Annotated in this window: 53 protein-coding genes (1 of these 53 cut by a window edge); 28 read left to right on the top strand and 25 right to left on the bottom strand. The window is 61.8% G+C overall.

The features are described from left to right. Position 1, bottom strand: a 1-nt sliver of a protein-coding gene (locus tag MOV61_RS01830) for an FxsA family protein (RefSeq protein WP_038547374.1). Its footprint begins 515 nt before the window's first position; only 1 of the gene's 516 nt is visible here; only part of the start codon is in view: it crosses the left edge, with 1 base visible at position 1; the stop codon falls past the left edge of the window. Positions 2-127: 126 nt separating this feature from the next. On the opposite strand from MOV61_RS01830, the gene MOV61_RS01825 reads away from it, so the two are divergent. The 5 genes from MOV61_RS01825 to gyrB all read left to right on the top strand — a co-directional run bounded on the left by MOV61_RS01825 (position 128) and on the right by gyrB (position 5,456). After that, positions 128-826 carry a Tim44/TimA family putative adaptor protein gene (locus MOV61_RS01825; RefSeq protein WP_038594330.1) on the top strand — a complete coding sequence of 233 codons (699 nt, stop codon included), beginning with the start codon at positions 128-130 and terminating at the stop codon, positions 824-826. Further along, positions 823-1,941, top strand: a complete 1,119-nt coding sequence (locus tag MOV61_RS01820; protein ID WP_247135324.1) for a murein transglycosylase A — start codon at positions 823-825, stop codon at positions 1,939-1,941. The genes MOV61_RS01825 and MOV61_RS01820 overlap by 4 nt, the downstream gene beginning before the upstream one ends. After that, a complete protein-coding gene (locus MOV61_RS01815) occupies positions 1,938-2,519 on the top strand; it encodes a Smr/MutS family protein (protein WP_247033262.1) in 582 nt (193 codons plus the stop codon). The genes MOV61_RS01820 and MOV61_RS01815 overlap by 4 nt, the downstream gene beginning before the upstream one ends. Then, positions 2,516-2,881 carry a helix-turn-helix domain-containing protein gene (locus MOV61_RS01810; RefSeq protein WP_038547381.1) on the top strand — a complete coding sequence of 122 codons (366 nt, stop codon included), beginning with the start codon at positions 2,516-2,518 and terminating at the stop codon, positions 2,879-2,881. The genes MOV61_RS01815 and MOV61_RS01810 overlap by 4 nt, the downstream gene beginning before the upstream one ends. A gap of 139 nt (positions 2,882-3,020) precedes the next feature. Next, a complete protein-coding gene (gyrB, locus tag MOV61_RS01805) occupies positions 3,021-5,456 on the top strand; it encodes a DNA topoisomerase (ATP-hydrolyzing) subunit B (RefSeq protein WP_247033264.1) in 2,436 nt (811 codons plus the stop codon). Between the two features lie 140 nt (positions 5,457-5,596). Here gyrB and MOV61_RS01800 read toward each other — a convergent pair whose 3' ends face one another. After that, positions 5,597-6,196, bottom strand: coding sequence for a nitroreductase family protein (locus tag MOV61_RS01800; protein ID WP_247135323.1), 600 nt, complete (start codon positions 6,194-6,196; stop codon positions 5,597-5,599). 155 nt (positions 6,197-6,351) lie between these two features. Here MOV61_RS01800 and MOV61_RS01795 point away from each other — a divergent pair, with 155 nt between their 5' ends. The 9 genes from MOV61_RS01795 to MOV61_RS01755 all read left to right on the top strand — a co-directional run bounded on the left by MOV61_RS01795 (position 6,352) and on the right by MOV61_RS01755 (position 15,914). Further along, entirely contained in the window at positions 6,352-7,194 is an 843-nt protein-coding gene (locus MOV61_RS01795) for a fumarylacetoacetate hydrolase family protein (RefSeq protein WP_247135322.1), read from the top strand. A gap of 260 nt (positions 7,195-7,454) precedes the next feature. Beyond that, positions 7,455-8,738, top strand: a complete 1,284-nt coding sequence (locus MOV61_RS01790) for a polyhydroxyalkanoate depolymerase (protein ID WP_247135357.1) — start codon at positions 7,455-7,457, stop codon at positions 8,736-8,738. Positions 8,739-8,885: 147 nt separating this feature from the next. Beyond that, complete coding sequence (locus MOV61_RS01785; RefSeq protein ID WP_038547389.1) at positions 8,886-9,308, top strand: DUF2852 domain-containing protein; 423 nt, start codon at positions 8,886-8,888, stop codon at positions 9,306-9,308. Positions 9,309-9,399: 91 nt separating this feature from the next. Further along, positions 9,400-10,161 carry a M48 family metallopeptidase gene (locus tag MOV61_RS01780; protein ID WP_247135321.1) on the top strand — a complete coding sequence of 254 codons (762 nt, stop codon included), beginning with the start codon at positions 9,400-9,402 and terminating at the stop codon, positions 10,159-10,161. A 701-nt stretch (positions 10,162-10,862) separates the two neighbouring features. After that, positions 10,863-11,519 carry a phosphoribosylanthranilate isomerase gene (locus tag MOV61_RS01775; protein ID WP_247033268.1) on the top strand — a complete coding sequence of 219 codons (657 nt, stop codon included), beginning with the start codon at positions 10,863-10,865 and terminating at the stop codon, positions 11,517-11,519. A gap of 11 nt (positions 11,520-11,530) precedes the next feature. Further along, positions 11,531-12,751, top strand: a complete 1,221-nt coding sequence (gene trpB / locus MOV61_RS01770) for a tryptophan synthase subunit beta (RefSeq protein ID WP_038591627.1) — start codon at positions 11,531-11,533, stop codon at positions 12,749-12,751. A gap of 1 nt (position 12,752) precedes the next feature. Next, positions 12,753-13,592 (top strand): tryptophan synthase subunit alpha, encoded by an 840-nt coding sequence (gene trpA / locus MOV61_RS01765; RefSeq protein ID WP_038591629.1) that lies wholly within the window; start codon positions 12,753-12,755, stop codon positions 13,590-13,592. Positions 13,593-13,631: 39 nt separating this feature from the next. After that, a complete protein-coding gene (accD, locus tag MOV61_RS01760) occupies positions 13,632-14,528 on the top strand; it encodes an acetyl-CoA carboxylase, carboxyltransferase subunit beta (RefSeq protein WP_247135320.1) in 897 nt (298 codons plus the stop codon). A 33-nt stretch (positions 14,529-14,561) separates the two neighbouring features. Further along, on the top strand, positions 14,562-15,914 hold the full coding sequence (locus MOV61_RS01755; RefSeq protein ID WP_247135319.1) for a folylpolyglutamate synthase/dihydrofolate synthase family protein: 1,353 nt from the start codon (positions 14,562-14,564) through the stop codon (positions 15,912-15,914). An 81-nt stretch (positions 15,915-15,995) separates the two neighbouring features. On the opposite strand, the gene trxA is transcribed toward MOV61_RS01755, so the two are convergent. From trxA to MOV61_RS01725, 6 genes are all read right to left on the bottom strand, one after another. Further along, positions 15,996-16,316 carry a thioredoxin gene (gene trxA / locus MOV61_RS01750; RefSeq protein ID WP_038547409.1) on the bottom strand — a complete coding sequence of 107 codons (321 nt, stop codon included), beginning with the start codon at positions 16,314-16,316 and terminating at the stop codon, positions 15,996-15,998. A gap of 72 nt (positions 16,317-16,388) precedes the next feature. Then, positions 16,389-19,934, bottom strand: a complete 3,546-nt coding sequence (gene addA / locus MOV61_RS01745; RefSeq protein ID WP_247135318.1) for a double-strand break repair helicase AddA — start codon at positions 19,932-19,934, stop codon at positions 16,389-16,391. Further along, positions 19,927-23,130, bottom strand: a complete 3,204-nt coding sequence (gene addB / locus MOV61_RS01740) for a double-strand break repair protein AddB (RefSeq protein ID WP_247135317.1) — start codon at positions 23,128-23,130, stop codon at positions 19,927-19,929. Before addB ends, addA begins: the two co-directional genes overlap by 8 nt. Continuing rightward, complete coding sequence (locus MOV61_RS01735; RefSeq protein ID WP_247135316.1) at positions 23,127-23,873, bottom strand: nucleotidyltransferase family protein; 747 nt, start codon at positions 23,871-23,873, stop codon at positions 23,127-23,129. Before MOV61_RS01735 ends, addB begins: the two co-directional genes overlap by 4 nt. Before the next feature lie 12 nt (positions 23,874-23,885). Continuing rightward, a complete protein-coding gene (tsaE, locus tag MOV61_RS01730; protein ID WP_247135356.1) occupies positions 23,886-25,397 on the bottom strand; it encodes a tRNA (adenosine(37)-N6)-threonylcarbamoyltransferase complex ATPase subunit type 1 TsaE in 1,512 nt (503 codons plus the stop codon). Further along, the gene (locus MOV61_RS01725) at positions 25,394-27,988 is read right to left on the bottom strand and encodes an ATP-binding protein (RefSeq protein ID WP_408962336.1); all 2,595 of its coding nucleotides are present in this window, start codon (positions 27,986-27,988) and stop codon (positions 25,394-25,396) included. The genes tsaE and MOV61_RS01725 overlap by 4 nt, the downstream gene beginning before the upstream one ends. Before the next feature lie 102 nt (positions 27,989-28,090). On the opposite strand from MOV61_RS01725, the gene MOV61_RS01720 reads away from it, so the two are divergent. Continuing rightward, positions 28,091-28,261 (top strand): hypothetical protein, encoded by a 171-nt coding sequence (locus MOV61_RS01720; protein WP_157884632.1) that lies wholly within the window; start codon positions 28,091-28,093, stop codon positions 28,259-28,261. On the opposite strand, the gene ahcY is transcribed toward MOV61_RS01720, so the two are convergent. The 6 genes from ahcY to chvI all read right to left on the bottom strand — a co-directional run bounded on the left by ahcY (position 28,262) and on the right by chvI (position 33,705). Continuing rightward, complete coding sequence (gene ahcY / locus MOV61_RS01715; RefSeq protein ID WP_247135314.1) at positions 28,262-29,662, bottom strand: adenosylhomocysteinase; 1,401 nt, start codon at positions 29,660-29,662, stop codon at positions 28,262-28,264. Between the two features lie 174 nt (positions 29,663-29,836). Continuing rightward, complete coding sequence (locus tag MOV61_RS01710) at positions 29,837-30,115, bottom strand: HPr family phosphocarrier protein (protein ID WP_247135313.1); 279 nt, start codon at positions 30,113-30,115, stop codon at positions 29,837-29,839. Between the two features lie 13 nt (positions 30,116-30,128). Then, entirely contained in the window at positions 30,129-30,530 is a 402-nt protein-coding gene (locus MOV61_RS01705; RefSeq protein WP_247135312.1) for a PTS sugar transporter subunit IIA, read from the bottom strand. Between the two features lie 102 nt (positions 30,531-30,632). Further along, positions 30,633-31,121 (bottom strand): HPr kinase/phosphorylase, encoded by a 489-nt coding sequence (locus MOV61_RS01700; RefSeq protein ID WP_247135311.1) that lies wholly within the window; start codon positions 31,119-31,121, stop codon positions 30,633-30,635. Then, positions 31,118-32,881, bottom strand: a complete 1,764-nt coding sequence (locus MOV61_RS01695; protein WP_408962335.1) for a stimulus-sensing domain-containing protein — start codon at positions 32,879-32,881, stop codon at positions 31,118-31,120. The genes MOV61_RS01700 and MOV61_RS01695 overlap by 4 nt, the downstream gene beginning before the upstream one ends. 95 nt (positions 32,882-32,976) lie before the next feature. Next, positions 32,977-33,705: a two-component system response regulator ChvI gene (chvI, locus tag MOV61_RS01690; protein ID WP_038547438.1), complete on the bottom strand. Its 729-nt coding sequence runs from the start codon at positions 33,703-33,705 to the stop codon at positions 32,977-32,979. 325 nt (positions 33,706-34,030) lie between these two features. Between chvI and MOV61_RS01685 the strand changes: the two genes are divergently transcribed. The 3 genes from MOV61_RS01685 to MOV61_RS01675 all read left to right on the top strand — a co-directional run bounded on the left by MOV61_RS01685 (position 34,031) and on the right by MOV61_RS01675 (position 36,872). Continuing rightward, on the top strand, positions 34,031-35,644 hold the full coding sequence (locus tag MOV61_RS01685) for a phosphoenolpyruvate carboxykinase (RefSeq protein WP_247135310.1): 1,614 nt from the start codon (positions 34,031-34,033) through the stop codon (positions 35,642-35,644). A gap of 165 nt (positions 35,645-35,809) precedes the next feature. After that, positions 35,810-36,244, top strand: coding sequence for an alternative ribosome rescue aminoacyl-tRNA hydrolase ArfB (gene arfB / locus MOV61_RS01680; RefSeq protein WP_038547443.1), 435 nt, complete (start codon positions 35,810-35,812; stop codon positions 36,242-36,244). 16 nt (positions 36,245-36,260) lie between these two features. Then, entirely contained in the window at positions 36,261-36,872 is a 612-nt protein-coding gene (locus MOV61_RS01675) for an alpha-ketoglutarate-dependent dioxygenase AlkB (RefSeq protein ID WP_247135309.1), read from the top strand. Between the two features lie 31 nt (positions 36,873-36,903). Here the strand turns inward: MOV61_RS01675 and coaA are convergent, their stop codons facing one another. From coaA to hisA, 4 genes are read right to left on the bottom strand one after another with little or no spacing between them, the layout of a single operon-like run. Further along, on the bottom strand, positions 36,904-37,899 hold the full coding sequence (gene coaA, locus MOV61_RS01670) for a type I pantothenate kinase (RefSeq protein ID WP_038547449.1): 996 nt from the start codon (positions 37,897-37,899) through the stop codon (positions 36,904-36,906). Next, positions 37,896-38,219 (bottom strand): phosphoribosyl-ATP diphosphatase, encoded by a 324-nt coding sequence (locus MOV61_RS01665; protein ID WP_247135308.1) that lies wholly within the window; start codon positions 38,217-38,219, stop codon positions 37,896-37,898. Before MOV61_RS01665 ends, coaA begins: the two co-directional genes overlap by 4 nt. An 18-nt stretch (positions 38,220-38,237) precedes the next feature. Then, complete coding sequence (hisF, locus tag MOV61_RS01660) at positions 38,238-39,026, bottom strand: imidazole glycerol phosphate synthase subunit HisF (RefSeq protein WP_247135307.1); 789 nt, start codon at positions 39,024-39,026, stop codon at positions 38,238-38,240. Continuing rightward, positions 39,023-39,766: a 1-(5-phosphoribosyl)-5-[(5-phosphoribosylamino)methylideneamino]imidazole-4-carboxamide isomerase gene (gene hisA / locus MOV61_RS01655; RefSeq protein WP_247135306.1), complete on the bottom strand. Its 744-nt coding sequence runs from the start codon at positions 39,764-39,766 to the stop codon at positions 39,023-39,025. Before hisA ends, hisF begins: the two co-directional genes overlap by 4 nt. 179 nt (positions 39,767-39,945) lie before the next feature. On the opposite strand from hisA, the gene MOV61_RS01650 reads away from it, so the two are divergent. After that, positions 39,946-40,317 (top strand): hypothetical protein, encoded by a 372-nt coding sequence (locus tag MOV61_RS01650; RefSeq protein ID WP_247135305.1) that lies wholly within the window; start codon positions 39,946-39,948, stop codon positions 40,315-40,317. Here MOV61_RS01650 and hisH read toward each other — a convergent pair. From hisH to hisB, 3 genes are read right to left on the bottom strand one after another with little or no spacing between them, the layout of a single operon-like run. Continuing rightward, positions 40,314-40,964, bottom strand: a complete 651-nt coding sequence (gene hisH, locus MOV61_RS01645) for an imidazole glycerol phosphate synthase subunit HisH (RefSeq protein WP_247135304.1) — start codon at positions 40,962-40,964, stop codon at positions 40,314-40,316. The two genes, MOV61_RS01650 and hisH, sit on opposite strands and share 4 nt — an antisense overlap. Beyond that, the gene (locus tag MOV61_RS01640) at positions 40,964-41,455 is read right to left on the bottom strand and encodes a DUF2628 domain-containing protein (protein ID WP_247135303.1); all 492 of its coding nucleotides are present in this window, start codon (positions 41,453-41,455) and stop codon (positions 40,964-40,966) included. Before MOV61_RS01640 ends, hisH begins: the two co-directional genes overlap by 1 nt. Before the next feature lie 19 nt (positions 41,456-41,474). Further along, a complete protein-coding gene (hisB, locus tag MOV61_RS01635) occupies positions 41,475-42,083 on the bottom strand; it encodes an imidazoleglycerol-phosphate dehydratase HisB (RefSeq protein WP_038594342.1) in 609 nt (202 codons plus the stop codon). 191 nt (positions 42,084-42,274) lie between these two features. Between hisB and hslV the strand changes: the two genes are divergently transcribed. From hslV to MOV61_RS01595, 8 genes are all read left to right on the top strand, one after another. Further along, positions 42,275-42,802, top strand: a complete 528-nt coding sequence (gene hslV / locus MOV61_RS01630; protein WP_247037038.1) for an ATP-dependent protease subunit HslV — start codon at positions 42,275-42,277, stop codon at positions 42,800-42,802. Next, complete coding sequence (locus MOV61_RS01625; protein ID WP_247135302.1) at positions 42,795-43,313, top strand: GNAT family N-acetyltransferase; 519 nt, start codon at positions 42,795-42,797, stop codon at positions 43,311-43,313. The genes hslV and MOV61_RS01625 overlap by 8 nt, the downstream gene beginning before the upstream one ends. Next, positions 43,310-44,617: an ATP-dependent protease ATPase subunit HslU gene (gene hslU, locus MOV61_RS01620; RefSeq protein WP_038547472.1), complete on the top strand. Its 1,308-nt coding sequence runs from the start codon at positions 43,310-43,312 to the stop codon at positions 44,615-44,617. The genes MOV61_RS01625 and hslU overlap by 4 nt, the downstream gene beginning before the upstream one ends. 213 nt (positions 44,618-44,830) lie before the next feature. After that, complete coding sequence (locus MOV61_RS01615; RefSeq protein WP_247135301.1) at positions 44,831-45,766, top strand: DUF1402 family protein; 936 nt, start codon at positions 44,831-44,833, stop codon at positions 45,764-45,766. A gap of 45 nt (positions 45,767-45,811) precedes the next feature. Further along, complete coding sequence (locus MOV61_RS01610; RefSeq protein WP_247135300.1) at positions 45,812-47,230, top strand: cytochrome P450; 1,419 nt, start codon at positions 45,812-45,814, stop codon at positions 47,228-47,230. A gap of 63 nt (positions 47,231-47,293) precedes the next feature. After that, positions 47,294-49,321 carry a hydantoinase/oxoprolinase family protein gene (locus MOV61_RS01605; protein ID WP_247135299.1) on the top strand — a complete coding sequence of 676 codons (2,028 nt, stop codon included), beginning with the start codon at positions 47,294-47,296 and terminating at the stop codon, positions 49,319-49,321. A 101-nt stretch (positions 49,322-49,422) separates the two neighbouring features. Further along, positions 49,423-50,337, top strand: a complete 915-nt coding sequence (locus MOV61_RS01600; RefSeq protein WP_247135354.1) for a LysR family transcriptional regulator — start codon at positions 49,423-49,425, stop codon at positions 50,335-50,337. Positions 50,338-50,450: 113 nt separating this feature from the next. Then, positions 50,451-52,622, top strand: coding sequence for a malate synthase G (locus tag MOV61_RS01595; protein ID WP_247135298.1), 2,172 nt, complete (start codon positions 50,451-50,453; stop codon positions 52,620-52,622). Positions 52,623-52,704: 82 nt separating this feature from the next. Here the strand turns inward: MOV61_RS01595 and MOV61_RS01590 are convergent, their stop codons facing one another. Next, positions 52,705-53,376 carry a L,D-transpeptidase gene (locus tag MOV61_RS01590; RefSeq protein WP_038547484.1) on the bottom strand — a complete coding sequence of 224 codons (672 nt, stop codon included), beginning with the start codon at positions 53,374-53,376 and terminating at the stop codon, positions 52,705-52,707. A gap of 179 nt (positions 53,377-53,555) precedes the next feature. Here MOV61_RS01590 and MOV61_RS01585 point away from each other — a divergent pair, with 179 nt between their 5' ends. Further along, entirely contained in the window at positions 53,556-54,044 is a 489-nt protein-coding gene (locus MOV61_RS01585; protein ID WP_247135297.1) for an MmcB family DNA repair protein, read from the top strand. A 1-nt stretch (position 54,045) separates the two neighbouring features. On the opposite strand, the gene MOV61_RS01580 is transcribed toward MOV61_RS01585, so the two are convergent. The 3 genes from MOV61_RS01580 to MOV61_RS01570 form a co-directional block, all read right to left on the bottom strand. After that, the gene (locus tag MOV61_RS01580) at positions 54,046-54,621 is read right to left on the bottom strand and encodes an ActR/PrrA/RegA family redox response regulator transcription factor (RefSeq protein ID WP_038547487.1); all 576 of its coding nucleotides are present in this window, start codon (positions 54,619-54,621) and stop codon (positions 54,046-54,048) included. Positions 54,622-54,687: 66 nt separating this feature from the next. Then, a complete protein-coding gene (locus tag MOV61_RS01575; protein ID WP_244447454.1) occupies positions 54,688-56,004 on the bottom strand; it encodes an ActS/PrrB/RegB family redox-sensitive histidine kinase in 1,317 nt (438 codons plus the stop codon). A gap of 84 nt (positions 56,005-56,088) precedes the next feature. Further along, positions 56,089-56,956, bottom strand: an 868-nt coding sequence (locus MOV61_RS01570) for an ATP-dependent helicase C-terminal domain-containing protein (protein ID WP_309493543.1), incomplete at its 5' end; no start/stop codon positions are given.

The following is a 56,956-nucleotide window of genomic DNA, read 5'->3' as shown; positions in this document are numbered from 1 at the left end:
TGGTATTCCCTGTGTCGTGATATCCAGAAGTGCGCAAAGCGCTAACGTCTTCGCCATTTGAATGATAGGCGTATGCAGACTATATGAGAAACTGCACCGAACTTTTAAACGCCAAATGCGGGTTAAGATGGGCTCTAACGACTTTATAACACTCTTTTTCCTCGTCGCAGCGGTTCTGATCTTCCTGCAACTGCGCAGTGTGCTCGGACGCCGGACGGGAAGTGAGAAGCCGCCGTTCGATCCTTACAGCCCCCGCGACGTCGCAAAAAACCCGGGCGGGGACGACAGCAAGGTCGTGACTCTGCCGCGCCGGGATGCCACGGAGGACGAGCAGCGTTATGCGGATGTCGACGCTCTCGCCAAGCCGGCTACGCCGCTTAACGCCGCGCTGCGCGAATTGGTCAAGTCCGATCCCGCTTTCCGTCCCCGCGAGTTTCTGAACGGCGCCCGCATGGCGTACGAAATGATCGTCATGGCTTTTGCTGACGGCGACCGGAAGACGCTGAAAGGCCTTCTCTCCAAAGAGGTGTTCGACGGTTTCGATACGGCGATCACCGACCGGGAATCCCGCGGCGAAGTGGTGAAGTCCACATTTGTCGGAATTGACAAGGCGGATATCACCCACGCCGCGGTCAAGGATGCCGAGGAACAGATCACCGTCCGCATCGTCAGTCAGCTGATTTCCGCCACCTATGACAAGGCCGGCGCACTGATCGACGGCGACCAGGAAACCGTGGCCGAAGTCACCGACATCTGGACCTTCGCCCGCGACATCCACTCCCGCGATCCGAACTGGAGATTGGTCGCTACCGAATCCGAACAATGACCTTGATCTCTGCGGATTATACTCTACGGCCGGTACCCTTCTCCGATCTTGCGGGGTGGGGCGATGACGATCCGACCGCACTGTTTGCCGGCATGCGCGCGTCGCTCGAGCATATCCGCAAGGTCAAGCCGTACCGTACCGGTTCCCTCGGCCTGACCGCCGAAGAACTCGGCACTCTCATCGACGCCGCCCGGGACCTCCCGGGCGATGCCGTTTCCGCCAGGGCCTTTTTCGAAACCCATTGCACACCCTTCCTGATCGCGCGCAGCGACGGCCGGCGCGGTTTCGTTACCGCTTTTTATGAGCCGGAAATCGAGGTCTCGGAAACGCGGGACGATGTCTGGGCGCATCCTTTCTATTATCGCCCGGACGATCTTATTGATCTCGACGACGGCAACCGTCCGGCAGGATTGGACTCCGGCTACATGTTTGGCCGGCGGACACCTGACGGAATCGAGCCTTATCCGGATCGCGGCGAGATCGACCGTGGTTTGCTCGAAGGCCGCGGCCTGGAGATCGCCTATGCGAAATCCAAGGTCGATGTCTTCTTCATCCATGTCCAGGGCGCCGCAAGGCTGAGATATCCGGACGGCAACATCCGGCGGATCACCTATGCCGCCAAAGCGGGCCATCCGTTCTCGCCGATCGGCAAGCTGCTGATCGACCGCGGCGAGGTCGATCCTGCGAAGATTTCCATGCAGAGCATCCGAACCTGGCTGGCTGAGAATCCGGCTAAGGTTGATGAAGTGCTTTGGCACAATCGTTCGTACATCTTCTTCCGGCAAGCGGACGTCTCCGATCCGTCGCTCGGACCGGTGGCCGCCGCCAAGGTGCCGCTGATCCCGGGGCGCTCGCTGGCGGTCGATCGCCAGATCCACACGTTCGGTTTTCCCTTCTTTATCCGTTCCGAGACGCTGACCCATATGGATGGTGGCAAACCCTTCGCGCGGCTGATGCTGGCGCTCGACACCGGCTCGGCGATCGTCGGACCGGCGCGCGGCGACATTTTTACCGGCTCAGGCTTCGAGGCGGGCGAGCTTGCTGGAACGGTGCGCAACGACGCGGACTTCTATATTCTCATCCCCAAGGCAGCGTCTGTCAGGTACGGCGGATGAAGGGTGGTCGCAAACTCGATCCGGAAGAGCGGATATTGTGGGGAAGGGTGGCGAAGTCGGCCCGTGCCTTGCCCGGCCGCATGAAGGAGATCCTGCAATTCGAGGAAGCGGAGGCCGCAAAGATCGCCGCGGAAGAAGCTGCTGTCGAAGCGAAAAAGCCGAAACCCGCGCCGCGGCAGGAAAGTTATGCGGTCGAACTTCCGGTTGCCGTCCCCTCCAGGCGTCCCGTAGGCTCTCATCAGCCGCTCGAAAAGCCCGTCAAGAAAAAGCTCGCCAAGGGCCGGCTGCCGATCGACGCCCGGCTCGATCTGCACGGACTATTTCAGGGCGAGGCCCACGACCTGCTTCTCGACTTTTTGCTGCGGGCCCATGAACGCGGGCTCCGCCATGTCCTGGTGATCACCGGCAAGGGCAGTTCGATGGGCAGCGAAGGCGCGCTCCGACGCGCCGTGCCTCTGTGGTTTTCGAAAGCGGAGTTCCGTTTCCTGATCTCGTCTTATGAATGGGCAGCGCGTCATCATGGCGGCGAGGGCGCCATGTATGTGCGGCTTTCCCGCAGCCGCGGAGATCGGGAATGACGCCTTTCGGTCATGCACTGAGAGAGCTGCGCCGCCGCAAGGGCATCACCCAGCGCGAGCTTGCCGAGGCGATCGGCGTCACGCCTGCCTACCTCTCCGCCCTGGAGCATGGAAAGCGCGGTCGTCCGACGTTCGAACTGCTGCAGCGGATCGCCGGCTATTTCAACGTCATCTGGGACGAGGCGGAAGAGCTTTTCCGGCTGGCCGAAGCGTCGCATCCGAAAGTCGTGCTCGATACCGCGGGTTTGCCGCCATCATACACCGGCTTTGCCAACCGTCTGGCGCAGCGGATTCGCTCTTTACCGCCCGACGTGATAGAGGAAATGGACACGCTCCTCAAAAAAGCCGAGATGCGAGGCTGAATTCGCCACGCATCCACGGCTTTCATGCCGTATTGGCGAGGCTCAACCTTTAGAAACCGCCCCGATTTCCCTATATTCTGAGGGTGGAATAGCCGGTGATTCGCTTCACCGGCATCTCAAACGAATTGGAAGATAATTGATGACCGATACACCCGTCAGCGATAATGGCGCGAGTGCCGAATACGGTGCCGACTCGATCAAGGTTCTGAAGGGCCTTGATGCAGTGCGCAAGCGCCCCGGCATGTATATCGGCGATACTGACGACGGCTCCGGCCTGCACCACATGGTCTACGAAGTCGTCGACAACGCGATCGACGAAGCGCTTGCCGGTCATGCCGACCTGGTTACCGTGACCCTTAATGCCGACGGTTCGATCACCGTCACGGACAACGGACGCGGCATCCCGACCGACATTCACACCGGCGAAGGCGTCTCCGCTGCCGAAGTGATCATGACCCAGCTCCATGCGGGCGGTAAGTTCGACCAGAACTCCTACAAGGTGTCCGGCGGTCTGCACGGCGTCGGTGTCTCGGTCGTCAACGCATTGTCCGTCTGGCTGAAACTGCGCATCCGCCGCAACGGCAAACTCCACGAGATTTCCTTCACCCACGGCGTTGCCGACGGGCCGCTCAAAGTCATCGGCGAATACGAAGGCCGTTCCGGAACCGAGGTCACCTTCCTCGCCAGCTCCGACACCTTCACGATGACCGAATACGACTATGGCACGCTCGAGCATCGCCTGCGCGAGCTGGCCTTCCTGAATTCCGGCGTTAGAATCCGGCTAACGGACAAGCGCAAGCCGGACATCAAGGAGGAAGAGATGCTGTATGACGGGGGTCTCGAAGCCTTCGTCCGTTATCTCGATCGCTCCAAGAAGCCGCTGGTCGACAAGCCCGTCGCCATCAAGGGCGAGAAGGACGGCATGACGGTCGAAGTGGCCATGTGGTGGAACGACAGCTACCACGAAAACATGCTCTGCTTCACCAACAACATTCCCCAGCGCGACGGTGGCACCCATATGGCCGGCTTCCGGGGCGCGCTGACGCGCCAGGTGACGTCCTATGCGGATAGTTCCGGTATCACCAAAAAGGAAAAGGTAACGCTGCAGGGAGAAGACTGCCGCGAGGGCCTGACCGCCGTGCTTTCCGTCAAGGTGCCCGACCCCAAGTTCTCGTCGCAGACCAAGGATAAGCTCGTGTCGTCGGAAGTTCGGCCGGTGGTCGAAAGCCTGATGAACGAAGCGCTGAGCACTTGGTTTGAAGAACATCCGACCGAAGCGAAGATCCTCGTCGGCAAGGTGGTCGAAGCTGCCGTCGCCCGCGAAGCCGCCCGCAAGGCCCGCGAATTGACCCGCCGCAAGGGCGTGCTCGACATCGCCTCGCTGCCCGGCAAGCTTGCCGACTGCTCCGAGCGCGATCCGGCCAAGTCCGAACTTTTCCTCGTCGAGGGCGATTCCGCCGGCGGTTCCGCCAAGCAGGGTCGTTCGCGAGAGAACCAGGCGATCCTCCCGCTCCGCGGCAAGATCCTCAACGTCGAGCGTGCTCGTTTCGACAAGATGCTCGGAAGCCAGGAAATCGGCACGCTGATCACCGCGCTCGGCACGTCGATCGGCAAGGACGAGTTCAACGCCGACAAGCTGCGTTACCACAAGATCATCATCATGACGGACGCCGACGTTGACGGCGCCCATATCCGCACCCTGCTTCTGACCTTCTTCTTCCGCCAGATGCCGGACCTGATCGAACGCGGCCATATCTATATCGCCCAGCCGCCGCTCTATAAAGTCAGCCGCGGCAAGTCGATCCAGTACCTGAAGAACGAAGGCGCGCTGGAAGAATACCTGATCACCATGGGCCTTGAGGAAGCGACCCTGACGCTCGGTTCCGGTGAAGTGCGTGCCGGCCAGGATATGCGCGAAGTCATCCAGGATGCACTGCGCCTGCGCAGCCTGGTCGAGGGCCTGCATTCCCGCTATAGCCGCTCGATCATCGAACAGGCTGCGATCGCCGGTGCGCTCAATCCGGAACTGACCGACAATCACGAACGGGCCCAGCAGACCGCCGACGAAGTCGCTCGTCGCCTCGATATGATCGCCGAGGAGACCGAACGCGGCTGGTCAGGCCATGTGACCGACGAGGGCGGCCTGCGTTTCGAGCGGATGGTGCGCGGCGTCAAGGAAGTCGCGGCCGTCGACGTGGCGCTGATCGGCTCGGCCGATGCCCGCCATATCGACCAGATGACCCCGCGCCTGCAGGAAATCTACCGCACCCCGCCGGTCCTCACGCGCAAGGACGGCCAGCAGGAAATGTCCGGCCCCCGCGCCCTCCTGGAATCGATCTTCGCAACCGGCCGCAAGGGCCTCTCCATGCAGCGTTACAAGGGCCTCGGCGAGATGAATGCCGAGCAGCTCTGGGAAACGACGCTCGATCCGAACGTCCGCTCGCTGCTGCAGGTCAGGGTGAACGATGCGACCGATGCCGATGGTCTCTTCTCACGCCTGATGGGCGACGAAGTTGAACCGCGCCGCGAGTTCATCCAGGATAACGCGCTGAGCGTCGCCAACCTCGACATCTGAGGTTTAGGCTTCATAAAACAAGAAAGCGGCGGCCTGGGTAGGGCCGCCGCTTTTCGTTTGTCCAGCTCGAAAAATGTTTCACGTGAATCTTTTCTGTGGATAGGGATTCACGTGAAACAATTTCGAGAGATCGCCGGCGCTCAGGGCTCTCCGGTAAATTTTCCTTCGAAGGCGATTTCCGAAACCGGCTTGCGCTTGTTTGGAAACTCCCGCTCGGCAAGGTCGTCGGGAAGCGTGCTCCGGTCCGCGATGCGGCCGATCGCAGCCGCTGCCTCGGCCCGGTAACCTTCCGGAATGCCAAGCACTTCGACGGCCCTTTCCTTGTCGAAACCCTCCATGCCGTGCGCGTGATAACCGAGTTTCATCGCCTGGCAGATCACCGAGAACCAGGCAGCCCCCGTATCGTAGGAATGGGTGTAAGCGAGCCGGTGCTCGCCATTGCTTGCCACGCGATAGGTCTTCGAGACGACGATCATCAGCGCTGCCGCGTTCCGCGCCCAGCGCTGGTTACCCGGCGAAAGAATATCGACAAGCACCGGAAAAAAAGGCGTCCCACGCAGTGCATAGATGAAACGCCAAGGCTGGTTGTTGCCGGAGGAGGGCGCCCAGTGAGCGGCATCGAGGATCGTCAGCATGGTCGCCTGATCGATCGTCTCCTCGGTAAACGCCCGCGGCGACCAGCGGTCGAGGAAAAATGTATCGATCGGAAACTCCGAGTCGCGAGTGTTGCTGCTGGTCATGGGCATTCTCCGAAATTGCAGGTCGTGAGGAGGTTTAACATTAACAATAGGCCCGGTGACCTGGTTGGCAACAGACTTCTGGTTGGCTGAAAACGGGGGTGACAAGCCGGGGCGCATGTTTCATAAACCTCCTCGATTAAATGGAGGACCATGTTTTGAAACTGATGCGCATTGGTGAGCCGGGCCATGAAAAGCCGGCACTTTTTGACAACAAGGGCAAGATCCGCGATCTGTCCGGCCATGTAGCCGACATTGCCGGACCTGCGATTTCCCCGGAAGGCCTTGCCAGGATCGCCGCTCTCGATCCGGAAAGCCTGCCCGAACTGCAACCGACCCGCATCGGCGCCTGCGTCGCCGGCACCGGGAAGTTCATCTGCATCGGCCTCAACTATTCCGACCACGCCGCCGAAACCGGCGCGACCGTGCCGCCGGAGCCGATCATCTTCATGAAGGCGACCTCCGCCATCGTCGGCCCGAACGACGACGTGGTCATCCCGCGTGGTTCTGAGAAGACCGACTGGGAAGTCGAGCTCGGGGTGGTCATCGGCAAGACCGCGAAATATGTCCCGGAAGCTGATGCGATGGATTATGTCGCCGGCTACTGCCTGACCAACGACGTTTCCGAACGCGCCTTCCAGAGCGAGCGCTCGGGCCAGTGGACCAAGGGCAAGTCCTGCGACACCTTCGGCCCGATCGGCCCCTGGCTCGTCACCAAGGACGAAATCGCCGATCCGCAGAACCTCGGCATGTGGCTCACGGTCAATGGCGAGAAGATGCAGAACGGATCCACGAAGACGATGGTCTACGGCGTTCGTTATCTCGTCTCTTACCTCAGCCAGTTCATGTCGCTGCATCCGGGCGACATCATCTCGACCGGCACGCCTCCGGGCGTCGGCCTCGGCATGAAGCCGCAGCGCTTCCTGAAACCCGGCGAAGTCGTCGAACTCGGCATCGACGGCCTCGGCACCCAGCGCCAGACCTTCGTTGCTGACGTCTAAATAATAGGAGGACTCATGCCCGCCGGCGGGCATGAGTCCTTAACCAGGCTTGGAAGGTGGAACTTTAAGGCTTACATGTCATTCTCAAGACAGCAGAATGATCTGCCGCCCCGCCTTTCTCTTGGCCAATTCAGCCGGTATTCCCCATAATGTTGCATCGCAATAGAAAAGTGCTTGCCTATCCTCACACTGCTCCTGAACCGATCGGTTCGATGTCCCTGTCGAATGCGCTGTCGGAAATCACGAAAGGTAGCACGTCGATGTTCTATCAGTTCTACGAGATGAACCACGCCGCAATGGCTCCCGTCCGCGCCGCCGCGGATGCCATGCACTTCTTCTATTCCAATCCGCTCAATCCGTTTTCCCACACCACGATGGGCCGCACGCTGTCCGCCAGCCTCGAAGTCTTCGAGCGCGTCACGCGCCGTTACGGCAAGCCGGCCTTCGATCTCCCCTTCACGACTGTCGATGGTGAGACCGTCGCGGTAACGGAAGAGATCGTCTGGACCAAGCCTTTCTGCAATCTCCTGCATTTCCGCCGCGATCTGCCCACCGGCCGTGCCCCGGATCAGAAGATCCTGATCGTCGCACCGATGTCCGGCCACTATGCGACGCTGCTGCGCGGCACCGTGGAAGCGCTGCTGCCGAGCGCCGATGTCTACATCACGGATTGGATCGACGCCCGCATGGTGCCGATCACCGACGGCCGCTTCGATCTCGACGACTATATCGACTACATCATCGAGATGCTGCATGCGATCGGCCCCGGCGCCCATGTCATCGGGGTCTGCCAGCCTTCCGTCCCGGTGCTGGCTGCCGTGGCGGTGATGGAATCGCAGCGCGACCAGATGGTTCCGGCCTCAATGATCCTGATGGGCGGTCCGATCGACACCCGCATCAACCCGACCGCCGTCAACAAGCTTGCGGAAGAACATCCGATCGAGTGGTTCCGCGATAACGTCATCATGAACGTGCCGTGGCCGCATACGGGTTTCATGCGCCGCGTCTATCCGGGCTTCCTGCAATTGTCCGGCTTCATGTCGATGAACCTTGACCGCCATGTCAGCGCCCACAAGGAATTTTTCCAGCACCTCGTCAAGAACGACGGCGAGTCTGCCGAGAAGCATCGCGAGTTCTACGATGAATATCTGGCGGTCATGGACCTCACCGAGGAGTTCTACCTCCAGACGGTCGACACGGTCTTCATCAAGCATTCACTGCCGAAGGGCGAGATGATGCACCGGAATGTACCGGTCGATACCAAGCTCATCCGTCAGGTGGCGCTTCTGACCGTCGAGGGCGAGAACGACGATATTTCCGGTCTCGGCCAGACCAATGCGGCGCAGACCATCTGCCCCAATATCCCCGATGACATGCGCCTGCATTACATGCAGCCGGATGTCGGCCATTACGGCGTGTTCAACGGCTCGCGTTTCCGCCGCGAGATCGCGCCTCGCATCGTTGCCTTCACCCAGAAACATGCCAGGTCTGTGGTCAAGAAGACTCCGGTCAAGCGGGTCATCAAGGGTGGCAAGGCCGGCTAGTCCCGTCGCGTCTTCGAATTCTGGTTTATATTTCAGCATCTTCTTGAATTTAATGATCCGTCTTCTTGAAGGCGGATCATGGGCTCACCAAATCGAATTCAGTCGGGCTGGCATGTGGCCACCCGCTGAAACATCAGGGTGTGACCAATGAACCAGTCAGCATTGATTCGTCCGGAGTGGACGCCGGCTACCATCGCGCTCATGGTGCTCGGTTTCGTCGTTTTCTGGCCGCTCGGCCTTGCCATGCTCGCCTATATTCTCTTCGGGGAGAGGCTCCGCGGCTTCAAGCGTGATGCCAACCACCGCGCCGACCGGATGTTCGCCGGCTGCCGTCGGGCGAAGTCCCGCTACAACACGCATTTCACCACTGGCAACGTCGCCTTTGACGACTGGCGCAAGACCGAGATCGACCGGATCGAGGAAGAGCGCCGCAAGCTGGATGAGATGCGCGAAGAATTCGACAACTATGTCCGCGAGCTTCGCCGCGCCAAGGACCAGGAAGAATTCGACCGCTTCATGCGCGAGCGGCAGAACCGTTCCTCCGGTCAGAACCCGGTTGTCGATCTCTGATCCTCCCAGGGATTCACGTGAAACGTGATGGGAAGCCGGCGTCGTTTAGACGCCGGCTTTCTTATGGAAAGGAATCGGCTAGAAAGGGTCCATGTTCGCGCTTCTGAAAAAGCCAGTCCGCTCCAAGCCGAAACCGCTCGAAACGGTGAAGCGGACCCTTGATGTCGGTGATCGGGCGATGCCGCTGACAATCAGGGAAAACCGCCGCGCCACCCGCATCACGCTCAGGATCGAACCCGGCGGCCGTGCGCTCAATCTTACGGTGCCAGCGGGTCTGCTGAAGCGCGAGATCGATGATTTCCTCGACCGTCACCAGGGCTGGCTTCTCACCAAGCTTGCTAAATTTTCGGCCGATAACCCGATCCGATCAGGCGGCCGCATTGCCTTTCGCGGCGTGCCCCATCGGATCGAACATACCGGCACGCTGCGCGGCCTCACCGAAGCGGTGCTGATCGATGGCGAACCGGTGCTGCGGGTCAGTGGTCTTGAGGATCACATGGGACGCCGGCTCTCTGCCTTCTTCAAGAAGGAAGCGCGCAAGGATCTCGAAGTGCTGGTCGCCCGCCACGCCGCCGCCATCCGCAAGCCGATCAAGTCAGTCTCCATGAAGGATACCCGCAGCCGCTGGGGATCCTGCTCCTGGGATGGAAACTTAAGCTTTTCCTGGCGCATCGTCATGGCTCCGCCTCTGATCATCGACTATCTCGCCGCCCATGAAGTGGCGCACCTGAAAGAGATGAACCACGGCCCGAAATTCTGGGCCCTGTGCCGAGAGCTCTGCCCGCGCATGGAAGAGGCCCGAAAATGGCTGAAACAGCATGGGTCCCAACTACATGCGATTGATTTCGAGTGACGAAGAAGGAAGCGCGAAAGGCGGTCGGCAGCGGCGGACGTGGCACCCCCCTCTGCCCTGCCGGGCATCTCCCCCTCAAGGGGGGAGATTGGCTGGGAGCCTGCTCACAGTCCTCCATTTAGCGTCATATTTTTCGCGGCGGCATTTTGGAGGCGGGGAGCGTGCCGCTTGTGATCTCCCCACCTGAGGGGGAGATGCCCGGCAGGGCAGAGGGGGGTGCTTAGGCAAATCAGTCGCTTGAGAAACAAAATCACAAAAATCGGCCCTCTTTCATCCCCGCCCACCAAGCCCATGCCTACAATCTACCCGTCCCGTTTCGGCTACACCGGCCCGCATAACCGGCGAGACGGGACCGGTGCCCTGGTGGTCTGCCGTCATGCAGGCGGATTGCCAGGGGCTGCGCAGAAAATGGTCTCCCTCTCGCCCTGAGGCGGGGCGTGCGTGTGTCGCACACAACCCGGTATGGCATTCCGCAAGGACGCAAGACCATACCGCCGCAGAGGGACCGGAGTTGCGCGGAAAAACACACCGAACGGGGCACGTCGCGTGTCATTATTAAATTTCAATTCGAGGCACACGACGTGTCCCGGCCGATCCTCGGGGAGAACCCGAAGACGAAAATAACCAGGATCGCCAAGGGGTCACTCCGTCTGCTATGATTTGCCTCGACTCCGGCGGAATTTCATGCCACTCCGCACCTCATGAAACCTGATATCAAGATTTGCGGGTTGAAAACCCCCGAGGCTGTTGATCGCGCCGTGGCGCGGGGCGCCTCGCATATCGGCTTCATCTTTTTCGCCAAGAGCCCGCGTTATGTGGAACCGGACCTGGCCGGAGACCTCGCCGATCGAGTCCGCGGGCGGGTGAAGCTCGTCGCGGTGACCGTTAATGCCGACGACGAGGAGCTCGACGACATCGTCTCGATGGTGCGGCCGGACATCCTGCAACTGCATGGCAATGAGAGCCCGGAACGGGTTCTGCAGGTAAAAGCGCTTTTCGGTCTGCCGGTCATGAAGGCATTTTCCGTGAAGGAAGCTGGCGATCTCGACCGGATCGATCCTTATATCGGCGTTGCCGATCGCTTTCTTTTCGATGCCAAAGCGCCCGCCGGATCCGAATTGCCCGGTGGCAACGGCATTTCCTTCGACTGGAGCCTGATGGCTTCCCTTGACGAGGGCGTGGATTACATGCTTTCGGGAGGATTGAACAAGGATAATGCCGTTATTGCCCTCAAATCGACGCGGGCAAGCGGTATCGACTTATCGTCCGGCGTGGAAAGCGCGCCGGGCATCAAGGACCTTGGAATGATCGATGCCTTTTTCGATGCCGTCGCAGAGGCGGGTCGAAAGGGCGCGTGAGGGAGTAGAGAGTGAACGAGACGCCACAACCCAATTCGTTCCGTGCCGGCCCCGATGAGGATGGCCGTTTCGGTATTTTCGGCGGGCGCTTTGTCGCCGAAACGCTGATGCCGCTGATCCTGGATCTCCAGGGCGAATGGGAAAAGGCGAAGAACGATCCCTCCTTCCAGAAGGAACTGGCTGATCTCGGCGCCCATTATATCGGTCGCCCGAGCCCGCTTTATTTCGCCGAGCGCCTGACCGAACATCTCGGCGGCGCCAAGATCTATTTCAAGCGCGAAGAGCTGAACCACACCGGTTCGCACAAGATCAATAATTGCATCGGCCAGATCCTGCTCGCCAAGCGCATGGGCAAGACCCGCATCATCGCCGAGACCGGCGCCGGACAGCATGGCGTCGCGTCGGCGACCGTTGCCGCCCGCTTCGGTTTCCCCTGCGTCGTCTACATGGGCGCCACCGACGTTCAGCGCCAGGCGCCGAACGTTTTCCGCATGAAGCTCCTCGGTGCTGAAGTCCGTCCGGTGACCGCCGGTCACGGCACGCTGAAGGACGCCATGAACGAGGCGCTGCGCGACTGGGTCACCAATGTCGACGACACCTATTACCTGATCGGCACCGCCGCCGGCCCGCATCCCTATCCGGAAATGGTCCGCGACTTCCAGTCGGTGATCGGCACCGAAGCCCGTGCCCAGTTGCTCGAAGCCGAAGGCAGGCTGCCGGATGTCGTCATCGCCGCCGTTGGCGGCGGTTCGAACGCGATCGGCATCTTCCATCCGTTCCTGGACGACAAAAGCGTTCAGATCGTCGGCGTCGAAGCCGGCGGCCGTGGCCTCCAGGGCGTCGATCATTGCGCCTCGATCACTGCCGGATCGCCGGGCGTCCTGCATGGAAACCGCACCTATCTGCTGCAGGATGGCGATGGCCAGATCCTCGAAGGCCATTCGATTTCGGCCGGCCTCGATTACCCGGGCATCGGTCCGGAACATAGCTGGCTGCATTCCATCGGCCGCGCCGAATACGTGCCGATCATGGACGACGAGGCGCTCGACGCCTTCCAGATGCTGACCCGTCTCGAAGGCATCATCCCGGCGCTGGAGCCGAGCCACGCGCTCGCCGAAGTGATCAAGCGCGCCCCGAAGATGGGCAAGGACGAAATCATCCTGATGAATCTGTCGGGCCGTGGAGACAAGGACATCTTCACCGTCGGCAAGATTCTCGGCATGGAGCTTTGATATGACCGCTCGTATGGACAAACGTTTCGCGGCCCTGAAGGCCGAGGGTCGCCCCGCGCTGATCACCTATATCATGGGCGGTGATCCGGATTTCGAGACCTCGCTCGGCATCATGAAGGCATTGCCTGATGCCGGTGCCGATCTCATCGAGCTCGGCATGCCGTTTTCCGATCCGATGGCCGATGGCCCGGCGGTCCAGATGGCCGGTCAGCGCGCCCTCAAGGGCGGCCAGACGCTCGCAAAGACGCTCAAGCTTGCGGCCACTTTCCGCGAAACCGATACCGAAACGCCGATCGTGATGATGGGTTACTACAACCCGATCTATGTCTACGGCGTCGAGAGATTCCTCGATGACGTGATTGCGTCGGGCATCGACGGCCTGATCGTCGTCGATCTGCCGCCGGAAATGGATGACGAGCTTTGCATCCCGGCACTGGCCAAGGGCGTCAATTTCATCCGCCTCGCCACCCCGACCACCGACGACAAGCGCCTTCCGGCCGTTCTCAAGAACACGTCGGGTTTCGTCTATTACGTCTCGATGAACGGCATTACCGGATCGGCCCTTCCGGATCCGTCGCTGATCGGCGGAGCCGTCAAGCGCATCAAGGGCCACACGGCTCTGCCGGTCTGCGTCGGTTTCGGCGTCAAGACCGCGGATCACGCCAAGGCAATCGGCGCTGCGGCGGATGGCGTCGTTGTCGGTTCGGCAATCGTTAGCCAGATCGCCGGCAGCCTCACCAAGGATGGCAAGGCTGGTCCGGATACCGTCGCTGCGGTCGCAACCCTGGTTCGCGGCCTTGCAACCGGCGTGCGCGCTGCCCGCCTTGTTGCCGCCGAATAGTTTCCCACATTAGGCTTCAGTTAATCGGGAGTACGCCAAGTGAACTGGATCACCAATTACGTCCGGCCGCGCATCAACTCCATGCTCGGTCGTCCCAACCGGGACGTTCCGGAAAATCTCTGGATCAAGTGCCCGGAAACCGGCGAGATGGTCTTTCATAAGGACCTGGAAGAGAACAAGTGGGTCATCCCCGCTTCCGGCTTCCACATGAAGATGCCGGCCAAGGCCCGCCTCGTCGATCTTTTCGACGGCGGTGTCTTCGAGGCGTTGCCGCAGCCGAAGGTCGCCCAGGATCCGCTGAAATTCCGCGATTCCAAGCGTTATGCCGATCGCCTGAAGGATAGTCGCGTCAAGACCGAGCAGGAAGATACGATTCTCGCCGGCCTCGGCGAGGTCCAGGGCCTGAAGCTGGTCGCCATCGTGCATGAATTCAACTTCATCGGCGGTTCGCTCGGCATGGCGGCCGGCGAGGCGATTGTCCGGGCTTGCGAACGGGCTCTCACCGAAAAATGCCCGCTGGTGATCTTCCCGGCCTCCGGCGGCGCTCGCATGCAGGAAGGCATCCTGTCGCTGATGCAGCTTCCGCGCACCACGGTTGCGGTCGACATGCTGAAGGAAGCGGGCCTGCCCTATATCGTCGTGCTCACCAACCCGACGACCGGCGGTGTCACCGCCTCCTACGCCATGCTGGGTGATGTCCATATTGCCGAGCCCGGCGCCGAAATCGGCTTTGCCGGCAAGCGCGTCATCGAACAGACGCTGCGCGAAAAGCTGCCTGAAGGCTTCCAGACGTCGGAATACCTGCTGGAGCATGGCATGGTCGATATGGTGGTAAAGCGCCACGAGATTCCATCGACACTGGCCAAGATCCTGAAGATGCTGACGAAACAGCCTGTTCAGGAAGTGCTTCCGGCGCCCATCGCGCTCAGCGCCTGACCGAGAGAGAGCATCGAGAGCCGGAGCGGCGGGATGACCACCATGAACGAGCCCGTTGTGAGCGAGGCCGAGCGGGAAATTGAACGACTGATGACCCTTCATCCGAAGGGTTTCGATCTTTCGCTCGACAGGATCACCCGCCTGCTCGAAATACTCGGCAATCCGCACAGGAAGCTGCCGAGAGTCATCCACGTGGCTGGCACCAACGGCAAGGGCTCCGTGACGGCCTTCTGCCGTGCCCTGCTCGAGGCAGGCGGTTATGCGACGCATGTCCACACGTCGCCGCATCTCGTCCACTGGCATGAACGCTATCGGATCGGCGTCAAGGGCGGCCGCAGCCGGATCGTCGGCGACGAGATGCTGGCGGATGCGTTACGACGCATCGCGGCGGCCAATAACGGCCAGATGATCACCGTCTTCGAAATTCTGACCGCCGCCACCTTCCTCCTGTTCTCCGAACAGCCCGGCGATGCGGTGATCCTCGAAGTCGGCCTCGGGGGTCGCTTCGATGCCACCAACGTCATTTCAGATCCTGCGGTTTCGGTCATCATGCCGATCTCGCTCGACCACCAGGCCTATCTCGGCGACCGCGTCGAACTGATCGCCGCCGAAAAGGCGGGGATCATGAAGCGCGGCCGTCCCGTCGTCATCGGCCATCAGGAATTCGAAGCGGCCCGTGATGTACTGGTTTCGACTGCAGAACGGCTCGGCTGTCCGACCGCCGTTTATGGCCAGGAATTTTCGGCCCATGAGGAATTCGGCCGGCTGATCTATCAGGACGAGTTCGGTCTTGCCGACCTGCCTTTGCCACGCCTGCCGGGGCGTCACCAATACGCCAATGCCGCCGCCGCCATCCGCGCCGTCAAGGCTGCCGGTTTTACCGTCACCGAAGCGATGATGGAAAAGGCGATGGCGACGGTCGAATGGCCGGCCCGCCTCCAGAAGCTGACCGAAGGCAAACTGCTGCAATATGCGCCCGAGGGTTCTGAAATCTGGCTGGACGGCGGGCACAATCCCGGCGCCGGCGAGGTGATCGCCGAGGCGATGGCATCCTTCGAGGAGCGCCAGGCTCGGCCGCTTTACATCATTGCCGGCATGATCAACACCAAGGACCCGATCGGCTATTTCCGTGCCTTTGCCGATATCGCAGAACACGTCTTCACCGTGCGCATCCGCGGCAGCGAATCGGGGCTCGATCCGGTGGTTCTAGCCCATGCCGCATTCGATGCGGGCCTGGTGGCCGAGCCCGCCGGCTCCGCGGCAGAGGCGCTGCAGGAAATCACCCGCCGCCAGGTGCCGGGCGCTCCGCCGCCGCGCATCCTGATCGGCGGCTCCCTTTATTTCGCCGGCAATGTACTGGCCGACAACGGCACCCCGCCGACCTGACCGGGAAGGGCGAGACCGACATAGAAAAAGCCCGGCTGCAGGGAGCAGCCAGGCTTTTTTATGCGGGCATGCGACTGGAAGTTAGGCGGCGCTGGAAATCCAGGCCGAAAGGGCGGTCTTCGGAGCGGCGCCAACCTTGATGTCGGCCACTTCGCCACCCTTGAACATGGCAAGCGTCGGGATCGAACGCACGCCGAACTGGGCAGCCAGTTCAGGATTTTCGTCGATATTCAGCTTTACGACCTTCACCTTGCCGGCGAGCTCGTTCGAAATTTCTTCGAGGCTCGGGCCGATCATTTTGCAGGGGCCGCACCATTCAGCCCAGAAATCCACGATCACCGGCTCGGCTGCATCGAGGACTTCGGCCTGAAAGTTGCTGTTATCGACTTTAACGGTAGCCATAGGGCTCTCCTTCACGATTCTCTGTTGCTGTAAATGTGAGCTTCCCGCTCAAAGTTTTCAATGGCCGCTATCTCACTTTGTTTTGAGTTCCGCAAGCGAGCGTGACAGCAGTTCCGCCGGCAGCGTAACCACTTGCGCCGACTCGGTATAGACCAGCACGCATTCGAAACTTTTCGCCGGATAAAGCGGCCGCAGGATTTCGCAATAGATGGCAAGCTGCGCCCGATGCGACAGCGGCACGTCCTCCAACGTTTTCGGCGGCACGCGATTGGTCTTGTAGTCGAGGATGATCACCCGGTTCTCGGTCACCACCAGCCGGTCGATGCGGCCGGAGATCGCGTAATCGCGGCCTTCCAGCGCCAGTGTGCCCATGATCGAGACTTCCGACTGGCTGCGCTCGGAAAACACCGGCCCGAGTTCGGCGTGCGACAGCACCGACATGACGCTGGCGACGAGCTTTTCGCGCTCCGCCACCGGCCAGAAACGGGCGGCGCGGTCGGCATAACGACGGGCGGCAGAGGCACGTTCGGCCTCGGGGAAATCCGTCAGCATCTGCAGCATGCGGTGGACCAGCTTGCCCTTCTGGAGCGCCAGTCCAGCACTGTCCTTCTGATCGGCAAACAGCGGCGAAGTGACGATCAGATCATCCGCATCGTCATCGATCATCGTGCCGGCGCCGGAAGGGCTGAGCGGCCGCGGCAGGATCTTTTGCGCCGGCAGGGGGCGGGAGAGGCTTGCTGGAAGCGGCCTTCTGTCCGCTGCCGCGGCCTCCTTGTGCGCAGTCTTCGGTGCCTGGCCGGGAGCGGCCGGCAGGCGCCACCTGAAACCGCCCCATTGGTCGTCGGAACCCTGAAACTCCGCCGGGCTGCAATGGTGTTCGTCGGCGGCGAGCGCCTTCGAGATCATCGACTGCCAGGTATCCGGATTGTCGATCTTGCCGCGATAACCGCAGACGATCAGCCGGTCGGCGGCCCGTGTCATCCCAACGTAAAGCAGCCGCCGATATTCCTCCTCGGTCGAAGTCCTGATCCGATCGTCATCGGCCGATGTCATCGCATTGGTCAGCATCTTGCCGGGCACCCAGGCGGGTACATTCTCGCCGGCGATCCGAAGCAGCCGGAATTTCGGCACATGCGAGGAGATGAACGCCTTCGAGCCGCTGTCGACGAGGAACACCACCGGCGCCTCCAGGCCCTTGGAAGCGTGCACGGTCATGATCCGCACCTCGTTGCGACCGCCGTCCTGTTCGCGCTTCACCTCCGGCGATTCGATCTCGAGCGTCGAGATGAAGGCCTGCAGTCCCGGCAATCCATTTGTCTCGTGGTCGAGCGCGAAGGTCAGGAACTCGTCGAGAATATCGCCGGCCTCGGTACCAAGCCGGCCAAGGAATTTCCGCCGCCCGCCCTGCGCGCCGAGAATCCGGGCAAACAGATCGTGCGGGCTGAGCTGCCGCGAGAGGCTGAGAAGATGCTGGAGCCTGTCCGCTGCATCGCGGAAGCGTAGTGGTTGTTCTTCGCTCAACCGGTTGAGCTGTGCCCAGGCGCTGGTGTTCTCCGCCCGCCGCGCCGCGATTTCGAAGACGTCCTCTTCCGAGAGATTGAAGAGCGGGCTTTTGAGCAGCGCCGCCAGCGAAAGGTCGTCCTGCGGCAAAAGCAGGAAACGACCAAGCGCCAGGAGATCCTGCACGGCGATATGGCTCGTCAGCCGCAACCGATCGGCGCCGGCGACGGGAATATTGTCGCGGCGTTTCAGCGCCCGGGTCAGCGCGTTGACGAAAGCATCTCGCTTGCGGACCAGAACGAGGATATCGCCGGCCTCGATCGGCCGCTCGACGCCCTTTTCGATGATCGTTTCCTTGCCGATCATCTCTTCGATCCGGTTGGCGATCCGGCCCGCGAGAATGGCGGACGGCGCCTTGTCGGGCGTCGAATCGAACGGCGCGGTCCAGTCCTCCTCCTGTTCGGCGACTTCCGGCACAACGACGTCCCAGAGATCGACAGCGCCCGGGTGGCCGATCCGGTTGGAGCGGTGCTGCACCGGTTCGCCCAGCGCGCTGAGGCCTCGAAAATTCTCCTCCAGGGAAAACACCTGGTCGACGGCAGCGAGCACATCGGCCGTGGAGCGGAAGGAGAGGGGTAGCCGCACCGAGTGGAAGGCCTGGTCGCTGGCCCGCACCCGTTTTTCCGTCTCGCTGCGTTCTTCCGCAAACCGCTCCGGCCGGGCGCCTTGGAAGGAATAGATCGACTGCTTTTCGTCGCCGACGGCAAAGATGGTGCGGCGGGTCTCGCGGGCGCTGGCACCGGAATAGAAATCCTCCGCCAGCGACTTGATCACCGTCCACTGGATCGGGCTGGTGTCCTGCGCTTCGTCGACGAGGATGTGGTCGATGCCCTGGTCGAGCTTGTAATGCACCCAGGCGCCGACGCCATCGCGGGTTAGAAGATCGGCGGTGCGGGCGATCAGGTCCTCGAAATCGAGCAGGCTGCGCTGTTTCTTCAGGTCCTCGTAATCGTCGTTGAGGCGTTGCGCCAACGTCAGCGCCGCCTTGGTGGCGAGGAACATCCGGATCAGCCGCAGCCGGTCGCGACAAGCGAAGATGTGGGCACGGGCAGCGGCGATCGCATCGGCAAGTTCCGGCGCCGTCGTCGTCATCGCCTTGGCGATCAGCGAACTGTCGGCTTTCGGCTTGCCCTCACGAGTGAGAAAGATCTGGTCGAGATGCTGGGCCCGCTTCAGGACGTCCGGCTCCTTGGCGACCAGCCGAAGGCCGTAAGCGACCTCCGTGACCTTCTGCCCGCCCTTCTGGTCGGCAAGCGCCAGATAAAGATCGAGCGTCAGGCCGGAAAGTCCGGGCAGGGGCCAGTAACCGGCAGCGATACTGTCTTCCGTGTCGGCTGGCCCAAGCCCCAGGGCGCGCTTCAGTTCGACGCCGATGCCGCCATGGCGCTCCGCATGGGCGATGAAACGGCGGATCGCGGTGCGGTTGGCGATGATGTCGCCGAGCAGCGTTTCGAGCCCGAATTCGTCGCCGAGATCCAGCACATGGGCAAAGGCTTCGGCCAGCACCGGGTCTTCTTCCGCCGAGGTCGCCGTCAGTAGCGAGCGTCGTGCGTCGGCAAGCAGGGCGGAGGCGGCGCGGTCGTCGAGCACCGAAAAATGCCCGGCGACATTGGCTTCGAGCGGAAACTGGTGCAGCAGCGCCTCGCAGAAGGCGTGGATAGTCTGGATCTTCAACCCGCCCGGCGTTTCCAGAGCCTTGGCGAACAGCCGCCGCGCTTCGGCAAGTTTCAGCGAATCCGGCTCAGCACCTTCGATGCTGGCGATCCGCTTGCGCAGCTCGCCGTCCGAAAGCACCGTCCATTCCGAAAGCCGCTGGAAGACGCGGTTCGACATTTCCGAGGCCGCGGCCTTCGTGTAGGTGAGGCAGAGAATCGACGAAGGCCGGCAGCCGGCGAGCAGCAGCCGGATGACCCGCTGGGTCAGCACATGCGTCTTGCCGGAGCCGGCATTGGCCGAAACCCAGGCGGAACTTATGGGATCGGATGCGAGCGATTGCTGCACCGTCGTCCAGTCGATCCACTTGATCGGATCGTCGCCCTCGGGAGCCAGGTCACTCATCGGTTTCCGCCTCCTCGTCGTCGGCCGTCGACCATTCGGCCACGCGCGCGAGATGGTCGTATTCGCCGCCGAAATCATTCTGCGCCATCGGCACGAGCCGCGATGCGAAGCCGGCTTCGCCATTGCGCAGCGTGATCACGAACCGGGTCAGCTGTTCGAGCGATTCGTCCGCCAGATCGACCGCGGATTTCGGCTGCCGCTTGGCCGTCGCGCTCGAACCCTCGTTGTTGACCTTGTCTTCGCGGAACCGGTCGCCGGGACGCAGCCGGACATAAAGCAGCTGGTCGGGCGTCAACGGACCCGCATCCTTGAACGCTCCGGCCCGAAGCGCCGCTGCCTCAAGCCCGAGCTGCGGATCGAGCAGTGCCCGCGCCTGGGAAACGGAAGGGCTGAGGCCCGTCTTGTAGTCGACGATGTCCGCAAGGCCCGAACCTTTGATGTCGATTCGGTCGGCGATCCCGGTAACGCGGATGCCGGCGGGCTCCAGCTCCCAGCCGGCACCGACTTCCGTCATCGTCCTGCGGATATCCGGCGCGCGCTCGACTTCCCAATCCAGGAAGGCGCGGGCGACTTCGACAAAACGGGGCCGCCAGACGCGGTCGATATGGGTTGGCAGCTGTTCGGCGTCGAACAATTCCTCCGTGATCCGGCGCATCGCCTCCCTTGCGGCAGGCGTACCGGGTTTATGGCCTTCGCGGGTATAACGGTCGATGATCGCGTGATAGAGCGTGCCGCGTTCGGAGGCGCCGGGATCTCGGTTGAACGGATCGAGCGGATCGAGTTTCAGGATGCGGCGGGCATAGATCGAATACGGGTCACGGCGCAGGCGCCCGACCTCGCTGAAGGAATACTTTACCGGCTGCAGATCCGCCGGCGGCTTCGGGGCCGGGCGTCTGGCGACCGGCTGGTTTTCGCCGGCATCGATCATCGAAGCCCAATCGCGGTATTGATGGCCGCGTATCCGGAGCTCGTCCGCAAACTGCCGTCCACCTAAGGCCAGCAGCCTTTGCAGCCAGCGCGAGGCGACCGTCGGCGTCGATCCCTGCCGCATCGAGCGCGAGAGGATCAGATGCCGAGTGCCGCAGGCCATTTCGAAATCGTGGGCAAGCTGGCCGATCCGCCGTTCCGGTGGTTCCAGGCCCATATCGGTCTTCATCGTGCGGGACAGGAACGGGTTGTTGACCGTCTGGCCCGGCCAGGACCCTTCGTTGAGCCCGCCGAGGATCATCGTATCGACGCTCTGCAGCCGGGCTTCGAGAGTACCGAAGATGAAGATGCGCGGATGGCTCAGCGAACGGGGCTTTACCGCCTCGCCTGTTGTCAGCGCCATGACGATGTCGATCCATTGCGGACCATCCGCCTCCATCTGTCCGTCGGTATCGATGACTTCGGAGAGCAGCCCTGCCAGCCTTTCGCCGGCTTCTCCAGACCAGAGCGCCGCGAGGTCTCGCCGTTCATCGATGCAGATCGCTTCAAGTGCGCGGCCGGTGCGATCGGCCCATTCGGATAGCGTGAGTTTTGCCGTAAGGCCGCGCCCATCCGGCCGGCGGCGGACGAGGGCGGAGGCGAGCGGCTCGACCGCTTTCGCCAGCCGATGCGCAAGATCGCGCGCCTTGCCGGCGGCATCGGTCGGCAGCGATAGCCGCCAGTGCGGCGCGTGCCTGTCTTCGAGCTGGCTGGCCAATTGGGTTTCGAGCAGAGGTTCCAGCGCGGAAATGTCCATGTCGCCGAGACCACCGCGTAGCGCCAGGATTTCGAGCGCTTCGACGGCGGATCGCAGGTCCGTTGCCGGCAGGCCGAGGCGCATCAGCGGGTGTTTGATCAGCGCGACGATCGCCACCGGGTCGCCCGGCCGAAGCGTTGCTTCGAGCAGAAGCTGGGCGAGTGTGCCCTGTGGCGTACCGGACAGCGGCGAACCGGCGGAATCGTCGGCAAGCAGGCCGAAGCGCGAAAGTTCGGCGGTCACCCGGCGGGCAAGCGCTCGATCAGGCGTGATCAGCGCGGCCTGGCTCTCGCCACCGTTTTTGCCGGGCTGTTCGAGCGCCAGCCGAAGCGCCATGGCGATTGCGACAGCCTCCTCGCGTTCGTTCGAGGCTTCGATCAGCGAGACATCGGCAAAAGCCTGGGTAAGGAGAGCGGGATCCGCGTCGTCCCGCCAGGTGCTCCAGCGGTCGGTCGCCTTGGCGGGCACCAGCGCCTGGGAGAGCGCTTCGGCGCGGAAGGCGAGATCGCCCGGAACTTCGCCGAGCACTGCCACGTCTTCCCGCGTCACGCCGAGCTTCTTGAGCAGCCGTGACAGGCCGAACTGCGAATGGCTGCGGCTGGCGGGTTCGGGTTTGCCGTCAAAGGCTTCTTCGCCGATCATCGCCCACTGATCCGCTGGCATCGAGAGGTCGAGCCCCGGCAGAACGACGGTACCGTTCGGAAGGTTGGTGATCGCGGCGATCAGGTCGGCAGCGGCCGGCACGGAGCCGGTCGAACCCGCGACGATCACCGGTCCCTTGTGATCCCTGGACGAAATCCGCCGCGCCTCGCCGCGCAGGATCGACGCCTGATGTTTTGCCGGCGAAGAACGGCGCAGTTCTTCCAGCCGCAGCGGCCAGAAGGCGCTGGCGATCGATAGGAACTCGGCGGTCAGCTGCCACCAGAGCGCATGTTCGCCGGTATCGAGTTTTTTGAGATCGGCCCAGTCGCGTTCCTCGGTCTCGACCGCGTCGATGAGCTCGGCGAGCGCCCGGGCGAGCCAGATGGCATCGGCGGGACTTGCCGGCGCGACGAGCGGCGATTCCGAATGCACGTCGAGCACGATCTTTGGGAGCTGGTTGCGCCACGCAAGAATCAGCCGGCCAAGTTCGAGCAGGCGCGCGGTGCCGCCGATCGGCAGCGCCAGGTCCATCTCCTCAGGTGCTACGAGATCGAAATAACCGCTGTCGTCGTCGGTTTCGCCGAGCGGCCGGATGACCGGCAGGATCGCCGATCGGCCGCCGAGCAGATCGACGAATTCCGAGCGTAGCACGCGGGCCGAACGGCGCGTCGGCACATAGATGGTCACGTCGGCGAGCGAAAGCGGATCGGCCGGATCGTAACGAAAAGTCTCGTTGAGCCGGCCGTCGCAGAGTGTCTGCGCCACGGTCTTGAGGAACGGCGCTCCGGCGGGGATCGAAAACACCCGCTTCTTGCCGGATAACGTGGTCATGCCTCCACCGGATAACGCGCGATCACCGCTTCGGCTTCCGGCAGCGCTTCCGGCGTGCCGACGGTGATCCAGTGGCCGTCGAGCATAGTTCCATAGAGCCGGCCGCGGGCGATCGCCTTGTCGAAATAGATATTGATGTTGAAAGCATCGGACGGTGCGTCATCCAGAAAGGACGGGCTCATCGCAAAAGCGCCGGCATAAACGACCGGGTTGGCCGGATCGTCCCGGTAGCGCCTCAACCGGCCATCCGCATCCATGCCGAAATCGTTGATGCCGTTGTGCCCGGTCGTGTTGTCGATATCGACGCAGAGCATCGCTATGTCCATGCGCCCCGGATCGAAGAACTCCGCCAGGTGCTGCAGGTTGGTCGGCTTGCCCGGTGTCTCGCCGATCCAGAAGAGGTCGGCGTTCATGACGAAAACCGTGCTGCGATCGAGAAGCTTCAGTCCCTTCACGATGCCGCCGCCATTGTTCATCAGCGCGTCGCGCTCGTCGGAGATCAGGATTTCGAGGCCCTTGTAAGCTTCGAGATGCGCCGCCATCTGGTCGGCGAAGTGATGTACATTGACGACCGCGCGCTCGACACCGGCTTCCTTTAGCGAATCCAGCACATAGTCGATCATCGGCTTGCCGGCGACCGGCACCAGCGGCTTCGGCATCGTGTTGGTGATCGGCCGCATACGGGTGCCGAGCCCTGCGGCAAGCACCATCGCCTGTTTGATGGGGGCTCGTTGAATGGTCATCGGCAACCGTAATTATGATTCGGGCAGTTCTATTCCAGCCCGACGGCACCAATCGCGCAAGGGGGCGAGCACATCGTGGCTCAGCGCCGTCGCGAGATGGCGGAGCGTCCGCGGCATGTGCTTCAGATAGCCCGGCTTGCCATCCCGCTGCAAGAGCCGCACCCAAAGGCCGGCGAGTTTGCAGTTGCGCTGCGCCGCCATGATCGCCCAAGCCTTGAGGAAGGTCGGCTCGTCGAAGGCTCCGAGCGCACGGCGAAGCGTCACGTAATCCAGCATCAACTGATCGGCAAGCGCCTTCGGGATATCCACCCGTGCGTCTTGAACGATAGAGGCGAGGTCGTAGGCGGTCGGGCCGATCATCGCATCCTGGAAGTCGATCAGGCCGACGCGTCGCACGCCCGATTCATGCGGCCGCCAGATGATGTTGGGCGAATGGAAATCGCGCAGCAGCAGGTTCTTCTCGACACCGTCAAGCTCGCGGATCAGATTGTCCCAGATCGCCAGATATTCCTGCCGTTCTTCGTCAGTCGCCGGCGTGCCGCGTTTCCACGGCAGGTGCCAGTCAACGAGGAGCCGCGCCTCCATCTTCATGGCCGTCGGGTCGAAATCGGGAATATGGTGGATGTGGCCGTCGCCAACCGGCAGGTCCTGGCGCATCTCGTGGCTGTGCAGGAAGGCAAGGCACACGATGCTTTCGCGGTAGCGTTCCTCGACAGGATTGCCGTCTTCGTCGACGGCTCCCTCCTCGCCAAGATTTTCGATCAGCAGGATGCCCTGGTCGTAATCCACATGCAGCACTTCCGGCGCCGCAAGTCCCAGTTCGCGCAGGTATTCGTCGATCGCCACGAAGGGGTAGGGGTCTTCCGCCAGATGCGCGACCTTGGGATAGGGCTTTCCGTCGAGAACCGGCGGGCCTTGCGCCGGGCGCGGCCAGTCCATCAGGATCAGCGTTTCGCCGTTTGCGATTTTTACGCTCTCATAGGCGCGGGTCGAGGCGTCGCCGGTGAGGAAACGCCGCCGGGCGCCGGGGTAACCGTGGCTGTCGAGAAATTCCCGGATCGCCAGCACGCGGCGAATGCGCTGCATCTGCGCCTCCGGTGCCGTGATCGTCGCGGTCCGGCCGCTGCCGCTCTGTTCGAGCTTGAGCTGAATGCGGGCCTGCGGCAGCAACGCGTCGGCGACTTCCGGCCATTCCACCAGGCAGATGCCGTTTGAGAGCGCCTCGTCGAAACCAAGCTCATCCAGTTCGGAGGAATCGCCCAGCCGATAAAGGTCGAAATGCGAGACCGGAATGCGCAGCTCGTAGCTCTGCACCAGCGTGAATGTCGGGCTCGGCACTTCAAGCTCGTCTTCATCCGCCAGCGCCCGCAAAAAGGCCCGGGCGAAGGTCGATTTGCCAGCGCCGAGATCGCCGGAAAGAGCGATCCAGTCGCCCTTCTTCAGCGCCAATGCGAGGTCTTCGCCGAGGCGGATCGTTTCAGCCTCGTCGGCAAGCGTCAGGGTAAGAGCTGCCTCACCACTCATTCGGCGGCGACGGACCGCGCCGTCGTGCCGCTCGGAATGCGGCACGTAACCGTGGTTCCCTGGCCAGGCTTGCTGTCGATCGCGACATCGCCGTGATGCAGTGTCACGAAGCTCTCGACGATCGAAAGGCCGAGACCCGCTCCACTGCGCTTGCCGCCTTTGGCATTGGCCGAGAACCGGTCGAACACGGTCTTCAGGATATCTTCCGGAATGCCCGGGCCCTTGTCGGTCACGGAGAAGAACACGTCGCTATGGGTGCGCCAGCAGTTGAGCGTGATGGCGGAGCCTTCTGGCGCGAAATTGGTGGCATTGGTGAGCAGCTTGATGAGAATCTGCTTCAGCCGCTGCTGGTCGGCAACGATGGTGCCGAGCCCGGCCGGCGCAGTGATCGCCAGCGCCACGCCATTTTCGTGCAGGCGATCTGCGATCTGCATCGCTACGTCGTCGAGCAGGTCGTCTATCGCCATTTCCGAATAGTTGAGCTGCATGATACCGGCATCGACGGTCGCCAGATCGAGGATGTCGTTGACGATCGTCAGAAGAACCGACGAGGATGTCGAGATATGGTCGATATATTCCGACTGGCGCTCGTTCAGCGTACCGATGCCCGGTGTCTTCAGGAGGTCGGTGAAGCCGATGATATTGGTCAGCGGCGAGCGCAGTTCGTAGGAGACGTGCTGGACGAAATCGTTCTTGAGCTCGTCGGCCTTCTGCAGCGCCTCGTTCTTCTCCTTGAGCGCCCGTTCCGCCCTGGCACTCGCCGTCATGTCGACGAAGGTCAGCATCGTCTGGGCGTTGGGCAGCGGCGTCACGGCATAATCGAGGATCAGGCCGGAATAGAGCTCGAACGTGCCCTGCAACGAGGGGCGCTCGTCATCGAAATTGGTCAGCATCTGGCCGAAGCGGCGCCAGCCGTCCGGCTTGTCGTAGGATGGCGAGCAGGCGGTCTCGATCGCCTTGATATGCGTGCCCGGCTTGGATTCTTCGGCGGTGATGCCCCAGAGCGCCCGGAAGGCCGGGTTTGACAGGCGGATGCGTCCGTCCGGTCCGAAGACGGCGACACCTTCGGACAAATGGTCGATCGTTTCGCCCTGGACCTGGACCAGCGTGTTGTAACGGGTCTCGAGATCCACCTGTTCGGTAAGGTTCTCGAACACCCAGGTGGCGCCGCCCTGCGGATGCGCGGTTGCGATGACGCGCAGCGTCTGGCCGTTCGGCAGATGCCATAGGTCGGTCTGCGTATCCGGCGACTGGTAGACGGAAAGCGCCGTTTCCTTCCAGCTCCGCCAGCTCAGCTGTTCCGGCAGCTTGCCGTCGCTTCTGAGCTTGTCGAGCAGCTCGCTGTTGTCCGGCCTCTGGTCGAGGAAGGGAAGCGTGAAACCCCAGAGCTGCACGAAGGCCTGATTGTAGAACTGCAGCCGGCGGTCGCCGTCGAAGATAGCGACGGGCGTTGCCAGGTGGTCGAGCGTTTCCGCGTGGCTCTTCAGGGTGCGCTTGAGTTCCTCGCGCACCGCTTCCACTTCGGAAACGTCGATCGCAATGCCTGTGGAACCGCCCGGCACGACGACGTCGACAACGTCGAACATCGTGCGATTGCCGTGCACCACGGTGGAAATCCGGTCGTGGAAAGGCGAGGTGGAGGTCGCTGCCGCCCTGATCTTTTCGCGGGCGATCGAACCCAGAACCTCGCGGCCGTCCTCGATCGCCTGGGCCGGGGTCGAAGCCTCCACGGCATCGCCATAGGCATGGTTGACCCAGGTCAGCTTGCCGTGTGAATCGCGACGCCAGACCGGCTGCTCGATGGCGTCGAGCAGCGAATGGAACAGCATGATCGAGTTGGTCAGCCGCTCGCGCTCGATCTTGAGCTCAGCGAGTTCGGCGCGCAGATTGTTGAGTGCGATGAAACGGACGAAGGCCTTGCCGCCCGAAACGCGCCCCTGCACTTCCAGGATTTCGTCCCGGTTGGTTTCTACCACCATGTCGAAGGAGCGGGCTTCCACCCGCAGGAGTTCGATCGATTTCTCGAGTTCGCTGGCGGAACTGCCGCGCATCCAGCGGCCGAAGGCGAGAAACTCGCGGTCCTGCTGCGGCGCTCCGGTTTCCACCGGCAGCTGGCCGAGGAATTCAGGCTTGGAGGAGCCGCTTTCCCACACGACGATCCGGCGGTTCTTGTCGGCAATCAGGGCCTCGAACTTGGAAATCCGCTGCTGTGCGTCGGAAAGGGCACTGCGCATTTCCTGCGTTTCGGCTTCCATATTGCCGCGCTGGCGCACCAGCCAGATGGCGGAAAACAGGGCGGCTCCGAGGGCGCCCATCACCAGCGACGAAACGATGACCTCCGTCGAGGAAAACAGGCGGACGGCGGCGTCACCCGATTGCTGCGCAAGCGCCGCGGTCGCGAGCCCGGAAAGGGCGGTGCCCGAGAGAAAGGCGCTGCCGAACAGCGCCAGGCGGCGAAGCCTGCCGACGATTGCATTGCCGTCTGGAGATCCGAAACCGGAACGCCCCGCAAAGGGACGCAAGGCTGGAGCTTCCGCTCCGCCGCAAAGGGGATCGGCCCGTTCTGACGAGCTCATTTTTCTTACCGACATATCCGGTCTGTCTCCGTCCAATTGCCGCTCATCGACAAGACATACCACTCCGTGCCTTGCCCGTAGCCGGACGGCTCCCAATCAGATGGTGGGAGCGCGACGATGTCCGAAAACCGCTGGCGGCTTTCGGCATCACGCTCCAGGGAAGGCGCGAATCAAGTTCTAAAACAATACTTGCTTAGGGAATCGCCGGGAAGGGATGCGCCCAAAAAAGAAGCCGCAGCCTTTGTCAAGGCTGCGGCTACCATATCTTGTGGATTAACCGGCTATTGATTAATAGCGGTAGTGTTCAGCCTTGAACGGGCCGGTCTGCGAGACGCCAATATAGGCGGCCTGCTCGTCGGAGAGTTCCGTCAGCTTCACGCCGAGCTTGGCGAGATGCAGGCGGGCGACCTTCTCGTCGAGGTGCTTCGGCAGGATGTAGACGTCGTTCTTGTACTCGCCCTGCTTGGTGAAAAGCTCGATCTGGGCCAGCGTCTGGTTGGTGAACGAGGCCGACATCACGAAGGACGGATGGCCGGTAGCGTTGCCGAGGTTGAGCAGGCGGCCTTCCGACAGAAGGATGATGCGGTTGCCCTTGGGGAACTCGATCATGTCGACCTGCGGCTTGACGTTGGTCCACTTGAGGTTCTTCAGCGCCGCGACCTGGATTTCGTTGTCGAAGTGGCCGATATTGCCGACGATCGCCATGTCCTTCATCGCACGCATGTGGTCGATGCGGATGACGTCCTTGTTGCCGGTCGTGGTGATGAAGATGTCGGCGCTGTCGACGACGTCTTCGAGGATGACGACTTCGAAGCCGTCCATGGCAGCCTGCAGGGCGCAGATCGGGTCGACTTCGGTGACCTTGACGCGGGCGCCGGCGCCGGCGAGCGAAGCGGCAGAACCCTTGCCGACGTCACCGTAACCGCAGACCACGGCGACCTTGCCGGCCATCATCACGTCGGTGCCGCGGCGGATGCCGTCGACCAGCGATTCCTTGCAGCCGTATTTGTTGTCGAACTTCGATTTGGTGACCGAGTCGTTGACGTTGATCGCCGGGAAGGGCAGCAGGCCCTTCTTGGACAGTTCGTAAAGGCGATGAACGCCCGTCGTGGTTTCCTCGGTAACGCCCTTGATCGCGTCGCGCTGCTTGGTGAACCAGCCGGGTGAAGCCTTGAGGCGCTTCTTGATCTGCGCGATGAGGATTTCTTCTTCTTCCGAAGTCGGGTTCGAAAGAACGTCTTCGCCGGCTTCGGCGCGGGCGCCGGTGAGGATGTACATGGTGGCGTCGCCGCCGTCATCGAGGATCATGTTGGAGAGGCCGCCATCGGCCCACTGGAAGATCTTGTCGGTGTAATCCCAGTATTCCGTCAGAGATTCGCCCTTGACGGCGAAGACCGGAATGCCGGCGGCAGCGATTGCCGCAGCAGCATGGTCCTGGGTCGAGAAGATGTTGCAGGACGCCCAGCGGATTTCTGCACCGAGGTGCTGAAGGGTCTCGATCAGAACGGCCGTCTGGATGGTCATGTGGAGCGAACCCGAGATGCGGGCGCCCTTCAACGGCTTCGTTGTGCCGAATTCTTCGCGGCACGACATCAGGCCCGGCATTTCGGTTTCTGCGATGTCGAGCTCCTTGCGGCCGTAGGCGGCAAGATTGATATCCGCGACGACGTAATCCTTCTCAGTGCTCATAAAGCTCTCCATGTTCGGTGGTGCCTTCTCCGGCGGGATACCGACGGACGTGGCAAGACCCGCCTTGGCAGACGGAAACTGGCCAGCGGTTTAGCAGGCTTCCTACAAACTGGCAACGGGATATAAAGAGGTCTTTATATGTTTATGTCATCGGGAGGTTAAATCGCGGCTCTGTCAGGCTTCTTCGCCGAACTTGTTGGCGACGAGCTGTTCGAGCGCATCCAGCGCTTCTTCGGCCTGATTTCCTTCCGCTGAGACTTCGATCGTGCAGCCGGTGCTGGCGGCCAGCATCATCAGGCCCATGATCGACGTGCCACCGACGCTTGTTCCGTCCTTGGAGACGGTGATCTGCGCATCGAAACTTTCCACCATCTGCACGAATTTGGCAGAGGCACGAGCATGCAGACCACGCTTGTTGACGATCAGGAATTCACGGGGAGAGGGGGATGACATCCGGTCTGGGTTCTCATTTGCCGCTGAGGACGCGGCTTGCGACATTGATATATTTACGACCGGCCTCGGAGGCTTCGATGAGCGCCTTGTCCATGTTGTTGTCGCTGCGTACGCCGGCAAGTTTGATCAGCATCGGCAGGTTCATACCGGCAATGACTTCGATCCGACCGCTTTCCATGACGGAAATGGAAAGGTTGGAGGGGGTGCCGCCGAACATGTCCGTCAGGATGATGACACCATGACCTTCATCGGCATTGGTAACGGCATCGACGATATCCTGCCGCCGCTGATCCATGTCGTCCTCTGGACCGATCGATACGGTTTCGATGAATTTCTGAGGTCCGACGACATGCTCGACCGCATGACGAAATTCCTCAGCCAGCTTGCCATGGGTGACAAGCACTAGTCCGATCATGAAAACTGCCCCCTGCTATGGAAACTCGGCGCCATTATCGCATTGCAATAAAGCGGTCCAGCGGTGGGATGCCATCTTGTCCAAGTAGATTCGAAGTTCAAGTCAAAAAATCAGGCTGCCGGATGATGAAAACGGCATCTCGCCGTGAAAATCCGGCGTAAAGGCCGCCAGAACGGCCAGCGGATCAGGTGCGCCGCGCCATATCCGGACAAGCGGAAGGATACCCACACCGGGGATCTGGAAACGTTCGTTCTCCGGTGGAAGCCTTTCGCTTTCCGGCAGCGAAACGACATCCACCGCCAGATCCAGCGTCGCCACGGAGACGCTTTCCACATGGGCGATGCCGCTGCCGCGCAGTTCGATAAGGCCGGCGATCGCTTCCGGCCGGGTGGCGAGCAGATGATTGCCGTGGCGCGAGACGAGCACCTGATCGTCGGCGACAAGAGCCGCGAAAGCGCCTTGGCGCCGGGCAGCTGCGATGCAGGAGAAGGCGAGCATCGACTTGCCGCTGCCGGACGGACCGGTAAAGAGCACGCCCCTGGTGCCGATGACGATCGCGGTCGCATGGATGTTGACCGGCGCCGGGCTCATTGAATTTCGCCGCCCGGCAGCGACAGCGTGAAGCGGGCGCCGGTGGTGGCACCCGTCTTGGCGTCGTACAGGTTTTCCGCCTTCAGCGAGCCGCCATGGGCCTCGGCGATCTGCCGGCTGATCGACAGGCCAAGGCCGGAATTCTGGCCGAAACTCTCGCCGTCCGGCCGGTCCGTGTAGAACCGTTCGAAGATGCGGTCGATATCCTCCGCCTGGATGCCAGGCCCGTTGTCCTCCACGGTCACGATGACACGATCCTTGGAGTGAGACAGCCGGATGGCGACGCGGCCGCCCTTTTCGGGCACGAAGGATCGCGCGTTCTCGATGAGGTTGGTGATGATCTGCCCAAGGCGCAGATCATGGCCGTTGACCAGGAAGGCGGACCTGTTGCCGGCCTTGTTGTCGGTCGTCAGGCTGATTTCCACCGGCTTGCGGCCGGTGCGAATCTGCCGGGAAATATCGACGAGATTGCCGAGCAGGTTTTCCATGTCGACGGGCGTGGAATCCGATCGGGCGAGTTCGGCGTCCAGCCGCGAGGCGTCGGAAATGTCGCTGATCAGGCGATCCAGACGGCGCACGTCGTGGAAAATGACTTCCGTCAGCCGCTGTTTGGACTCTTCGGTTTTGGCGAGCGGCAGGGTCTCGACGGCGCTGCGAAGCGAAGTCAGCGGGTTCTTGAGCTCGTGGCTCACATCCGCCGCGAAACTCTCGATCGCATCGATGCGGTCATAGAGCGCGTTGGTCATCTCGCGAAGCGCGATGGAAAGATTGCCGATTTCGTCCTGGCGATAGGAGAAGTCCGGGATCTCCTCGCGCTGCTTGGCGCCGCGCCGCACCCGGATCGCAGCCGCCGCCAGCCGCCGCATCGGATTGGCGATGGTCGAAGACAGCAGCAGCGACAGGAGGATGTTGACGAGCGTCGCGACGCCGAAGACGCGCATGATCGCCAACCGTTCCGCATGCACAATCTTGTCGATGTCGCCTGCCTGGGTCGACAGCAGAAGCACGCCGAGCACGGCACGGAAACGCTGCACGGGTACGGCGACGGAGACGATCAGCTCGCCGCGCTCTGTGACCCGCACCAGCGCGCCGCGCACGCCGGTCAGCGCGTTCATGACTTCCGGATAGATCGAGCCGTCGCCACCCGGCGCTTCCTTGTAGACCGGCAGGTTGCCCGGCTGCAGCAGGCGGTTGATCAGCCCTGCGAACCAGTCGCTCCAGGTCTGCGATTCGTTTTCCACCGGCGGCAGGTCGAAACGCAGCACCTGGCCCCGCGAATAGAGATGGCGGGAATCGAGCAGCAGGTTGGCGTCGGCATCGAAGATCCGGGCGCGGGTGCGGGTCGGCGAAATGAGGCGTCTGAGGACCGGCGCAACGCGCTCGGGATCGATCGGGAAATCCAGGTCCTCGTCGTTCGGCACCGGCGTAATGCTCTGGCCAGCCTGCAGTTCGAGGAGTTTCTGGGGGTCGATGGTAATCGAGTTGGTATCGACCGAGGCGGAGGCGGAAATCGCGCCGGCGATGATCTCGCCCTGCGTCAGCAGGCTCTCGACGCGGGCATCGATCAGGCCCTCGCGGAACTGGTTGAGATAGAGAATGCCGGCGACCAGCACCACCGTTGCAGCGATGTTGAAGAACAGGATGCGGCGGGTGAGGCTCGAAAACACCGCATGGCCGAACACTCGCCGAATGAGCGTGAAAGGGCGCGACCAGAACCGCCGCGGCGCACGTCGTGTCCCAGCTTTCTCCATTCGGATCATATTGCTATCAAATGTTTGATCTGCCACCGCAGTCCTTCCACCGGGCCAGCTTAACGCTGGTCCGGCCGTGGCCTCAAGTTAACCTTTCGCAAGGGTCAAGCGGCCTCACGGAATCGATAACCCACGCCATAAAGGGTTTCGATCATATCGAAGTCGTTGTCGACCATCTTGAACTTCTTGCGCAGCCGCTTGATGTGGCTGTCGATGGTACGGTCGTCCACATAGACCTGCTCGTCATAGGCGGCATCCATCAGCGCATCGCGGCTTTTGACGACGCCGGGCCGCTGGGCCAGAGAATGCAGGATCAGGAACTCGGTCACCGTCAGCGTCACCGGTTCACCCTTCCAGGTGCAGGTATGGCGCTCCTGGTCCATGACAAGCTGGCCGCGTTCGAGCGTGCGGGCGGCCTGCTGATCGGCTGCTGTCTTGGCCCCGGCACCGCCGGCGGCTTGTGCCTCGCGGCTGCCGGCGCGTCGCAGGATCGCCTTCACCCGCTCCACCAGCAGACGCTGCGAGAACGGCTTGGTGATGAAGTCGTCGGCGCCCATCTTCAGCCCGAACAACTCGTCGATCTCTTCATCCTTGGAGGTGAGGAAGATCACCGGCAGGTCGGATTTCTGCCGCAGGCGGCGCAGCAGTTCCATGCCGTCCATGCGCGGCATCTTGATATCGAAGATCGCCAGCTGCGGAGGGCGGGCGATCAGCCCGTCGAGCGCGGAAGCGCCATCCGTATAGGTTTCGACCTTGTATCCTTCTGCCTCGAGTGCAATCGAAACCGACGTCAGGATATTGCGGTCGTCATCTACGAGCGCGATTGTTTGCATGCTCTCCATCTCCGTCATCTATGCGCATCTCCTGGAATTCACCCCAGCCAGGCGGCATCAGCCGACGCGCTTCTTGAGTATAAAGGTGGAACAAATTGTGGCAAAGATAAAGAGGCCGCTGACGATCGTGCGTTTTGGCAATGAGACTTAAGATAGCGCGGATGCGGATTGAAACGGTTATTAAACCGATTTAAAGAGGAATAAAATTTTTTAAATCGATTAAATAATTGATATTATTAAAGAATTTGCAAGCAGCCTCTTGCCCTTTTAGAAATCTGTCATTAATTTCGCGTCAGTTCCCACGGCAAGCTGAAGGAGTGCGCGCATGGAGGAGTTTGGACTTCACAACCCGTCCAAGGGTTTAGCGGCGATCGGTCTCGGCGGTGTATCGCGTGTTTATTACAATTCGTCCGAGGTTGAACTCTACGAAGAAGCAATCCGCCGCGGTGAAGCCGATCTGACGATCGACGGCGCACTCCGCGCCGTCACCGGCCAGCACACTGGTCGCTCCCCGAAGGACAAGTTCATCGTCCGCGATGCCGGCACCGAGAGCCGTGTCTGGTGGGGTGCCGACAACAAGCCCATGAAACCGGAACACTTCGAAGTCCTGAAGAAGGACATGCTCGCCCATGCCGCCGGCAAGACGCTGTTCGTCCAGGATCTGGTCGGCGGCGCCGATGCCGAATATGCCCTTCCGACCCGTGTCGTCAGCGAATTCGCCTGGCACGCTCTCTTCATCCGCAATCTTCTGATCCGCCCGGATCGCGCCACGCTCGAAAGCTTCGAAGAGAAGCTGACGATCATCAACCTGCCAAGCTTCAAGGCGGATCCCGCCCGCCACGGCTGCCGCACGGAGACGGTGATCGCCTGCGATTTCACCAATGGCGTCATCCTTGTCGGCGGCACCTCCTATGCCGGCGAAAACAAGAAGTCGGTCTTCTCCATCCTCAACTACTTCCTGCCGGAAGAAGGCGTCATGCCGATGCACTGCTCGGCCAATGTCGGTCCGAATGGCGATACCGCGCTGTTCTTCGGTCTGTCCGGCACCGGCAAGACTACGCTGTCGGCCGATCCGAAGCGGACGCTGATCGGTGACGACGAGCATGGCTGGGGCAAAAACGGCGTCTTCAATTTCGAAGGCGGCTGCTATGCCAAGGCCATCAATCTTTCGGCCGAAGCCGAGCCGGAAATCTATGCCGCGACCCGCCGTTTCGGCACGGTGATCGAAAACGTCGTGCTCGACGAGAACCGGGTTCCGGATTTCAACGACGATTCGCTGACCGAGAACACCCGTAGCGCCTATCCGCTGCATTTCATTCCGAATGCATCGAAGACCGGCGTGGCGCAGCAGCCGAAGTCGATCATCATGCTGACCGCCGATGCTTTCGGCGTCATGCCGCCGATCGCCAAGCTGACGCCCGAACAGGCGATGTACCACTTCCTCTCCGGCTACACCGCCAAGGTCGCCGGCACGGAAAAGGGTGTCACCGAGCCGGAAGCGACGTTCTCGACCTGCTTCGGTGGGCCGTTCATGCCCCGTCATCCGGCCGAATACGGCAACCTGCTCAAGGAATTGATTGCCCGTCACGGGGTCGATTGCTGGCTCGTCAACACCGGCTGGACCGGCGGCGCTTACGGCGTTGGCCGCCGTATGCCGATCAAGGCGACTCGCGCTCTCTTAAGCGCTGCGCTCGACGGCAGCCTCAAGAACGCCGAGTTCCGCATCGACCCGAACTTCGGTTTTGCGGTGCCGGTCGCCGTTGAAGGCGTCGACAATGCGATCCTCGATCCCCGCTCGACCTGGGCGGACGGCGCCGCGTTCGACGCCTATGCCAAGAAGCTCGTCTCGATGTTCATCCAGAACTTCGGGCAGTACGAAGACCACGTCGACAGCAAGGTGAGAAGCGCCGCTCCGGTCATGCTTGCCGCTGCCGAGTAATCTTTGAAGGATTCACGTGAAACCGCCGGCCCGGGATAACACCCTGGGCCGGCGGTTTTCTTTTTGCCGGCTTTGTGGGAAAGATGCGGGCCTGCCGCATGTCGCCCGAACGTGGGTGCCGGTTCCGGACAACGGCATGCGCCCAAGAACAAAGACCAGAGACCCATGGCCAGCAATCCCCTTGTCATCAACAACCGCATCACCATCGCCGGATGGGAACTGACGGAACAATTCGTGTTGGCGGGCGGGCCGGGCGGCCAGAACGTCAACAAGGTCTCGACGGCCGTCCAGCTTTTCTACGACATCGTCAACACGCCGTCCCTGCCGGAGCGGGTGAAGGAAAACGCCATCAAGCTCGCCGGAAAACGGGTGTCGAAGGATGGCGTGCTGATGATAGAAGCGAACCGGTTCCGCAGCCAGGAGCGCAACCGCGAAGACGCGCGCGAGCGGCTGAAGGAACTGATCCTCAAGGCTGCCGAACCACCGCCGCCGCCGCGCAAGAAAACCAAGCCTACCAAGGGTTCGGTGGAGCGCCGGCTGAAGGAAAAATCCGGCCGCTCGGACGTCAAGAAGATGCGCGGCCGGCCAAGCGGCGACTGAGAGCGGAGACTGATCTTTGGCGACGCTTGCGAATGGCATCAGGCACCTTCCCGGCTATTTCGATCGATTAGCGCAGGAGCATCTGGTCGAACTGATACGAGACGTCGTAGCCGAGGCGCCGCTCTATACGCCGGAAATGCCCGGCACCGGCAAACCCATGTCGGTGCGCATGACCAATTGCGGCTCGCTCGGTTGGGTAACGGACAAGGACCAAGGATATCGCTACCAGTCCTTCCACCCGATGACGAAAAAGCCGTGGCCAGCGATGCCACGAGAACTGCTCGATCTCTGGGAAAAGCTCGGCGACTATTCGAAGCCGCCGGAAGCCTGCCTCATCAACTTCTATTCCGACGAAGCCAAGATGGGCCTGCATCAGGACCGGGACGAGAACGATTTGGCCGCCCCTGTTCTCTCCGTCTCGCTGGGCAATAGCTGCCTGTTCCGGGTCGGTGGCCGGAACCGCAAGGACCCGACCGGCTCTTTCCGGCTGGCGAGTGGAGATGTCGTTGTGCTAGGCGGAGAGGGGCGTCTCGCCTTCCACGGCGTCGATCGCATTTATCCCGGCACCTCGACGCTGCTGAAGAACGGCGGACGCATCAACCTGACGCTCCGCCGTGTGAATAGCTGACGATTTAATTCAATAGCCGGCGATCGACCGCCTACAGTTTCCGCAGTTCGACCGTTTCCACCAGATGATTACGGCCCTTGCGCAGGATGAGATCCGCCCGTGGCCTGGTCGGCAGAATGTTCTGCCGCAGGTTCTTCAGATTTATGTTTTCCCACAGCCCCTCGGCAACGGCGCGGGCCGCATCCGCATCGATCGCCGCGTATTTCTTGAAGAACGAGGTCGGATCGCGGAAGGCGGTCTGGCGCAGCTTCATGAAGCGCTGGACGTACCAGTTGTGGATCTGCTCTTCGTCGGCATCGATATAGATCGAGAAGTCGAAGAAGTCCGAAACGATCGGCACGATCTTGCCGTCGGCCGGCAGCGCCCGCGACTGGAGGACGTTGATGCCTTCGAAGATCAGGATGTCCGGCCGATCGACCAGCGAGTATTCGTCCGGCAAAACGTCGTAGGTGAGATGCGAGTAACGCGGCGCCTTGACGTTCGGTTCACCGGCCTTGATCGCCGACAGGAAGCGCAGGATGGAGCCGATATCGTAGCTTTCCGGAAACCCCTTGCGCTCCATCAGGTTTTCCCGGCTCAGCACGGCGTTCGGATAGAGGAAACCGTCGGTGGTGATGAGATCCACTTTCGGGCTCGACGGCCAGCGGGCGAGCAGTTCTTTCAGGATACGTGCGGTGGTCGATTTGCCGACCGCCACCGACCCGGCAATGCCGATGATGAAGGGCGTCTTGGTGATGTCGGAAAGGCTCAGGAAACGGTTTCGCTGCTGGAAGAGGCGTTGCGTCGCCTCCACATGCGTCGACAGCAGGCGCGACAGCGAGAGATAGATGCGCCGGACTTCATCGAGATCGATCGGGTCGTCCAGCGAACGCAACCTCTGCACCTCGTCGGCCGTGAGCGTCAGAGGCGTGTCTGCGCGGAACTTCGCCCATTCCTCCGCACTGAAGCGGTGATAGGGTGAATAATATTCCGCATTCGAGCCGGTTTCGAGCTCAGGCGTCTCGGCGGGCTGGGAAACGATGTTCATGATGTCGGCCGGCTTGCCTTTTCTTGAAGGCCGGACTGGCCGGTCCTTCGCTGGAGTTCGTCGAGCACATCCTGCAACGGTACCGCCGCAATATTCAAGACGACCAAAAGATGATAAAGAAGATCGGCGCTCTCTGCGGTGAGATTGTTCCGGTCCTGCTTGATCGCAGCGATCACCGTTTCGACCGCTTCCTCGCCAAGCTTCTTGGCGGCCTTTTCCTGGCCGGCGACAAAAAGCTTGGCCGTCCAGGATTCGTCTGGCGAAGCCTTCGCTCGCTCGGCGACGATCTTTTCGAGGTCGATCAGGGAAAATTCACTCATAACATTCTCTCCGACCGCTCAATCGAGCCGCATGGCGATGCCGTGCTCTGCCATATAGTGTTTTGCCTGACCGACCGTATAGGTCCCGAAGTGGAAAATCGATGCGGCCAGGACCGCCGTCGCGTGGCCCTGCTTGATGCCGGCGACCATGTCGTCCAGGCTTCCGACCCCGCCCGACGCGATGACCGGTGCCCTGACGCTGTCGGCGATCATCCGCGTCAGCTCCAGGTCGTAGCCGCTCTTGGTGCCGTCCCGGTCCATGGAGGTGACGAGCAGCTCGCCGGCGCCGCGGTCGACCATCTTGACGGCGAACTCGACGGCATCGATGCCGGTCGCGTTGCGGCCGCCATGCGTATAGATCTCCCAGGCGCTCAAATTGTCGCCACCGACGGCTTGGGAACGCCGCCGCTTGGCGTCGATCGACACGACGATGCACTGGTTGCCGAACTTGTCGGCGGCCTCAGCCACGAAGTCCGGATTGTTGACCGCCGCCGAGTTGATCGCGACCTTGTCGGCGCCGGCCAGCAGCAGCTTGCGGATATCGCCGACGGCACGCACGCCGCCGCCGACGGTGAGCGGCATGAAGCAATGGTCGGCCGTGCGGGCGACGACGTCGAAAATCGTCTCGCGATTGTCGGAGGAGGCGGTGATGTCGAGGAAGCAGAGTTCGTCGGCACCGGCGGCGTCATAAGCTTTTGCAGCCTCGACGGGATCGCCGGCATCGATGAGGTCGACGAAGTTGACGCCTTTCACGACGCGGCCGTCCTTGACGTCCAGGCAGGGGATGACGCGGGCTTTGAGGGTCATGCGGCACGTCCTTGTCTGGAGCGGATCAGGGCCAGCGCTTCGTGGGGATCGATGCGGCCGTCATACAGCGCCCGGCCGGAAATTGCGCCTTCGAGCCGGGCCGCATCCGGCTCCAGCATGCGGCTGATATCGTCGAGCGAGGCAAGTCCTCCCGATGCGATCACCGGAATGGAGACGGCATTGGCGAGTTCCAGCGTCGATGCCCAGTTGATGCCGGCCAGAATGCCGTCGCGGTCGATATCGGTATAGATGATCGCCGAAACGCCGGCGCCTTCGAATTTCTTCGCCAGCTCGATCACGCCGAGTTCGGACGCCTCCGCCCAGCCCTCGACCGCAACCTTGCCGCCCTTGGCGTCGATGCCGACGGCGACCTTGCCGGGAAACTGCCTGCAGGCCTCGATGACCAGCGCCGGATCGCGCACCGCGACGGTGCCGAGGATGACGCGGGTTAGCCCGCGGGCCAGCCAGTTTTCGATATGATCGAGTGTGCGAATGCCGCCGCCGAGCTGCACGGGGTTCTTGGTGGCCTTGAGGATCGCGTCGACGGCGGCGCCGTTGACGCTTGTCCCCGCGAAGGCACCGTTCAGGTCAACCACATGCAGCCACTCGAACCCCTGGTCCTCGAAAGCCCTGGCCTGGGCTGCGGGATCGGGGTTGTAGACGGTGGCCTGCTCCATGTCGCCGAGCTTGAGGCGCACGCACTGGCCGTCCTTCAGGTCGATTGCAGGAAAGAGAATCATGTCTTTAGGTTCCGTTGGCACAAAAGAAGAACAGATTCCATCTGTGAATGACGCGACTCTGCCGAGACTCCACGACGGAATCGAGTTAAGAGTCGATTCGCCAACACAAAAAGCCGGGATTCCGCCCCGGCTTTTTGCTTCCGAAGCAGTTGAGATGCCACGGAATAGGATAGTCCTACATGACGGCAAAAAGCACACAGCTGATACCCCGTCAAATCAAATCCGCTGATGGCTGGCATTTCTGGAATCCATCGGAGTTGTACAAAATGGCCTACTTTAGTGATGAAGATGCGATTGAAATCTGGAAGGCAAAATGGCGAGGCGAAGGGGTTCAGTCTCTCGTAGAACGTTACAAGGAAAGTCCCTTCCGCTTCTACGAAGTTTGGACTGAGGCCAAAAACCCCGGCACTCGCCTGATTGCTTTTGAGCAATTTAAGCACGAGGCACCTCACCTAGCGTTGCATGTTGATACTTCACCTCACACTCCCAAGAGGAAAGTCATCGTGCCGCCAGCTGCAAAACCTTCTTCGCAGTTGGATATGTTCGGCTAAGGTTTCCAGCTGAGAAAATTGGAAATAAGAGCCAGGCCGAGCGTCTGGCTCTTTTCCGGATGAAACTGAGAACCCGCCACGTTGTCGCGGCCGACGAACGCCGTCATCGACCCGCCGTATTCGGTGGTCGCGATCACGTCGCTGCGGTGCTTTGCCGCCAGATGGTAGGAATGCACGAAATAGGCGTGCAAGCCGTCCGGTCCGGTCGGAATTCCATCGAACAGCGGATGCGGGTGATGGATATCGAGTGTGTTCCAGCCGATCTGCGGGATCTTGAGGTTCGGATCACTCGGGGTCATTTCGACGACGTCGCCCTCGATCCAGCCGAATCCGTTGGTGATCGTCTTTTCAAGCCCCCGCGACGACATCAGCTGCATGCCGACGCAGATGCCGAGGAAAGGTCGGCCCTTGTGGTTGACGACGTCGAGGATGGCTTCCCGCATGCCCGGCACCGCCGTGAGGCCGGCGCTGCAATCCGCGTAGGCGCCGACTCCCGGCAGCACGATACGGTCGGCGGTGGCCACCGCATCGGCCTTGTCGGTGAGGTCGATCACGGCGTTGATGCCGGCTTCCCGGGCGGCCCTTTCAAAAGCCTTGGTCGCGGAACGGAGGTTGCCGGACCCGTAGTCGATGATTGCGACGCGCATCAGCGTCCTCCATGTTCGAAAAGGCCCATGTGTGGGGCCTGCCATCCGGCGGCGGGCGGCTTTGCCTGCTTTGCCCACTCGGCCGAGACCGGCATTGGTTGTTGTTCCGGCTGCGGCAGGCCGGAGAAATAGATCTCCTCGGCCGTACGCAGATCGTGAGCGGAAATCACCGTTTCCAGTGTCCAGCCGCGACGGATCAGCGCTTCGGAACGATAATGTCGGCCCTCGAGTGCCGTGAGCAGGCTGGTGGCGAAACCAAGCAGCAGGCCGGCGGTCCAGAAGCCAGGAACCTGCATCAGGATGCCGCTGCCGATCTGGATCAGCAGAACCACGATCCCGGCAACCCATAGCCTATGCCAGAATAGCCAGATCCACGGAAACAACAGCGCAAGCCAGGAAAACCCGTCCCGCAGAACGAGGGTCGACTGGAAATCCCTCTCGGGTCCGCTTCGCGGGTCATTGGGCGGTGTCAGAACGAGATAGCTTCTCAAGGATCGTCTCCTCAAGCAGTCAGACCAGCATTCCCTTGGTCGAAGGAACGCGATTGGCCTGCCGCGGGTCGATTTCAATGGCGGCGCGAAGTGCCCGCGCCACGGCTTTGAAGCAGGTCTCGGCGATATGATGGTTGTTGGCGCCGTAATGGTTCAGGACATGCAGCGTGATGCCGGCATTCTGCGCCAGCGCCTGAAAAAATTCCCGCACCAGTTCCGTATCGAACGTGCCGATCTTCGGCGCGCTGAATGCGACGTTCCAGACCAGGAACGGCCGGCCGGACACGTCGATGGCCGCCTTGGTCATCGTTTCGTCCATGGCAAGGTCGAGCGAGGCGTAGCGGGTGATGCCGCGACGGTCGCCGAGCGCCTTGGAGATCGCCTGGCCGATCGCGATACCCGTGTCTTCCACCGTGTGATGGTCGTCGATATGCAGATCGCCGGTGACCTCGATGTCCATGTCGATCAGCGAATGTCGCGAAAGCTGGTCCAGCATATGGTCGAAGAAGCCGACGCCCGTGGAAATCCTGGCCGCGCCGGTGCCGTCGAGATTGACGGAAACGGAAACGGAGGTTTCGTTGGTCTTGCGGACGATATTGCCCACGCGTGCGGTAGTCGTCTCACCCATCTGGGTCTGCTCCATGCGATCGATCAGCGCTCCCTTATCAGGCACGACGCCAAATATCCAGCAAAAGCAGGGCCGTGGCGGCGGCATTGCGTCATGAGATTGCATTCGCCCTGGACCGACTTACATAAATGCCCAACGGGGCGGAAATGCTCTGAAAACCAATGCCCGCGGGACGGGCCAACAGGTGCCTTATGACAACCATTATTACTGTTCGGAAAGGCGGCAAGGTCATCATGGCCGGCGACGGCCAGGTGAGCCTCGGCCAGACCGTGATGAAGGGCAATGCCCGCAAGGTGCGCCGCATCGGCAAGGGCGAAGTGATCGCCGGTTTCGCCGGCGCGACGGCCGATGCCTTTACGCTGCTCGACCGGCTTGAAAAGAAGCTCGAACAATATCCGGGCCAGCTGATGCGCGCCGCCGTCGAGCTTGCCAAGGACTGGCGCACGGACAAGTACCTGCGCAATCTCGAAGCGATGATGCTGGTCGCTGACAAATCGACGACACTGGCGGTTACCGGCAACGGTGACGTGCTGGAACCGGAGCACGGAACGATCGCGATCGGGTCGGGCGGCAACTATGCTTATGCCGCGGCGCGGGCGATGATGGATTCGGACAAGTCGGCCGAAGAGATCGCCCGGAAAGCGCTCGATATCGCTGCCGATATCTGTGTCTACACCAACCACAACCTGGTCATCGAATCGCTGGACGCCGATGGCTGACAGCGCCCCCCGCTACGCGTTTCGTGATGTCGCAGCAGAGGATTTTCCTCTGCTGGCGACGTGGCTCGCCGAGCCGCATATCGCGAAATGGTGGGGTGCGGTCGATGAGGAACTGGCCAGTATCGAACAGTCGATGACGAGCGTCGAAACCCGGCCGTTGATGGCGGAGTTGGCCGGCCGGCCGATCGCCTATCTCCAATATTACGATCCGCATCTTGAAGAGGGTCATCCCTATCAGGATCAGCCGAAAGGCACGCTCGGCATCGATATCTCGATCGGCCCTCCGGAGTTGGTCGGCATCGGCCATGGAAGCGCGATCATCCGCCAGCTCGTGGACGAGCTTTTCGAAAACGGCGCAAAAAGGATCGTCATCGATCCCGATCCGGAAAACGCCCAAGCGATCCGCGCCTACGAGAAGGCCGGCTTCCGCTACGTCGACACCAGGACATCCATATACGGTCCGGCCCATTTCATGGCGCTGGACGCAAGCCAAGAAACGGATTTGACATGAGCAACTTTTCACCCCGGGAAATCGTCTCCGAGCTGGATCGGCACATCATCGGCCAGCACGACGCTAAGCGTGCGGTGGCGATTGCGCTGCGCAACCGCTGGCGCCGTCACCAGCTCGACGAGAGCCTGCGCGACGAAGTGATGCCGAAGAACATCCTGATGATCGGCCCGACGGGCGTCGGCAAGACGGAGATATCGCGTCGCCTGGCGAAGCTCGCCGGCGCGCCCTTCATCAAGGTCGAAGCGACCAAATTCACCGAAGTCGGTTATGTCGGCCGCGACGTCGAGCAGATCATCCGCGATCTTGTCGAGATCGGCATCGGCCTCGTGCGCGACAAGATGCGCGCCGACGTGCAGGCGAAAGCCCATATGAGCGCCGAGGAACGGGTGCTCGACGCATTGGTCGGCGCCACGTCCTCGCCAGCCACCCGCGAAAGTTTCCGCAAGAAGCTGAGGGCCGGCGAGCTCGACGACAAGGAAATCGACATCGAGGTCACTGACACCGGCTCGGGCATGCCCGGCTTCGAAATCCCCGGCATGCCGGGCGCCAATATCGGCGTCTTGAACCTGTCGGAAATGTTCGGCAAGGCGATGGGCGGCCGCACCAAGAAGGTCCGTACCACCGTCAAGAAATCCTATGGCGAGCTGATCCGCGACGAATCCGACAAGCTGATCGACAACGAAGTCATCCAGCGCGAGGCCGTCCGCTCGGTCGAGAACGACGGCATCGTCTTCCTCGACGAGATCGACAAGATTGCCGCCCGTGACGGCGGTATGGGCGCCGGCGTGTCCCGCGAGGGCGTGCAGCGCGACTTGCTGCCGCTCGTCGAGGGCACGACGGTGTCGACCAAATACGGACCGGTGAAGACCGATCACATCCTGTTCATCGCTTCGGGCGCCTTCCACGTCTCCAAGCCCTCCGATCTTCTGCCGGAACTCCAGGGCCGCCTGCCGATCCGGGTCGAGCTGAGGCCGCTCACCAAGGAGGACTTCCGCCGCATCCTGACGGAAACCGAGGCGAGCCTTATCCGCCAGTACAAGGCGCTGATGGAAACGGAAGAGCTGACGCTCGATTTTACGCCCGACGCGATCGATGCGCTGGCGGATGTCGCCGTGCACCTCAATTCCTCGGTCGAGAATATCGGCGCCCGCCGGCTGCAGACCGTGATGGAACGGGTGCTTGACGAAATCTCGTTCAACGCGCCCGATCAGGGCGGAACCGCGGTGACGATCGATGCGGAATACGTCAAGAAGCATGTTGGCGATCTCGCCGCCGACACCGATCTGTCGCGCTACATTCTCTGAGCGGCAATCGTGGCAGCCGGGCAACGTCCGGCTGCTCATTTGCGGGCACTGACGGGATTTTGAACGCCCGTGTCTCGACACGGTCCTTGCGCCTCGCGTAAGGGAAGCGCGTTTTCATGGAAAATATCCGACGCTTGAGTGAGTCGGTCTGGAATGGCTTTAAGCATTCGGTGCCGGAGATCGGCATGGTCGAAGTCCTGGGACACGCAAATCTTGAAACGCATCCTTCTGGCCCTGATCCTTGTCGTCGCGACATCCGTGGCTTCTTCCGCGCTTGCAGGCGGCCTCACGATGGTTCCCGAAGGAAATCGTCACGCGGAACAGCCGAAGGTTCCGGGCGCCTCGGTGCGCCGGACGCGCGCCGGCCGTACCACCTTCGACGACAAATACGAGAAGATCCGCGACCTCTTGGCTTCCGACAAGAAGCTGATCGCCAAGATCAAGTCGACAGCCGCCGATTACGGCATCGATCCGATCCATATGATCGGCGCGATCGTCGGCGAACACACCTACAATGTCGATGCCTACGACCGGCTGCAGACCTATTACGTCAAGGCGGCCGCCTATGCCGGCAACAGCTTCCGTTTCGGTTACGGCGATGAGACCATCCAGCAGTTCCTCGACCGGCCGGAATTCGGCAAATGCGACGATTTCGCCGATTCCTATAAGCTCTGGACTTGCCGTGAAGGCGTCTGGGAAAAGAGCTTTCGCGGCCGCTCGGTCGGCGGCACCGCCTTTCCGGACAATCGTTTAAGTGCGGTCTTCTTCCAGCCCTTTTATGCCGGCCAGACCTTTGGCCTTGGCCAGGTCAATCCGCTGACGGCGCTGATGCTGTCGGACATGGTGGCCAGGAATTCCGGCTACCCGAAGCTCGACGAGAACAAGGCGGCTGCGGTTTATGACGCGATCATGGACCCGGATAAGTCGCTCGCCTATATGGCGGCCAATATCCGTCGCTCGATCGACGACTACAAGTCGATTGCAGGCATGGATATCTCCCGCAATCCCGGCATCACGGCGACGCTCTACAATACCGGCGGTTCGGCGCAGCGCGCCGCAGCACTTGCCGCCCGCGGTGGCCTGCCGGAGGAGAATTATTACGGCTGGCTGGTCAACGACAAGCTCGCCGAGTTGAAATCTCTCCTCTGACGGCGGATATTCCCTCCATAGGAAACCCCTGAGGAGGGCTCGTCCATGGACATCCGCCCCGAACCCTTCGTTCCGCCCGCACCTCCGCATCGGGATCGGCTGCTGAGCCCGATCGAGGTCATCTGGACTGCGCTCCGCAATCCGCTGGAGCTCTGGGGCAAGGTTTCCTACACGCTGCCCTGGCTCGAGACGAAGTTCTTCAAGGAACGGACGCTGATCGTCAATCATCCAGGCCTCATCCGGCACATTCTGGTGGACAATGTCAGCAATTACGTCATGTCCGAGATCCGCCAGCTCGTGCTTCGCCCGATCTTGCGGGACGGCCTGCTGACAGCGGAAGGCGAGGTCTGGAAACGCAGCCGCAAGGCGATGGCGCCGGTTTTCACGCCAAAACATTCCCGCGGTTTTGCCGGCCAGATGCTGAACCAGACCGAGGAGTTTTCGAGGAAATATGCCGAGGCTGGCGCCGATGGCGCGGTCCGCGATATTTCCGTCGACATGACGGAACTGACCTACGCCATCCTCGCGGAAACCCTGTTTTCCGGCGAGATCGCCGGAAACAAGGAAACGGTCGCGGACGATGTCGACCAGCTTCTGCATCGCATGGGCCGAATCGACCCGATGGACATGCTGCGCGCCCCGCCCTGGGTGCCGCGCGTCACCCGCATCGGCGGCAGGCGGATACTTGACAAGTTCCGGCGCGTGGTTGCCGAAACCATGCTTATGCGGCAGGAGCGGATACGCAAGCATCCGGACGACGTGCCGCAGGATTTCCTGACGCTGCTGCTTCAGCTGGCCGGTCCCGACGGGCTGACGATGGACGAGATCGAGGACAATATTCTCACCTTCATCGGCGCCGGCCATGAGACGACGGCCCGGGCGCTCGCCTGGACGCTCTATTGTGTGGCGGAGTCGCCGGCGGTGCGACAGACCATGGAAGAAGAGATCGACCGCGTTCTGGCCACCGGCGCCGATCCGGTCGAATGGCTGGAGCTGATGCCCTGGGTGCGGGCGGCGTTCGAAGAGGCATTGCGGCTCTATCCGCCGGCGCCGTCGATCAACCGGGAAGCGATCAGCGACGACAGCTGGACGAGCCCGGAAGGCAAGACGATCAGGATCGACGCAGGCGTGACCGTGCTGGTCATGCCCTGGACGCTGCATCGCCACGAGCTTTATTGGGACAAGCCGCGCGCCTTCATGCCCGAGCGTTTTCTGCCCGAGAACCGCGGCAAGCTGAACCGCTTCCAGTATCTGCCTTTCGGCGCGGGCCCCCGCACCTGTATCGGCGCGACCTTCGCCCTTCAGGAGGCGGTGATCGCGCTTGCGGTGCTGATGGGTGGCTATCGTTTCGATGTTACGCCGGAAACCAAGGTCTGGCCGGTCCAGAAGCTGACCACCCAGCCGCGCGATGGTCTGCTCATGCGGGTCAGTCCGCGACATCAGAGGTCTCCGCTGGTGAATTGATCTTTGCCCGCCATGCGCTATTGATCGCTATAGATCCCATGGACCGATCTTCAGGATTTTCGCGTGGCCTTTTCCTTTCCTTCCGGCCCCCTCCTTCTCGGGATTGATACCGGCGGCACCTATACGGATGCGGTGCTGTTCCGCGACGGCGAAGGCGTTATCGCCAAGGCGAAATCGCTGACGACCAGGCATGATCTGGCGGTTGGTATTGCCGGCGCCGTTGATGCGGTGCTGGAAAAAAGCGCAGTCTCCGCTTCAGCTATCGGCCTGGTTTCGCTGTCGACGACGCTTGCCACGAATGCGCTGGTCGAAGGGCAGGGTGGTCGTGCCGCCCTGATCATGATCGGCTTTACTGCGGAGGATCTGGCCCGCGGCGGACTTGCGGAGGCACTGGGAAATGATCCGGTGATCTTCCTGCCCGGGGGCCACGACGTGCACGGCAACGAGACGCTGCTCGACATGGCGGCGCTGGAGGCGGCTGTGCCGACGCTTTGCGAAACAGTGTCTTCCTTTGCGGTCGCTGGTTATTTTGCCGTCCGGAATCCGGCTCATGAAGTCCGGGTGAGGGACCGTATTCGCGCGCTTTCGCATCTGCCCGTCACCTGCAGCCACGAGCTTTCGTCGAAACTCGGCGGTCCTCGCCGCGCGTTGACCACGCTGCTGAACGCCCGGCTGGTGTCGATCATCGACCGGTTGGTCGACTCCTGCGAGGGCTTTCTGGCCGCGCGCGGCATCACGGCGCCGATGATGGTGGTGCGCGGCGATGGCGCGCTGATCTCCGCTGCCGAGGCGCGGTTGCGGCCGATCGAGACCATCCTTTCCGGGCCTGCTGCAAGCCTTGTCGGGGCGCATTTCCTGACCGGTTTCGATCAAGCGGTCGTCTCCGACATCGGCGGTACCACAACGGATGTCGCGGTTCTCGACGGAGGGCGGCCGAAGCTGGCGGAGGAAGGCGCCGTGGTCGGCGGTCATCGCACGATGGTCGAGGCGGTGGCGCTGCGCACCTACGGGCTCGGCGGCGATTCCGAAGTCCATATCGACGATCGCGGCCTCGAAGCCCGGCTCACTCTCGGTCCGCGCCGGCTTCTGCCGCTCAGCCTTGCCGCGATGGCGCATGGCGAGATCATCCTGTCGACGCTGGAAAAGCAGCTGCGCGCCAGCCATGCCGGGCGGCACGACGGCCGCTTTGCGGTGCGAACCGGTGTGCCGGATGTCCTGGCCCAGGGCCTGCAACCGCCGGAACAGGCACTTTTTGCCCGCATAGGCGTGGTACCGGTTTCGCTCAACGATCTGCTGACGATGAATTCGCAGAAGGCAATCCTCGACCGGCTAGTCGCAAGAGGGCTGGTGCATCTCTGCGGCATCACCCCGTCCGATGCCCTGCACGTGCTCGGCCGCCAGAACCAATGGTGCGGAGAGGCTGCAAGGCTGGGGCTGGAGCTTGCCGCCCGCCGCAAGGACGGCGCGGGGCGCGGGATCGCCGCTTCCCCGGAAGATCTGGCTGAGAAGATCGTGAGCCGGCTGACGCGCCAGTCGTCCGAAGCCGTGCTCGCCGCCTGCCTCGCCGAAGATGGCGCCGAAGCCATCGATCCCGCGGTTTCGCTTGCCGTCGATCGAGCGCTGAAACGCATTCCCGGCATTGCCCGGTTCTCCGTCTCGCTGGATCGGCCGCTGATCGGGCTCGGGGCTTCCGCACCCGTCTATTATCCGGCGGTCGCGAACATGCTCGGCGCGCAATCGATCATTCCGGGCGATGCCGATGTCGCGAACGCCATCGGAGCGGTGGTCGGCCAGGTCCGTGCCAGCGTTACCGTTGTTGTCACCTCGCCGGAGGAAGGGCGCTTCATTCTCTCCGGATCAGGCGCGCGGCTCGTCGTCATCGGTGAAACGGAAGCGCTGACCGCCGCCCGCGAGCATGCAATCGCCACCGCGCAGACGCAGGCGAATGCGGATGGTGCCAAGGACGCAGTGGTGACCATTTCGGAAGAAATGGATGCGCCGGAAATCGAGGGCTCGCGAAAACTCGTCGAGGCGCGGATCACCGCCGTTGCTGTCGGCAGGCCGAGGATAGCCGTTTTCCAAGCGGTTTAGCCCGGTTATGCGCTCGACGTCCGGAATGTATCGCCCTTTAAGCTCTCTTCAAAAGGGCGTAAGTTGGCCGGCATTTATTCCAGCCGGGAAAAACTGCAGTGATCACCAATCTCGCCGATCTGGAAATCTTCGTCAAAGTCGCAGCCAGCGGAAACATGTCGGCGGCGGCAAAGAGCCTTGGCATTTCGCCGGCAGTGGTCTCCAAGCGCATCAAGCGGCTGGAGGAGCAACTGGGGACGCGCCTACTGCAGCGGACCACCCGTCAGGTGGGAATGACCGATGCCGGCAAGGGTTTTTACGACAGGATCGCCAATGTCCTGACCGGGATCGAGGATGCCGAGCAGTTCGTCTCGGGCCGGTCGACCGAGATTGCCGGCAATCTGCGCATCTCCGCGCCGACCTCGTTCGGACGCATGCACATTGCGCCGCATCTGCCGACCTTCATGCAGGCGAACCCACATCTGTCGATCGACCTGATGCTGTCGGATGAGTTCACGGATATCATCGCCCAGGGTTTCGACGTGGCGATCCGCATATCCGAGCTGAAGGATTCGAGCCTCGTCGCCCGCAAGCTTGTTCAGGTCCGGCGCATTCTCTGCGCCTCTCCCTCCTACATCGAGCGGCACGGCGCCCCGACAAGCATCGAGGAACTGGCAAACCATCACTGCCTGACGGCCCATAATGGCGAACCCTGGAGGCTGGAAGGTCCCAAAGGTCCACTGGTCTACCGGCCGGCCGGGATGCTGAACACCAATTCCAGTGAAGTTATCCGCGAAGCGGTAATCGCCGGTCTCGGCATCGCGCTAAGATCCACCTGGGATATCGGCAACGAGCTCAAGGACGGGCGGCTGGTGATGGTGATGCCCGGATATGAGGGCTCCAAGAACATCTCGGTCTCGGCGGTCTATCCGAGCCGGCAGCATCTCCCTTCCAAGGTCCGTGCCTTCATCGAATATCTTGCCGACCTTTATGGGCCGATCCCGTATTGGGAACGGCATTCCCCGGGCCGGAAATAGCTGCTAACGGCGCAGATTATTTCCGATATGGCATAAGTCATTCAATATTCGTGCAATTGCAATTTCGCTCGCTAACAAAGACAGTCAGCGGCATGAAAAATTCGGAGGAACCGATGGCCCGTATCGAAAGAAATGGTCTCGCAATCGACGAGAAGCTTCACGACTTCCTGGTGAAGGAAGCGCTGCCGTCGACCGGTGTCGACGCCGACCGCTTCTTTTCCGAGTTTTCGAAGATCGTCCACGACCTGGCGCCCAAGAATCGCGAGCTTCTCGCCAAACGCGACGCATTTCAGGTCAAGCTCGACGAATGGTATCGCAAGAACGGAGCGCCCAGCGATCTTGCGGTTTACGAAGCCTTCCTGCGCGACATCGGTTACCTTCTATCGGAAGGACCGGATTTCACGGTCTCGACCGACAAGGTCGATCCGGAAATCGCGGGGATCGCTGGTCCGCAGCTCGTCGTCCCGGTCATGAATGCCCGGTATGCGCTGAATGCCGCCAATGCCCGCTGGGGCTCGCTCTACGATGCGCTCTATGGCACCGATGCCATCCCCGAGACCGAGGGAGCCGAAAAGGGCAAGGGTTACAACCCGGTCCGTGGCGCCAAGGTCATTGCCTGGGCGCGTGACTTCCTCGATCAGTCCGTGCCGCTTTCCGGCGCGAGCTGGACCGACGTGACCTCCTTTGTCGTCACCGGCGGCAAGCTCACGGCTGCTGCTCAGGACGGCAAGACCGTCAATCTCGCCGATCCGGCTCAGTTTGCCGGCTATCTTGGTGAGCCGGCCCAGCCGACCCATCTGCTGCTGACGAAGAACGGCCTGCATATCGAAATCCTGATCGATCCCACGACGGCGATCGGCAGGGACGATCCGGCCCGGATTTCGGATGTCTGGCTGGAATCGGCGATCACCGCGATCATGGACTGCGAGGATTCGATCGCAGCCGTCGATGCCGAGGACAAGGTCGTCGTCTACCGCAATTGGCTCGGTCTGATGAACGGCGACCTTCAGGAGGAGGTGGCCAAGGGCGGCAAATCCTTCATCCGTAAGCTGAACCCGGACACCACCTTCAAGGCACCTGCCGGCGGTGATGTGACGGTGAAGCGCCGCTCGCTGATGCTGATCCGCAATGTCGGTCACCTGATGACCAATCCGGCGGTTTTGGACAGCGAGGGCAGGGAAGTTCCGGAAGGCATCATGGATGCAATGGTCACGGCACTGATTGCTATCCGCGATATCGGCCCGAACGGACGTCGCCAGAATTCCCGGGCCGGCTCCATGTATGTGGTGAAGCCGAAGATGCACGGGCCGGAAGAGGTCGCTTTCGCCTGCGAGATTTTTGCCCGCGTCGAACAGGCGCTCGGCCTTCCGACCAATTCCATGAAAATGGGCATCATGGATGAGGAGCGCCGTACCACGATCAACCTCAAGGCCTGCATCCGCGAGGCGCGCGAGCGTGTCGTGTTCATCAATACCGGTTTCCTCGATCGTACGGGCGACGAGATACATACTTCGATGGAAGCAGGCCCGATGATCCGCAAGGGCGACATGAAACAGGCCGCCTGGATTGCGGCCTACGAGAACTGGAACGTCGATATCGGCCTCGAATGCGGCCTGTCGGGCCACGCGCAGATCGGCAAGGGCATGTGGGCCATGCCGGACTTGATGGCGGCGATGCTGGAGCAGAAGATTGCTCATCCGAAGGCCGGCGCCAACACTGCCTGGGTTCCATCGCCGACGGCGGCCACGTTGCACGCCACCCACTATCACAAGGTCGACGTTGCCGCCGTCCAGGCCGGTCTGAAGAGCCGCACCCGCGCCAAACTGTCGGATATCCTCTCCGTGCCGGTCGCGGGGCGGCCGAACTGGACGCTGGAGGAAATCCAGAGAGAACTCGACAACAATGCGCAGGGCATTCTCGGCTACGTCGTCCGCTGGATCGATCAGGGCGTCGGCTGCTCCAAGGTGCCGGACATCAACAACGTCGGCCTGATGGAGGACCGCGCGACGCTGCGCATTTCCGCCCAGCACATGGCGAACTGGCTCTATCACAAGCTCACCAGCGAAGAGCAGATCGTCGAGACGATGAAGCGGATGGCGGGGGTCGTGGATGGCCAGAATGTCGGCGACCCGCTCTACACGCCGATGACCAGGGATTTCGACGGTTCCGTCGCCTTCCAGGCCGCGCTTGAACTCGTGCTCAAGGGTCGCGAGCAGCCGAATGGTTATACCGAGCTGGTTCTGCATCGCCGCCGTCTGGAACTGAAAGCCAAGCTCGCCGGCTGACCGGCGAGCAAAGATCAGGCAAAGAAAAGGCCGCCGGAGAGCTCTCTCGGCGGCCTTTTCGTATTCTCGTCGAATTTCGCGATTACTGGATTACGACGACCTTGGTTTCGCGGCCCGGACGGACGCGGCTGTAAAGGTCGATGACGTCCTGGTTGATCAGGCGGATGCAACCCGACGAAGCGGCAGTGCCGATGGAAGCCCATTCCGGCGTGCCGTGCAGACGGAAGAGCGTATCCTGGCCCTTTTCGTTGAAGAGGTACATGGCGCGCGCACCGAGCGGGTTGCTGAGGCCGGGTCCCATGCCATCTTCGACATATTTGGCAACGTCCGGACGACGGCCGGCCATTTCCTTCGGCGGGTGCCAGGTCGGCCATTCCTGTTTCCAGGCGACGTAAGCCGTCCCGGACCAGGCGAAGCCCTGCTTGCCGACGCCGATGCCGTAGCGCATCGCCTTGCCGTTCGGCAGGATGTAGTAGAGATGGCGCTCACGCGTGTTGACGACGATCGTGCCCGGCTTTTCGCTGGTCTGATAGCTGACGATCTGGCGGACGAACTGCTTGTCCACCTTGTTGATCGGGATCGCCGGAAGCGTATAGCCGGCGTCTCTCACCGAACCGTAGGAGTCGTTGAAGATCTGTTCGGTATAGGAGGCCGTGGCCACCTGGGTGCCGCCGCCGGGAATCGTGGAGGCGCAACCGGCCAAGGCAGCAGTTGCCAACAGGCCGAGTGCGAGCATGCTAGTGCGAAAGCGCATGGAAATCTCTTGGGTAAAACGAATCGATTGAGACGGACGCATGCCCATCTTTGATCAGGGGTTATTTTAGATTAGATTACGCTTGGCAAGCGCTGCAGCGCATCAAAACAGAGCCGGCGCATGATTGAAAAAAGCCATGGCGTTTTTGCAACATCATGGAAGCGGTTTTTCGGGATTCTATGACTATACTCAACCTTGCCAGTAATAATCCGTTAATAGATGGGCGGCAGTCAGCCCGCGCCATGCTGGTCCGCAAGGGCGTCCAGATTCTGCTGCACGACATGCGGCACGCGATGTTGCCCGAACTCGTGCTGTCGAGCGGAAGGCGCGCCGACCTGGTGACCATTTCGGAAAAGGGCGAGATCTGGATCATCGAGATCAAGACGTCGATCGAGGATTTTCGCGTCGACTGCAAATGGCCGGAATACCGAGCCTTCTGCGACCGCCTGTTTTTCGCGACGCACAAGGACGTGCCGCTCGACATCTTCCCGGAGGATTGCGGCCTCTTCCTCTCGGACGGTTATGGCGGGCACTTGCTGCGCGACGCACCGGAACACAGACTGCCGCCTGCGACACGCAAGGCGATGACACTGAATTTTTCGCGTGCCGCCGCCCAGCGCCTGATGCTGGCTGAATGGGCGACCGGCAAGAATTTCGACGAGATGTGACTTATTTCGGCGCGCGCTTGGCAAGGATGCGCTGCAGCGTGCGGCGATGCATGTTGAGCCGCCGCGCCGTCTCCGACACATTACGTTCGCACATCTCATAGACCCGCTGGATATGTTCCCAGCGCACGCGATCCGCAGACATCGGATTTTCCGGCACATCCGCGCGCTCGCCCGGCCTCTGGGTCAGCGCGCTAAAAATGTCGTCGGCGTCGGCGGGCTTGGCGAGATAGTCGAGCGCCCCGAGTTTCACGGCCGTCACGGCGGTCGCGATATTGCCGTAGCCGGTCAGCACGATCACCTTGGTATCCTCGCGGCTCTGGCGGATCGCCTCGATCACGTCCAGCCCGTTGCCGTCGCCGAGGCGCAGGTCGACCACAGCATATTTCGGCGGCCGCGCCTTCGTTTTGGCGATACCTTCCGCGACGGACTCTGCCGTATCGACCAGGAAGCCGCGGGTCTCCATGGCTCGAGCGAGCCGGCGCAGGAACGGTCCATCGTCATCGACGATCAGCAGCGAAGGGTCAGGCCCGAGTTCGGGATCGGCATGAACCTTGGTCGGTTCCGGGTGTGTTTCCATCTCTTTTGTCTCCGCGGGTTTCAAAGGCCCGCTTGCCTTTTCGGTATGATCGGCCGACCGGCCGGATTATTTCAAGTCCTGCGCGTCCATCACCGAACGCGGCCATTCGATATCAATGCGGGCGCCCGGTTCGCCGCTGTCGCGGTTGCCGAAGCGGATCGCGGCGCCGGACCGTTCGAGCAGCGTCTTGGCGATGAAAAGACCGAGGCCAAGTCCACCCGCCCGTTCGTCTTCCTTGGGTCTCTTCGTCATATAGGGTTCGCCGATCCGCGAAAGAATATCCGGCGCATAACCCTGGCCGTCATCCTCGATGGTGATCGCCACCCGCTCGACATTGTGCTCCACCGTGACGGTCACTTTGCTCTTGGCATAATCGACCGCGTTTTCGATCAGGTTGCCGAGTCCATATATAATGCCGGCATTGCGGTTGCCGACCGGCTCGTTGGTCCGGTCGTTTTTCTCGACGAGTTCGATCTCGATGCCGAATTGCCGATGCGGCGCCACGACCTCCTCGACCAGGGAGGAAAGCGGCAGCCGGCGCATATGTTCCTCGCTCTCGGCGGAAAGCGAGGTAAGCCGGCGAAGAATATCGCGACAGCGTTCGCTCTGGCTTCGCAGCAGCAGCACGTCCTCGCGGAACCGGTCGTCGGGACCAAGCTCGCGCTCCATCTCCTTGGCGACGACGCTGATGGTTGCGAGCGGCGTGCCGAGCTCATGGGCCGCCGCCGCCGCCAGCCCGTCGAGCTGCGAAAGGTGCTTTTCCCGCTCCAGGACCAGTTCGGTCGCCGCAAGCGCATCGGCGAGCAGCGTCGCTTCATGGCTGACGCGATAGGCATAAAAGGCCGCGAACATCATCATCGAGGCGATCGAACACCAGACGCCGAGCTGCATGACCGGCTGGATCCGGAGTGGTTCGCCCTCATACCAGGGCACCGCGTAGGGCGAAAAGGCGAGCACCGTGGTGCAGACCAGCGCAAAAACGATCAGGACAAGCGAATGGCGCAGCGGCTGAGACGCGAAGGCGATGATCACCGGAACGCAGATCAGCGGCGCAAACGGATTGGCAAGCCCGCCGGTGATGAACAGCAGCGCCGCCATTTGCAGCAGGTCGAAACCGAGCAGCGCCAGCGCCGATTTCGGGCCAAGCCGATGGGTCGGCGGAAACCAGGCCGACAGGGTGAGGTTGGCGACCGCAAGCGCACCAACCAGAATGCCTGCCTCCTGCAGAGGCAGAGGAAACTGCAGTAGCAGCCCGACGATGACGACGGTAATCGTCTGACCGGCGACCGCCAGCCAGCGCAGCCGCACCAGTGTCTGAAGCCGAATTCGTCGGCTTGAGGGGCCGAATTGCGCAAAACGCACTGAAGGACTGTCTACGCTCACCGTCTGCTCTTACCTTGCCTTATACAAGTGACTTGCGGCCGCCTTCATAAACCGGCTCGACTTCAGGTCGCAGGCGGCATTCTGTCACGTCCCGCGCGGTTTGGCACGTGTCGTCGGCGCAGCCTCGGCCGGATCCTCCGGCCAGGGATGTTTGGGATAACGGCCGCGCATTTCGGCCCGCACATCCTTCCAGGAACCGGCCCAGAAACCGGGCAGGTCCCGTGTCGTCTGGATCGGCCGATGCGCCGGCGAGTTCAGTTCGAGCAGCAGCGGCAGTTTTCCGCCGGCAATCGCCGGATGTTTCTTCAGCCCGAACAGTTCCTGCACCCGGATCGCCAGGACCGGCTCCTCGCCATCATAACGGATCGGATGTCGCTCCCCGGTCGGCGCCTCGAAATGCGTCGGCGCCAGCTTGGCGAGATCCTGCGAGACGCCATGCGGAATGAGCGAGCGCAGCCCTTCCGAGAGACTGCCGGGATTGATGGAATCGATGCCGGACGCATTGCCCTGAAACGGCACGAACCAGTCGTCGAGCCGGGCGAGCAGCGCCTCGTCGCTCATATCCGGCCAGGGCTCGCCGATCGACCGGTTCAGGAAGCCGATCCGGTCGCGCAGCTGCGTGCCTTCCTTGGAGAATGGCAGGACCTGAAGCCCCAGTTCCCGCACACCGTCCGCCAGCGCTTGTGCGGCCCGTTCGCCACTCGGCCGTGGCAGCGGCTTTTCCTCGAAGATAATGGCGCCCAGCCGGGTCACCTTGCGGGCGCGCACCTGCCGGCTGGGCCGGTCGAAGAAACATTCCTCGCTCTCGCGGATCGCACCGGCAAGCTCCACTTCCACATCCTCCCGGCTGATCTCCGCAGCTGCGAGAATACGCGCCTGTGCCGCCCGGCCCGTCAGGTCGGCGATGACCAGCATCTGCGATGCCGCCAGCCGCTCGGTCTCCTGCAGTTCC

The sequence above is a fragment of the Neorhizobium sp. BETTINA12A genome (assembly GCF_023006485.1).
Taxonomy (GTDB): Bacteria; Pseudomonadota; Alphaproteobacteria; order Rhizobiales; family Rhizobiaceae; genus Neorhizobium.
The sequence above is the reverse complement of the archived record's forward strand: the minus strand, read 5'-3'. Positions and strand labels throughout refer to the sequence as shown.

What these genes read in the sequence shown, in the direction of transcription:
- MOV61_RS01825 (WP_038594330.1), top strand. Translation starts at nt 128, where the DNA reads ATGGGCTCTAACGACTTTATAACACTCTTTTTCCTCGTCGCAGCGGTT.
- MOV61_RS01820 (WP_247135324.1), top strand. Translation starts at nt 823, where the DNA reads ATGACCTTGATCTCTGCGGATTATACTCTACGGCCGGTACCCTTCTCC.
- MOV61_RS01815 (WP_247033262.1), top strand. Translation starts at nt 1,938, where the DNA reads ATGAAGGGTGGTCGCAAACTCGATCCGGAAGAGCGGATATTGTGGGGA.
- MOV61_RS01810 (WP_038547381.1), top strand. Translation starts at nt 2,516, where the DNA reads ATGACGCCTTTCGGTCATGCACTGAGAGAGCTGCGCCGCCGCAAGGGC.
- gyrB (WP_247033264.1), top strand. Translation starts at nt 3,021, where the DNA reads ATGACCGATACACCCGTCAGCGATAATGGCGCGAGTGCCGAATACGGT.
- MOV61_RS01800 (WP_247135323.1), bottom strand. Translation starts at nt 6,196, where the DNA reads ATGACCAGCAGCAACACTCGCGACTCGGAGTTTCCGATCGATACATTT.
- MOV61_RS01790 (WP_247135357.1), top strand. Translation starts at nt 7,455, where the DNA reads ATGTTCTATCAGTTCTACGAGATGAACCACGCCGCAATGGCTCCCGTC.
- MOV61_RS01785 (WP_038547389.1), top strand. Translation starts at nt 8,886, where the DNA reads ATGAACCAGTCAGCATTGATTCGTCCGGAGTGGACGCCGGCTACCATC.
- MOV61_RS01780 (WP_247135321.1), top strand. Translation starts at nt 9,400, where the DNA reads ATGTTCGCGCTTCTGAAAAAGCCAGTCCGCTCCAAGCCGAAACCGCTC.
- MOV61_RS01775 (WP_247033268.1), top strand. Translation starts at nt 10,863, where the DNA reads ATGAAACCTGATATCAAGATTTGCGGGTTGAAAACCCCCGAGGCTGTT.
- trpA (WP_038591629.1), top strand. Translation starts at nt 12,753, where the DNA reads ATGACCGCTCGTATGGACAAACGTTTCGCGGCCCTGAAGGCCGAGGGT.
- MOV61_RS01755 (WP_247135319.1), top strand. Translation starts at nt 14,562, where the DNA reads ATGACCACCATGAACGAGCCCGTTGTGAGCGAGGCCGAGCGGGAAATT.
- trxA (WP_038547409.1), bottom strand. Translation starts at nt 16,316, where the DNA reads ATGGCTACCGTTAAAGTCGATAACAGCAACTTTCAGGCCGAAGTCCTC.
- addA (WP_247135318.1), bottom strand. Translation starts at nt 19,934, where the DNA reads ATGAGTGACCTGGCTCCCGAGGGCGACGATCCGATCAAGTGGATCGAC.
- addB (WP_247135317.1), bottom strand. Translation starts at nt 23,130, where the DNA reads ATGACCACGTTATCCGGCAAGAAGCGGGTGTTTTCGATCCCCGCCGGA.
- MOV61_RS01735 (WP_247135316.1), bottom strand. Translation starts at nt 23,873, where the DNA reads ATGACCATTCAACGAGCCCCCATCAAACAGGCGATGGTGCTTGCCGCA.
- tsaE (WP_247135356.1), bottom strand. Translation starts at nt 25,397, where the DNA reads ATGAGTGGTGAGGCAGCTCTTACCCTGACGCTTGCCGACGAGGCTGAA.
- MOV61_RS01725 (WP_408962336.1), bottom strand. Translation starts at nt 27,988, where the DNA reads ATGTCGGTAAGAAAAATGAGCTCGTCAGAACGGGCCGATCCCCTTTGC.
- MOV61_RS01720 (WP_157884632.1), top strand. Translation starts at nt 28,091, where the DNA reads ATGTCCGAAAACCGCTGGCGGCTTTCGGCATCACGCTCCAGGGAAGGC.
- ahcY (WP_247135314.1), bottom strand. Translation starts at nt 29,662, where the DNA reads ATGAGCACTGAGAAGGATTACGTCGTCGCGGATATCAATCTTGCCGCC.
- MOV61_RS01710 (WP_247135313.1), bottom strand. Translation starts at nt 30,115, where the DNA reads ATGTCATCCCCCTCTCCCCGTGAATTCCTGATCGTCAACAAGCGTGGT.
- MOV61_RS01705 (WP_247135312.1), bottom strand. Translation starts at nt 30,530, where the DNA reads ATGATCGGACTAGTGCTTGTCACCCATGGCAAGCTGGCTGAGGAATTT.
- MOV61_RS01700 (WP_247135311.1), bottom strand. Translation starts at nt 31,121, where the DNA reads ATGAGCCCGGCGCCGGTCAACATCCATGCGACCGCGATCGTCATCGGC.
- MOV61_RS01695 (WP_408962335.1), bottom strand. Translation starts at nt 32,881, where the DNA reads ATGATCCGAATGGAGAAAGCTGGGACACGACGTGCGCCGCGGCGGTTC.
- chvI (WP_038547438.1), bottom strand. Translation starts at nt 33,705, where the DNA reads ATGCAAACAATCGCGCTCGTAGATGACGACCGCAATATCCTGACGTCG.
- MOV61_RS01685 (WP_247135310.1), top strand. Translation starts at nt 34,031, where the DNA reads ATGGAGGAGTTTGGACTTCACAACCCGTCCAAGGGTTTAGCGGCGATC.
- arfB (WP_038547443.1), top strand. Translation starts at nt 35,810, where the DNA reads ATGGCCAGCAATCCCCTTGTCATCAACAACCGCATCACCATCGCCGGA.
- coaA (WP_038547449.1), bottom strand. Translation starts at nt 37,899, where the DNA reads ATGAACATCGTTTCCCAGCCCGCCGAGACGCCTGAGCTCGAAACCGGC.
- MOV61_RS01665 (WP_247135308.1), bottom strand. Translation starts at nt 38,219, where the DNA reads ATGAGTGAATTTTCCCTGATCGACCTCGAAAAGATCGTCGCCGAGCGA.
- hisF (WP_247135307.1), bottom strand. Translation starts at nt 39,026, where the DNA reads ATGACCCTCAAAGCCCGCGTCATCCCCTGCCTGGACGTCAAGGACGGC.
- hisA (WP_247135306.1), bottom strand. Translation starts at nt 39,766, where the DNA reads ATGATTCTCTTTCCTGCAATCGACCTGAAGGACGGCCAGTGCGTGCGC.
- MOV61_RS01650 (WP_247135305.1), top strand. Translation starts at nt 39,946, where the DNA reads ATGACGGCAAAAAGCACACAGCTGATACCCCGTCAAATCAAATCCGCT.
- hisH (WP_247135304.1), bottom strand. Translation starts at nt 40,964, where the DNA reads ATGCGCGTCGCAATCATCGACTACGGGTCCGGCAACCTCCGTTCCGCG.
- hisB (WP_038594342.1), bottom strand. Translation starts at nt 42,083, where the DNA reads ATGGGTGAGACGACTACCGCACGCGTGGGCAATATCGTCCGCAAGACC.
- hslV (WP_247037038.1), top strand. Translation starts at nt 42,275, where the DNA reads ATGACAACCATTATTACTGTTCGGAAAGGCGGCAAGGTCATCATGGCC.
- MOV61_RS01625 (WP_247135302.1), top strand. Translation starts at nt 42,795, where the DNA reads ATGGCTGACAGCGCCCCCCGCTACGCGTTTCGTGATGTCGCAGCAGAG.
- hslU (WP_038547472.1), top strand. Translation starts at nt 43,310, where the DNA reads ATGAGCAACTTTTCACCCCGGGAAATCGTCTCCGAGCTGGATCGGCAC.
- MOV61_RS01610 (WP_247135300.1), top strand. Translation starts at nt 45,812, where the DNA reads ATGGACATCCGCCCCGAACCCTTCGTTCCGCCCGCACCTCCGCATCGG.
- MOV61_RS01595 (WP_247135298.1), top strand. Translation starts at nt 50,451, where the DNA reads ATGGCCCGTATCGAAAGAAATGGTCTCGCAATCGACGAGAAGCTTCAC.
- MOV61_RS01590 (WP_038547484.1), bottom strand. Translation starts at nt 53,376, where the DNA reads ATGCGCTTTCGCACTAGCATGCTCGCACTCGGCCTGTTGGCAACTGCT.
- MOV61_RS01585 (WP_247135297.1), top strand. Translation starts at nt 53,556, where the DNA reads ATGACTATACTCAACCTTGCCAGTAATAATCCGTTAATAGATGGGCGG.
- MOV61_RS01580 (WP_038547487.1), bottom strand. Translation starts at nt 54,621, where the DNA reads ATGGAAACACACCCGGAACCGACCAAGGTTCATGCCGATCCCGAACTC.